Consider the following 57671-nt stretch of genomic DNA (forward strand, 5'->3'; position numbering starts at 1 on the left):
CCGCCATCTGCCACACCTTTATCAACAACAGCGATCGCGAAGCGCGCTTTATCGTGGTCGGTGAAGCCAATAAACCCGAGAACCGCATTTGGTATCCGAAAAATCCGGTCTACCTCGCCACGCGTGAGGATCGGTGGGAGAACCCCCCCGCGCAGGAATTTGGCCCCCATGACGGGCTGCCGGATGCAGTGAAAAAGGGATCATCATGAAAACGCTGGGACTGATTGGCGGCATGAGCTGGGAATCCACCGTGCCCTATTACCGTATGATCAATGAAGGGATCAAGGCGCGTCTCGGCGGCCTGCATTCGGCAAAGATAGTGTTATACAGCGTTGATTTTCATGATATTGAGGCCTGCCAGGCCAGCGATAACTGGGACAGCGCCGGGCAGATGCTGGCCGATGCTGCCAGCGCGTTACAGCGCGCCGGGGCTGAGGGCATTGTGCTCTGTACCAACACCATGCACAAAGTGGCGGATGCGATTACCCGGCAGTGCGGGCTGCCATTTCTGCATATCGCCGATGGCACCGCCGCCGCGATTAAACAGTCTGGGATGTCGCGCGTGGCGCTGCTCGGCACGCGCTACACGATGGAGCAGGATTTCTACCGTGGGCCAATGCGCAGCCTGCACGGCATTGAAACCCTGGTGCCGCCCGCCGCAGAACGCCAGGAGATTAACCGCATCATTTTTGACGAGCTGTGCCAGGGCACCTTTGCCGCCGAATCAAAAGATTATTATCAGCAAGTGATTAGCGGGCTGGTAGAGCAGGGGGCGGAAGGGGTGATCTTTGGCTGTACCGAGATCGGCCTGCTGCTGAGTGCGGCGGACTGTCCGATCCCGGTGTTCGATACCACCGCCATTCACGCCCGGGCGGCGGTTGAGTTTATGCTCGACTAAGGTCGTTAAGGGACGACCAAAGCTGCGGTCGCTCCCTGCAATTACGATTTCACCGTGTCGTTCAGCCACTCTTTAAAGCGGGCGTAGGGGATATACAGCGATACGTTCTTATACAGCGTTTTGCCGCTTTTTATATCGTTGATACGCCTGCTGTAGCCAACGATCACGCCGCCAATCGAATCATCCGAGGCATTGTACACCGCCCCACCGGACATCCCCTGCACTACGCCCGCATCGGAAGCCACCACCACGCAGCTCACCTTGTTCCAGGAATTTTTCAGCCCGGTATTGATCAGATTGGTGCCGCTGGATGCTACCGGCATTGCCGAGATAAAGCTGTAGCCGTAGAGGTTCACCTTGTCGCCGATCAAGCCGTTACGGAAGTGCGGCGGCTGAAGGTTGCTGTTTTTGTGGTACACCACCGCGAGATCGCACTCGGGGTGATACGACTTCACCTTGTACATCGAATATTTTGCCACGTGCGCGGCGGTCAGGCTGTAATCCGGCGTCAGCGGAATGGTGGTGCCTAGCGTGCCCAGCCCTAATACCGTGGGGATACCGGTCACCGTCATATCGACGCGCTCTTCAGCCTCGCTGCTGTACTGATACTTCCCTACAGAACACCCCGTCAGGCACAGGGCTAGCAGGCAAAGTGCAATGCGCATCGACTCTCCTCAGCGGTAGGTAGGATCCTGACAGTTATCGTCAAATCCTGATATTTGACTTATCGGCGGTGCCTGGCAGAACTTTAATGTATCGCCGCGGCGGTAAGGTTTGACTCATTGCGCCCGCAATGCAAGCAGCCTGAATATCCAGAGTGAAAACTAAGAAAAAGCTCAGCTTAAAATGATTAGAAAAAATGATGTGTCGGTGAGCTACTGGCAAGTATAGCGAAGAAAAAAGACAAAATGAGTGTGGGATCACATTTTATTGGTTCTGATTTTAACTCAAATCGCCAATTGTTGCTTCTGCGGCAACAGACCCTTGCCGACGCCGGACTGTAAGCCTTTCATCAGCTGTGCTTTAATTAGTTAATGTGATCTGGATCAAACTTATTACCCTGATGGCTCATATCGGGGCGGCTGGATTATATTTCTTCATCTGTTCGCTGTTGCTCTCAGCATCCTGAGAGCCGAATTTCTATTATCCTGGGAGTGTTTCATATGCCTGTTTCATTACTGGCGCTGGCGCTGAGTGCTTTTGCCATCGGCACCACCGAATTCGTCATTATGGGGCTGCTGCCGGAGGTGGCGAACGACCTGCGTGTTTCCATCCCCTCGGCGGGCTGGCTGATCAGTGGCTATGCGCTCGGCGTGGCGATTGGCGCACCGATTATGGCGCTGCTGACCGCGAAGCTGCCGCGCAAACGCACGCTGATCCTGCTGATGGCGATCTTTATCGTCGGCAACATTCTCTGTGCGCTGGCTTACACCTACAACCTGCTGATGCTGGCGCGTATTGTTACCGCGCTCTGTCACGGTGCGTTCTTCGGGATTGGTGCCGTGGTTGCTGCCAGCCTGGTGGCGCCGGGCAAGCAGGCATCCGCCGTGGCCCTGATGTTTACCGGCCTAACGCTGGCGAACGTGCTGGGCGTGCCGTTGGGAACCTGGTTCGGCCAGATGTTCGGCTGGCGCGCCACCTTCTGGGGCGTGGCGATTATCGGCGTGCTGGCGTTTATCGGCCTGATCGTCAGCCTGCCAACCAACCGCGACGAAAAGCCGGTGCATCTGGCTGCCGAAGTGAGCGCGCTGAATAACGGCAAGCTATGGCTGTCGCTGCTGATGACGGTGTTCTTTGCCGCCGCGATGTTTGCGCTGTTTAGCTACATCGCACCGCTGCTGCTGCAGGTCACGGGCATTACTGACCGCGGCGTCAGCTGGACGCTGTTCCTGATTGGCGCTGGCCTGACCGTGGGGAATATCCTCGGCGGTAAGCTGGCCGACTGGAAAGTGTCGTTCAGCCTGATCCTCAGCTTCTCGCTGATTGCCGTGTTCTCGCTGCTGTTTAGCTGGACCAGCCACTCGCTGTGGTTAGCCGAGATCACCCTGTTCCTGTGGGCGATGGCGACCTTCGCGATGGTGCCGGCGCTGCAAATCAACGTGGTGCGCCACGGGAAAGATGCGCCTAATCTGGTCTCGACGCTGAATATCTCGGCGTTTAACGTCGGCAATGCGCTCGGCGCCTGGGTTGGCGGCGCGGTGATCGGCGGCGGCTATGGCCTGACGGCGGTGCCGGTATCGGCCGCCGTGCTGGCGCTGGTGGGCCTGCTGGTGTGTCTTTACACCTTCCGTGGCTCACGCGGTCGTCCGCAGGTTGCCAACGCTTAACTCAGCCGCTGCGCCAGCCGCTCGCTGAACAGGCCGATGTGCTGGTGCAGATGCTGACTGAAAGCATCAACCAGCGCAGAGGCCGGGCGATGGCGCGGCCTGATCAGACTGACGGTGAACGGCACCGCAATGCTGAAGCGCCGGATCGTCACTCCGCTGTCGGCGTAATCGAGCGCCGTCAGCGGGTTTACTATCGATACGCCAATCCCCGCTTTAACCATCGAACAAACGGATGCCGCGCTGTGCGTCTCCATCACCATGCGCCGCTGCACGCCGTGTTCAGCAAAAATCCCATCCAGAATCTGCCGATAGCTGTCGGTGCGCGACAGGCTGATATAGTTCTGCCCGTTGAAATCCGCCGGAGTTAATACGGCGCGCTGCGCCAGCGGATGATCGGCAGGCAGCACGCAGACTTCATCAGCGGTAAACAGCGCGCTGCGCTCGGTGCCTGCCGGCGTATGCGTGGTTTCCGTCAGGCCCAGATCGTAGCGCTGCGCCGACAGCCACTCCTCTAACAGCGGTGATTCCTGCGGAATGATATTCAGGCTCAGATCCGGGTAGCGCTGCATAAACGGCTGGCACAGCAGCGGCAGCAGCGACTGCGAAAATACCGGCAGGCAGGCCAGCGACAGCTCGCCCTGACGAAACTGACGCAGCCCTTCCGCCGCGCTGACGATGCGGTCCAGCCCGTACCAGGAGCGCTGGACCTCCTCGAAGAGATGCAGCCCCTGCGCTGTGGGTTGCAGACGGCCGCGCACCCGCTCAAACAGCTGCAGCCCGGTCAGCTGCTCAAAGCGTGCCAGCTCGCGGCTGACGGTGGGCTGGGAGGTGTGCAGCAGCGCCGCGGCTTCCGTCAGGTTGCCGGTGGTGATCACCGCGTGAAAAATCTCAATATGACGTAACGAAATCCCGGCCATTATCTGCTCCTCTAACTCACTCAACCTATATCATGGATGAATAGAGTCAGTTAAAACAGATATTTTTCTCCCGCACCCTGCTGTGGCGTAATAGCGACATAACCTTATGGAGAACTGCTTATGCCACGCCTGCTTACCGACACCACCACCGCCCTGAATCAGGACAACCTGCTGCCGCTGGCGCTGCAATACGGCGGCCCGCTCTGGGCGTACGATGCGGCGATTATCAACGACCGCATCAGCCAGCTACAGCAGTTTGACGTGGTACGCTTTGCTCAGAAGGCCTGCTCCAATATTCACATCCTGCGTCTGATGCGTGCGGCGGGTGTGAAGGTGGATTCCGTCTCGCTGGGTGAGATTGAGCGTGCGCTGGCGGCGGGCTATGTCGCGGGCGGCGATGAGATTGTGTTTACCGCCGACCTGCTGGATGAACCCACTCTGGCGCGCGTTGCCGAACTGAAAGTGCCGGTGAATGCGGGTTCGGTGGATATGCTGCACCAGCTGGGCCAGGTCTCTGCCGGGCATCCGGTGTGGCTGCGCGTCAACCCGGGTTTTGGTCACGGTCACAGTCAGAAAACCAACACCGGTGGTGAAAACAGCAAGCACGGTATCTGGCACGAGGATATGGCGCTGGCGCTGGAAGCGATTCAGCGCTACCAGCTGAAGCTGGTCGGCCTCCACATGCATATCGGTTCCGGCGTCGACTACGGCCACCTCGAGCAGGTGTGCGATGCGATGGTTAACCTGGTCGTGAGCTTTGGTCAGGATCTTGAAGCGATCTCTGCCGGGGGCGGCCTGTCGATCCCGTACCGCTTTGGCGAAGAGACCATTGATACTCATCACTATTACGGCCTGTGGGACGCAGCGCGCCAGCGCGTGGCGCAGCACCTCGGCCACCCGGTGAAGCTGGAGATTGAACCGGGGCGTTTCCTGGTGGCGGAGTCCGGCGTGCTGCTGAGCCAGGTGCGCGCGGTGAAGAGTATGGGCAGCCGTCACTTTGTGCTGGTGGATGCCGGCTTCAATGACCTGATGCGTCCTTCCATGTACGGCAGCTACCACCACATTTCCGCGATGGCCGGTGATGGTCGCCAGCTGGATGAAACCAATACGCTTGCGAGCGTAGTGGCGGGGCCGCTGTGCGAATCCGGTGATGTCTTCACCCAGCTGGAAGGTGGCAAGGTCGAGACCCGTGCGCTGCCTGCGGTGAAAGTCGGCGACTGGCTGGTGTTCCACGATACCGGTGCCTACGGCGCTTCGATGTCTTCCAACTACAACAGCCGCCCGCTGATCCCGGAGGTGCTGTTCGAAAACGGCGAACCGCGCCAGATCCGCCGCGCGCAGACCGTCGCCGAACTGCTGGCGCTGGAGCTGTAACCCGGGCAGGGCATGCCCCGCCCCTACGCAAATCGTAGGGGTCGGGCATGCCCGACCCGTTGAAACATTCCGGACATGCCCGACCCGTTGAAACATTCCGGACATGCCCGATCCGTTGAATCATCCCGCGAACATCTCTCTCCTCAGCAGCACAATCTCTTCGGCCAGATCGCGGCACAGCATCGCGTTCATCAAGTGATCCTGCGCGTGTACCAGGATCAGCGTCACCGGTACTTTGCCGCAGCCCTCATCGGCACCAATCAGCTGCGTCTGGATCTTATGTGCAGCGCGTGAAGCCTCAGAGGAGGCCGCCAGCGCCTCATCTGCCGCCTGCCAGTCGCGCTTGCGGGCATGCTGGATAGCGCTCATGGCGTGGGATCGCGCTTCACCCGCATTAATCAGCAGCTCCATCATCGTCTGTTCAAAATCCATGACTACCTCCATTGGTATACCAAAACTGGTCGACTAATCTTATTGGAATACCAGTAATCACTTCTGAGAGATTTATCACAGTAAATAATCACCGATTGTTTATTTTTGGTATGCCACTGCCGCGTTAGCTGCAGAAATATTCATGCCGGGATGCCTGACCCCTTACCTCGAGGATTCACCCATGTCTCTACAGGAACGGCTAATCGACTCTCTGGGGAGTTTTGCCACCAAGTTCAATAGCTATCGCTATATCATGGCCATCAAGGCGTCGTTTATTACGCTGATGCCGGTCATTATCGTCGGTGCATTTTCGGTGCTGATTTCCAATATGGTGCTGGACGGCAAAAATGGCCTCGCCAGTTTTCAGGCGCTGTCGTTCCTGGCCGAGCTGAAACCGATCACCTCCAGCATCAACTACGCCACGCTGAGCTTCCTCAACATCGGCGCGGTGTTTCTGATCGGTATTGAGCTGGGAAAAATCAACGGCATCAAAACGCTGTTCCCTGGCCTGCTGGCGATCATCTGCTTTATTGCCGTCACCCCCACCACGCTGAGCATGATGGTCAATGGCCAGATGCAGGTAGTAACCGACGTGCTGGCTAAGCAGTTCTCCGACACCAAAAGCCTGTTTCTCGGCATGTTTATTGCCATCCTTTCGGTGGAGATCTACTGCCGCCTGGAGCATGTCGATCGCCTGAAAATCAAAATGCCGGACACCGTGCCGCCCAACGTTGCCGCCTCCTTCTCGGCGCTGATCCCGGCGATTATCACCGTCTCCGCCATCGCCACCTTTGGCTTTATCTTCCACCGCTTCACCGGCATGTATCTGTATGACGCCGTGTACAAAGTGGTGCAGGAGCCGCTGGAATCGGTGGTGCAGAGCCTGTGGGGCATTCTGCTGCTGATGTTTGTTGCCCAGCTGTTCTGGGTGATTGGCATCCACGGTAACCAGATGGTGAAGCCGATCCGCGAACCGCTGCTGCTGGGGGCGATTCTGGTCAATATGAACGCCTTTGAGCAGGGTAAAGAGGCGCCGAATATCATCACCATGCCGTTCTGGGATGTGTATATGAGCATCGGCGGCTCCGGGCTGACCATCGGCCTGCTGAGCGCGGTGATGCTGGCGACCAAACGCAAAGAGATGCGTGAAATCGCCAAGCTCTCTTTTGGCCCCGGCCTGTTCAATATCAATGAACCGGTGATCTTCGGCATGCCAATCATGCTGAACCCGATCCTCGCTATCCCGTTCATTATCACTCCGCTGATTACCGGTTCCATTGGCTACTTTGCGACGCTGACCGGGTTTGCTGGCAAAGCGGTGGTAATGGTGCCCTGGACCACGCCGCCCATCATTAACGCCTGGCTCTCCACCGCCGGGTCGATGGGGGCAGTGGTAACGCAGATTGTCTGCATCCTGGTGTCGATCCTCATCTATATCCCATTTGTCAAAGTTGCCGCCCGCCGCGCAGAGGCTGCGGAAGCACAGGCGCTGCAGCCTGAACTGGCGAAAAATTAAGGAGCGAAAATGAGTAAGGTAACTATCACTATTCCGGCGGATTTTATTCTCGGTGCTGCCGCCTCCGCGTGGCAAACCGAAGGCTGGAGCGGCAAGAAAGCCGGCCAGGATTCCTATCTCGATGCCTGGTATCAGCAGGACCGCCACGTCTGGCACGACGGCTACGGCCCGGCGGTCGCCACCGATTTCATCAACCGCTATAAAGAGGACGTGGCGCTGATGAAAGCGGCGGGGCTGACGCACTACCGCACCTCAATCAACTGGTCGCGCTTTCTTACCGACTATGAGAATGCGGTGGTGGATGAAGAGTACGCGGCGTATTACGACAGCCTGATTGACGAGCTGCTGGCAAACGGCATCCAGCCTATGCTCTGCCTGGAGCATTACGAACTGCCCGCCACGCTGCTGGAGCAGTACGGCGGCTGGGCATCGAAACACGTGGTCGAGCTGTTTGTGCGCTACGCAGAGCAGGTGTTCGCCCGCTACGCACACAAAGTGACGCGCTGGTTTGCCTTTAATGAGCCGGTGGTGGTGCAGACGCGGGTCTATCTCGATGCGCTGCGCTGGCCGTATCAGCAGAGCACCGACACCTGGATGCAGTGGAACCACCACAAAAATCTCGCCACGGCGAAAGTGGTGCAGCTGTTCCGCGCCAAAGGCTATCAGGGCACCGTCGGCACTATCCTCAACCCGGAAGTGACCTATCCACGCTCGGCTGCCGCGCACGATGTGCAGGCGGCACAGATCTACGACCTGTTCTATAACCGCGTATTCCTCGACCCGGCAATCAAAGGCGAGTACCCGGATGAACTGCTGGCGCTGCTGGAAAAACATGGCGTGAACTGGCAGGTCGACGCGCAGGAGCTGGCCATTATCCGCGCCAACCGCGTCGATGAAGTGGGCATCAACCTCTATTATCCGCACCGCGTGAAAGCTCCGTCGCGCGCCTGGCACCCGGAGACCCCGTTCCATCCGGCTTACTATTTTGAGCACTTTGAACTGCCGGGGCGGCGAATGAATAAGTCGCGCGGCTGGGAGATCCAACCGCGCATCGTCTGGGATATGGCGCAGCGCATGAAGAGTGAGTATGACAATTTCCCGTGGTTTATTGCCGAAAACGGGATGGGAATTGAGAACGAAGCGCAGTTCAAAAACGCCAGCGGAGAGATTCAGGATAACTACCGTATTGAATTTATTGGCGAGCATCTTTATCAGGCGCTGCTGGCGCGTGAGGCGGGCATCAACTGCCAGGGCTATATGCTTTGGGCCTTCACCGACAACGTGTCGCCGATGAACGCGTTTAAAAATCGCTACGGACTGATCGAGATCGACCTGCAAAACCAGCGCCAGCGCCGGATGAAAAAATCCGCCCGCTGGTATCGCCAGATAAGTGACAGCCGCCAGCTCAGCATTGAGCTGGATGATGAAGCCAAATAAGGAGTTAATCATGCAAAGAATCGTTCTCGCCTGTGCAGCAGGCATGTCCACCTCGATGGTGGTGACGCGGATGGAAAAAGAAGCGGCGGCACGCGGGCTGGCGTATCAGATCTACGCCATCCCGGAGCAGAACCTGCGCGACGAGCTGGAAAATAACGTCGGTGAAGTGGCCGTGGTGCTGCTTGGGCCGCAGGTGCGCTTCAAGCTGGAGGAGAACCGCAAGCTGACCGACAGCTATCAAATCCCCATCGCGGTGATTGATTCGGTGGCTTATGGCACCCTTAACGGCGCAAAAGTACTCGATCAGGCGCTGGCTTTGGTAAACTAGCGCCAATCAATACGGATAATGGCTGAAAGGGTGGTTTTGTGGACAAAGGTGCGCCTGCGCAGGAAAAAAAGCAGTATCAGGAAATCGGTCACGATCTGCGCCAGCAAATCATCGATGGTCACTATCCGGTCGGTTCGCGTCTGCCGCCGGAGCGTAATATCGCCGAGACCTGGGGCGTCAGTCGTACCATTGTGCGTGAAGCCCTGCTAATGCTGGAGCTGGAGGGCACGGTAGATATTCGCCAAAGCTCCGGCGTTTACGTGATGCGCATCCCCTCGGAGAGCAGCGACGAAGAAGAGGCATTCTTCCGCAGCGACGTCGGGCCGTTTGAGATGCTGCAGGCGCGCCAGCTGCTGGAGAGCAATATCGCAGCATTTGCGGCGAAGATGGCCACCAAAGCGGATATCGAAAACCTCAAGCGCACGCTGGAGCAGGAGCAGCGCGCCATCGCGCTCGATGACAAAAGCCAGGACAATGACAAAATGTTCCACCTGCTGCTGGCCGGCGCGACGCAGAATCAGATGCTACTGGATACCGTTAACAGCATCTGGCGACATCACGAAAGCAGTCCGCTGTGGCAGCAGCTGCGCAGCCATATAGAAACCCGCAGCTACCGCCTGAAGTGGCTCGGCGACCATCAGACCATCCTCGCCGCGCTGCGCCGCCGTGACGTGATGGGGTCGTGGCAGGCAATGTGGCAGCATCTGGAAAATGTGAAGCACAGCCTGCTGGAACTCTCCGATGCCGATGCCCCAGATTTCGATGGCTATCTGTTTGAATCAGTGCCGATTTTTCAGGGCAAGCTGGTATGAGTTTGCTGCGTATTGTGCCGCTGAGCGCGGTACCGGCAACCCGCGAAGTGGTCACCGACTGGCTATGGCAGGCTTTTGGCAGCGATAACAGCCGCGACTTTTATGCCAGCGTGATCGACAGCAGCCTGAGCGGTGCCGACCTGCCGCTGACGTTTGTGGCGCTGGATGACGACCGCCCGGTGGGTACCGTGGGATTATGGCGCTGCGATTTGATCAGCCGTCAGGATCTTTTCCCGTGGCTGGCGGCGCTGTATGTGGATGAGAGCTATCGCGGGCGCGGTTTAAGTGAACGCCTGCAGCAGACGGTGATCGACTGCTGCCTTCAGCGCGGCGACCGCCATCTGTACCTCTATTCTGCCTGTGCCGATTATTACGAGCGTTTTGGCTGGCGCTATATCGGCGATGCGCTGGATTACCCGGCGACGCGCGTGCGTCTGTACCATAAAGCGCTGGGTTAAGCGGTGCGGGTCGGGCATGCCCGACCCCTACGGCGATCCCACGGATAAGGCGTCATCGATGCCGACCCCTGCGGGGACACCACGCATACGGTGTAGGGGCGATGGCATGCCTCGCCCGTTTTTCGCAGGGTTACTGCGGCGATGCCACCGAATGGCGGCGCACCAGCGTTGGGCTGAACAGGTTGGTGACCTCCGGCAGCGGCTGGCCGTGGGCTAATGCCAATGCCAGCGCGGCAGCCTGCTGCGCCATGGTGACAATCGGATAGCGCACGGTGGTCAGGCGCGGGCGCACATAGCGCGACACCAGCACATCATCAAAGCCAATCAGCGACATCTCTTCCGGCACGCGCACGCCGTTATCGCTCAGCACCGCCAGCGCCCCGGCAGCCATCGAGTCGTTATAGCAGGCCACCGCGGTAAAGGTTTTCCCCTGGCCGAGCAGTTCGGTCATCGCCTGCTCGCCGCCCACCTCATCCGGCTCGCCAAACGCCACCAGCCGGTCGTTGCACGGCAGGCTGTGCTCTTTCAGCGCGTCGTAGTAGCCCTGCAGGCGGTCGCTGGCATCGGAGATCGGATGGTTAGAGCAGATAAACGCGATATTTTTGTGACCTTGCTGGATCAGGTAGCGCGTCGCCAGCCAGGATCCGTAGCGGTCATCCAGCGCAATGCAGCGCGTTTCAAAACCGGGCAGCACGCGGTTGAGCAGCACCATCCCCGGGATCTGCTGCATTAACGGCAGCAGATCTTCATCGGGAACTTTCTTGGCGTGAACCACCAGCGCCGCACAGCGGTGGCGGATAAGCTGCTCAATCGCCTGACGCTCTTTCTGCTCGTTATGGTAACCGTTACCAATCAGCAAAAAGTTGCCGGTCTGCCAGGCGACTTCATCAACCGATTTCACCATTGCGCCGAAAAACGGATCGGAAACGTCACCGACCACCAGCCCGATAGTTTCCGTGGATTGCTGCGCCAGCGCCCGCGCATTGGCGTTCGGGTGGTACTGCAGCGACTCCATCGCCTGGGTGACGGCCAGCCTTGATGCTTCACTGGCTTTGGGGGAGTGATTAATCACGCGTGAGACGGTAGCAACCGAAACGCCCGCGAGCCTGGCAACATCCTTAATGGTAGCCATCGGTTAAATGCCTTCCTGGGTAAGCGTTTACATAGCGGATAGTGTTGCGGAAAGCGCCAGCGACTGCAAGCGTGCAGAGTGTCGCAGCCATCGCAAACCGGAGAGATAAACGACATCTGCCGGGGTACGGTGAAAGATGATATTCTGAGTTTCCAGAAAATTTGCCGAATAGCGGATCCTGCCATGACGATAAAAAAACTGCCCCATCTGGCCCACTGGGGTGCCTTCAGTGCCGTGGTTGAAAATGAAAAACTGCTGCGCTGCGAGCCTTTTTTCGCGGACCAGGATCCGTCCCCGATGCTCAACACCATTCCCGAGCTGGTCTATTCAGATAAACGTATCCGCCAGCCAATGGTGCGCCGCTCGTGGCTGAAATCGCGTGAGAAAAGCGACCGCACCCTGCGCGGGCGCGAGGACTTTGTCGCGGTGGATTGGGAAACCGCGCTCGATCTGGTGGCGGATGAGAACCGCCGCGTGCGCGATCGCTACGGTGCCAGCGGCATTTTCAACGGCTCTTACGGCTGGTCCTCTGCCGGGCGCGTCAACCACGCGCGCACGCTGGTGCGCCGCTTCTATAACCTGGGCGGCGGCGGCATCGACCAGCAGGGCAACTACAGCTGGGGGGCGGCGCAGTTCTTCCTGCCGTATGTTATCGGCACTTACATGCCGCTGACCGGGCGCGTCACCGACTGGCCGAGCGTGGTCGATCACTGCGAGATTTTTGTCGCCTTTGGCGGCCTGGCGCTGAAAAACAGCCAGGTGGCGTCCGGCGGAGCAGGGGAGCACAGCCTGAAACCCGCGCTGCTGCAGCTGGCGGCTAAAGGCACGCCGGTGATTAACATCAGCCCGATGCGCGATGACTGCCCGGCGTTTGTTAACGCAGAGTGGGTCCCAATCCGCCCGAATACCGACGTGGCGCTGATGCTGGCGCTTGGTTTTGAAATTGAGCGCCTCGGCGCGGTAGATAATGCCTTCCTGCAATCGCACTGCGTGGGCTATCCGCAGCTGCGCGATTATCTGCTTGGCCACAGCGACGGGCAGGCGAAAACGGCGCAGTGGGCCAGCGCGATTACCGGTATCCCGGCGGCGCGTATCAGCCTGCTGGCGCAGCAGCTGTGCGGCAAACGCAGCTTTATTACCTGTTCCTATTCGGTACAGCGCGCCCATCGCGGCGAGCAGCCGTACTGGATGATGATCGCGCTGTCATCGATGCTCGGTCAGCCGGGCCTGCCGGGAGCGGGTTTCTCCTTCGGGCATGGGTCAATGAACAGCGTCGGCAACCCGCGCACCGAGGGGCCATCGCCGCTGATGTCGACCGGGCGCAACCCGATTGAAGATCTGGCGATCCCGGTGGCGCGTATCAGCGACATGCTGCTGAATCCGGGCCAGGAATATCGCTTCCAGGGCAAGACGCATCACTACCCGGATATCCACCTGATCCACTGGGCCGGTGGCAATCCGTTCCATCATCATCAGCAGCTCAACCGGCTGGTAGAGGGCTGGCAGCGCCCGGACACGGTGATCGTGCAGGATATTGTCTGGACGCCCGCGGCGCAAATGGCGGACATCGTGCTGCCGGTGACGACCTCCCTTGAGCGTAACGATATCGGCGGCTCCTCGAAGGACCGCTTCGTGCTGGCGATGCATCAGGCGATCAAGCCGCAGCATCAGGCGCGTAATGACTTCGACATTTTTGCCGATATCGCAGAGCGCCTCGGCTACCGCGACACCTTTACCGAGGGGCGTGATGAGATGGCGTGGATCAAGCATCTTTACCAGCGCTGCGCGCTGGCGCATCAGGGCAAAGGCATCGACTTCCCGGAGTTTGAAACCTTCTGGCAGCAGGGCCACGTCGAGATCCCGCCGAGCGAAAAGCCGTGGGTCTTTATGGCCGATTTCCGCCAGGACCCGATTGCCAACCCAATCAAAACCGCCAGCGGCAAGATCGAGCTGTTCTCACAAACCATTGCCGGTTATCAGCTGGAAGATTTCGCACCGCATCCCGAGTGGCAGCCGCCGCAGGAGTGGCTGGGTGCGCCAATTGGTGAGCGCTTCCCGCTGCACATGATCTCCATTCAGCCGCACGACCGTCTGCACAGTCAGATGGATGCGACCCCTTCCGTGCAGGCCAATAAAACCGCCGGGCGTGAAACGCTGTGGATGCATCCTGACGATGCGGCCGCACGCGGCATCAGCGACGGCGACGTGATTGAAGTGAGCAACGACCGTGGCCGTATGCAGGCCGGGGTGCGCCTTACCGACGGCGTCAGCCCGCAGGTGGTACTGATCGCCACCGGCGCCTGGTTCGATCCGGGCTTTGGTAAAGCGTGGAAGCCGTACGATCGCGCCGGAAATCCTAACGTGCTGACGCTGGATATCGGCACCTCATCGCTGACCCAGGGCCCGAACGCGATGAGCTGCCTGGTGGAAATTAAAAAGGCAGAGGTGACGGACTGAAAAGAGGGCTGAAAACTCAAGCCCGCAGGCTTAAGGAGCGATGCGGGCTAAGTTTTCATCAGACAATAAGGCGCAGCGCATCAATTTCCCTCTTATTTTGCGCGGCAATATCGTGCAGCGATAATGCGCTTTCCCCGCTCAATTCACCCTGCTCTATAGCCTGTCTTAGTGCTTCCATCTCCAACTCCTTCTGTTCAAGTAACCTGAGTGCGGTTCGCATCACTTCACTTGTTGAACCATATCGTCCGTTTTCAATCATTCTATTCACAAATTCAGTAAGTTGTGCGCCAATTGTAACGCTGGTTGTACGTGCCATAGCTGCCTCTGTGTTAACTATTAACACAAATATAGCGCAGCAGGTGATACAGGCTCAATATTTAACCGAAATGATTGCATAAGTGAACCGTGAGAAAGCTGAACTGGAAGACGTCTCGTAAAACCCAGGGATGCTGGCTGAAATAAGTGGAGAAGATTGCAGAAACCCCTACATATCACATAGCTGGTTACATTTTGCGGGTAACTGTTGCGATTGCGCGGTAGCGGCTGAAGTGGGGGGATTGCTACAGTTCAGATCCCAGAGGTATTGATGGGTGAACATCAAAAAGTTTTTATCGCTTTGTTTCACCAACCTGCGCAGATGCGCAGGTTTTTTTTGCCTGTCACTCACGATCTGAAACACAGTTTCCCTGTTAACCCACCTGCATTTTTTGTATAACTCCCGCATAGTTACCTCGTTCTCTTTTCCGGAAAATTGATGCCGCCGCTCAAACGAAATAAGGCTAAAGATCAGCCTGCTCCCACTTTTAATCCCGTGCGTTTCCGGCTGGTGTGCCTGGGTGTGCTGGGCTGCCTGGTGTTCCTGCTGGCCAGCACTGCGGATTTGCAGCTCATCAACCATCCAATGCTGGAGAAGCAGGCGGACGAGCGCTCGCTGCGTACCGTTACGCTGCCGACTAACCGCGGCACCTTGCTGGACCGTAACGGTGAAGCGCTGGCCCTGAGCGTGCCGTCGCGCGATATCATCGCGGACCCGCAGCGCGTGCTGGAAGCGCACCCGGATTTTACCAGCGACAAGTGGGAATACCTGGCGAATGCGCTCGATCAGCGCCCGGAACAGCTGGCGGCCCAGATCAACGCCAATCCCAATCGCCGCTTCCTGTATCTTGGGCGTAAAATCGAACTCGGCATTGCCAAAGATATCGCCAAGCTGCACCTGACCGGCATCACCACCGTGTATGACGACAGCCGCTTCTACCCGATGTCTGAGGCGACCGGCCCGCTGCTCGGGATTGTCGGCGCGGATAATACCGGCCTGACCGGGCTGGAGAAGGGCTTCGACAAGCTATTGCAGGGCACGCCGGGCGTGGAGAAATATCGCCAGGATGCCAACGGCAATATTGTGGCGATGATCAACTACGAGCCGCCCAAGCAGCCGCCGACGGTGCAGCTCAGCATCGACAAATTTGATCAGTACACCATGTACAGCAAGCTGCGCGACGGGGTGATCCTCAATAAAGCGGATTCGGGCGCGGCGGTGCTGATTAAGATCGACACCGGGGAGATCCTCGGTATGGCGTCTTACCCCTCTTTCAACCCGAACAATTTTGTCGATGTGTCGCCGATGCAGATGCGCAATACGGCGATCAACGACAGCTATGAACCGGGTTCGACGGTGAAGCCGCTGGTGGTGATGGAAGGGCTGATCCGCAAGCTGGTGCGCCCGGACTCGGTGCTGGACACCACGCCGTACCGCGTCAACGGTCACCTGATCCGCGATGTTGGCCACTGGCCGCGCCTGACCATGACCGGCATCCTGCAAAAATCGAGCGATATCGGCGTATCGCACATCGCGCTGGCGATGCCTGCCGAAGTGCTGGTCAACACCTATCACTCGTTCGGGCTGGGCAAGCCGACCGGGCTGGGGCTGACCGGTGAAAGCGTGGGCTACTTCCCGCTGCACCGCGAGCGCTGGGCCGATATCGAACGCGCCACCTTCTCATTCGGCTATGGCCTGCGCGTCACCCCGCTGCAGATTGCCCGGGAATATGCCACCCTCGGTTCGTTTGGCGTTTATCGCCCGCTGTCGATCACTAAGGTCAGCCCGCCGGTCATGGGCACCCGGGTCGCACCGGAGGATACGGTGCGTTCGGTTGTGCACATGATGGAGAGCGATGCGCTGCCGGGTGGCAGTGGCGTGCGCGCCGCCGTGCCGGGTTACCGCCTGGCAATTAAAACCGGTACCGCCGAAAAGATGGGCGACAGCGGAAAATATGACGGTGGCTACATTAACTACACGGCAGGCGTGGCCCCGGCCAGTAACCCGCAGGTGGCGCTGGTAATTATGATTAACCACCCAACCGCCGGCGACCACTTTGGTGGCTCGGTTGCGGCCCCGGTATTTGGCAATATTATTGGCCCGGTGCTGAAGCATATGAATATCGCCCCCGATGCCTTAAATAACCATGGGTAAGAAAAATCTCAATACAATCAATATGTAAAGAAGTGCAGCAGCGGTCATAACTGGTTTCATTTCGCGCCAATCATTTGCTTTTGTTTGCTGGTTTCCCCAAGGGGTTCAGATGACAATAGCTTTCCCAGAGGTATTGATTGGTGAGAATGCAGCCTGCTCCCGGCAGGCTGATACCCTGTTCAGTTGCACCAACCCACGCGGATGCGTGGGTTTTTTTTTGCCTGCCACTCTCCCTTTACCTAATCATGTCAGCAGAAAGACTCGCTAACATCTGCAGCCGCTTTAATTACACCAATCGTCAAAAGAAAAAATCCCGACCCTGTAAGGTGCTTCTACCACTGCGCAGTTCTGCATTCCATTGCGCGGTGTCAGCCCCTTGATGTGTTGGTAGCGCGACAAGGGGCGCTTTTTTACTCTCAGGAATTGCTCACGATGCCGAAACTTAAAGACAGGACGCAGAAAGTCGGTGGCCGCTCAGCGGCTTTTCAGTTGCGTATCAACCCTGAACTTCACGCTCAGCTGAGAACGCTGACCGACGATGACAATGTCACGCTTGCCTGCTGGCTGAAGGAGCTGGCCCGGCGTGAGCTGCGTCGGCGAGGGATTGAACCGCGCGGCTAATAACAGCGAATGAACCGTACGAAGGGGCCATGTACGGCTGTTGATTATGTTGATTCGGCACGAAGCGTTTAAACGTAGCGTTTCGATAACAACCCTTGCAGAAACTTAACACTGTCAGGATGACGCTCCCTCTATAATGGCTCTCCTTTATGAGAGTAATCACTCTCGTTACTAATTAGTATCATCTAATTGAGACTTCACCATGCGCTTAAGGATCCTCCCCGCGAGTTTAATTTTTTTGCTGGCCGCCTGCGATCGGACGCCCGCGCCACCCATTAGCGAGGCTGCCGTCAACGTCGGCGTCGCGACCTTACACAGCCAGCCCGTCACGCTGTTTACTCAATTGCCTGGCCGCACCACTGCGGTACGTACCGCGGAAGTTCGCCCGCAGGTGAGCGGGATTATCCTCAAACGCCTGTTTACCGAAGGCAGCGAGGTAAAAGCCGGGCAGCCGCTGTACCAGATCGATCCGGCGACCTATCAGGCTGCTTACGATAAGGCGCTGGCAACCTCAATTAACGCCGACAAGCTGGCGGCGCGCTACAAACCGCTGGCCGCCGCCCACGCCATCAGCTTCCAGACCTGGGATGATACCGTTGCCGCCGCGCGCGAAGCGAAAGCCGATCTCGAAAGCGCCAAGGTCAATCTCAATTACACCCACGTGCTGGCACCGATCGGTGGTCATATTGGCCGCTCGCTGTCGACGGAAGGCGCGCTGGTCACCAGCGGGCAGACAGGCTATATGAGCCTGATCCAGCAGCTTGACCCGATCTACGTTGACGTCAGCGAGTCCTCACTCAACCTGCTGGCACAGCGGCGCGCGCTGGCTGAAGGCAGGCTGAAGGCCGCAGGGCAGAATGCCGCCGCCGTAAAACTGACGCTGGAGGATGGTTCGGCGTACCCGCTGGAAGGGAAGCTGGAGTTCACTGAGGTGACCGTCGATGAAAGCACCGGAAGCGTGACGCTGCGAGCCGCATTCCCGAACCCTCAGCGCCAACTGCTGCCGGGAATGTTTGTGCATGCCAGCCTGCCGCAGGGCGTCGCCGAGCAGGGGCTGCTGGTGCCGCTGGAAGCGATTATGCACGACACCAAAGGGCGGCCCTATGCGTATGTGGTGGGGGCAGATAACCGGCTGCAAGTGCAGATGGTCAGCACCGGGCAGATGGTCGGCAAAGCCTGGCTGGTCAACTCAGGCCTGAAAGCGGGCGACCGCGTGGTGGTGGACGGCCTGCAAAACGTGCGTGCCGGAACACGGGTCAACGCCACGGCGAGCCAGCCTAAAGTCGCGCCGCAGGCCAACCTCACCACCACCGATCCTTCCGCGCAGTAAATCAGGAAAATCAGATGTCAAAATTCTTCATTGAACGCCCGATCTTCGCCTGGGTGGTGGCAATCGTGGTGATGCTGGTCGGCGCACTGTCGATCTACAGCCTGCCGATCAACCAGTATCCTAACATTGCGCCGCCGGCGATCTCGGTGCAGGTGGCTTACCCAGGCGCCAGCGCGGAGACCACCCAGAACACCGTGGTCCAGGTTATCGAGCAGCAGCTCAACGGGCTGGATAATCTGCGCTATATCGAATCACAGAGTAACAGTGACGGTAGCGCGACCATCATTGTCACCTTTAATCAGGGCACCGACCCGGATACTGCCCAGGTGCAGGTGCAGAACAAGGTGTCGCTGGCGGAATCCCAGCTGCCGACCGAGGTGGTGAATCAGGGGATCAACATCCGTAAATACCAGGCGAACTTTATGCTGGTCGTTGGTCTCACCTCCAGCAACCCTAATATGAGCAACGGCGACCTGGCGGATCTGCTGGTGTCGAAACTGCAGGACCCCATCGCCCGCAGTAACGGCGTCGGTGATTTTATCGTGTTGGGGTCTGAGTACGGCATGCGCATCTGGCTCGACCCGGCGAAACTGTACAAATATCAGCTGATCCCCAGCGATATCACCACCGCCATCACCCAGCAGAACGTCCAGGTCTCCAGCGGTAAGCTGGCGGGGCTGCCAACCGTGCAGGGGGCGCGCTTCAGCGCCACTATCGTCGGCAAGACGCGCCTGCAGTCGGTGGAACAGTTTAAAAATATCCTGCTGAAGGTAAATACGGACGGCTCGCAGGTGCACCTGCGTGATGTCGGCGGTGTCGACCTCGGTCCGCAGGATTACAGTATTTCCGCCACCTTTAACGGTAAACCTTCCGTGGGGATTGCGCTGCGCCTGGCCAGCGGCGGCAACGTGCTGGATGCGATTAACAGCGTGCGCGCCACGGTGAAAACCATCGAGCCGTTCCTGCCTGACGGCGTAAAAGTGAACTTCCCGTACGACACTTCTCCGGTGGTCAGCGCCTCAATCCACGAGGTAGTGAAAACGCTGATTGAGGCGATTATCCTGGTGTTCCTGGTGATGCTGCTGTTCCTGCAAAACCTGCGCGCTACCCTGATCACCACCATGGTGGTGCCGGTGGTGCTGCTCGGCACCTTCGGTATTTTATCCGCCTGCGGATACACCATTAACACTCTGACGATGTTCGGCATGGTGCTGGCGATTGGCCTGCTGGTGGATGATGCCATCGTGGTGGTAGAGAACGTCGAGCGCGTGATGCATGACGAAGGGCTGGATCCGAAAGCTGCCACCATTAAATCGATGCAGCAGATTCAGGGGGCGCTGGTGGGGATTGCACTGGTGCTGTCGGCGGTGCTGCTGCCGATGGCCTTCTTCAGCGGATCGACCGGGACCATCTACCGCCAGTTCTCGATCACTATCGTTTCGGCGATGGTGCTGTCGGTGCTGATGGCGATGATCTTCACGCCAGCGCTCTGCGCCACGCTGCTAAAAGCCAGCTCGGCCAATGTGAAAACCACCGGTTTCGCGGGCTGGTTCAACCGCAAATTTGACGCCGGGGCGCTGAGCTATACCCGCAGCGTGGGCACGGTGATCTCACGCCGTGGCCTGTTCTTTATCGTCTACCTGGTGATTGTCGGCGCCACCGGCTACCTGTTTACCCGCGTGCCGACCTCGTTCCTGCCGGACGAGGACCAGGGGGTCATGATGATGCAGATGACCCTGCCCGCAAACGCCTCCAGCGAGCGCACCCAGCAGGTGCTGGATGAGGCCGGAGACTGGCTGCTGAAGCATGAACCCGCCGTACAATCGGTGTTCTCACCGAACGGCTTTAGCTTTGCCGGGCGCGGGGAAAATACCGCCATGTCCTTCGTACTGCTAAAACCCTGGGATCAGCGCAACAGCAATGAGTCGGTGGCTAAAGTGGCTGCGCGCACCATGGCGTACTTCGCCACGCTGAAAGATGTCAAAGCCTACGCGCTGGTGCCGCCTGCGGTCATGGAGCTGGGTAACGCCACCGGCTTCGACTTCTTCCTGCAGGATATCAACAACCAGGGCCATGCTGCGCTGATGGCGGCGCGTAATCAGTTCCTCGCCAAGGCCGCGCAGGACAAACGGCTGTTCGCCACCCGCCCCAACGGTATGGAGGATGAGCCGCAGTATCACCTGATTATTGACGATGAACGCGCCCGCGCGCTGGGGCTGAGCCTGGAAGATATCAATGACACGCTCTCCACCGCCTGGGGGTCGACCTACGTTAACCAGTTCATCTACAACGGGCGCGTGAAGAAAGTTTACGTGCAGGGCAACGCCGGTTCGCGCGTCACGCCGGAAGATCTCGACAAGTGGTACTTTCGCAATGCCAGCGGCGATATGGTGCCGTATTCGGCGTTTGGCAGCGGCAAATGGCAGTCCGGTTCGCCGCGCTATGAGCGCTTTAACGGCGTCTCGGCGGTAGAAATTATGGGTTCCCCGGCGGCAGGCTACAGCTCCGGCGATGCGGTGAAGGCCGTTAATCAGATTGCCGCCACGCTGCCAAAAGGGTTCCGCGTGCAGTGGCACGGCCTGTCGTATGAGGAGCAGATGTCCGGATCGCAGACCCCGGCGCTGTATACCATTTCGATCATCATGGTGTTCCTGTGCCTGGCGGCGCTGTATGAGAGCTGGTCGATTCCCATTTCTGTGCTGCTGGTGGTGCCGCTCGGCGTGCTGGGGACCATTCTTGCCGTGCTGCTGCGCGGGCTGACCAATGATGTGTTCTTCCAGGTCGGGTTGTTGACCACCGTCGGGCTGGCGGCGAAAAACGCCATTCTGATCGTCGAGTTTGCCAAGGAACTGCACGATAACCACGGCAAGAGCCTGGTGGAAGCGGCAACCGAAGCGGCCAGGCTGCGTATCCGACCGATCATCATGACCTCCATGGCCTTTGTGCTGGGCGTATTCCCGCTGACCATTTCGCACGGCGCGGGGGCGGGTAGCCAGCACTCTATTGGTACTGCGGTGGTGGGAGGCATGATCACCGCAACCTTCCTCGCCATCTTCTTTGTGCCGATGTTCTATGTGGCGATCTCACAGTGCTTCACGCGTAATAAAAAGACGCAAACTGAGGATGAAAAACATGATGCGTAAGTCATTCACTCTGGGTGTTGTGCCGCTGGCGCTGATTATGGCGGGTTGTACCATGGAGCCGGACTATCATCGTCCGGCGCTGCCGGTGGCCACGCACTATGGCAGCCAGGATCGAACCCACGCCGGAAATGGCGCAGAGATCCGCTGGCAGAGCTTTTTTACCGACCCGGTGATGCACAAACTGATTGCCAGCGCGCTCGCCAATAACCGCGACCTGCGGGTGGCGGCGCTGAACGTGGAAGTGGCGCGTTCGCAGGTGCAAATTGACCGTGCGGCGCTGCTGCCGTCCATCGACCTCGATGCTGAAGGGAGCGGCACCCATCTGCCAGGGGGCCTTTACAGCACGCAGAGCAGCGGCCCGGTAACCTATCATCAGATGAGTACCAGCCTGGGGGTGACCGCGTGGGAGCTGGACTTCTTCGGCCGCCTGCGCAGCCTGCGCGACCAGGGGCTGGAACAGTATCTGGCCACCGCAGCCACCCAGCGCGCGACGCAGATCAGCCTGATCGCCGAAGTGGCTTCGAGCTATCTGTCGCTGTGCTCGGATAACGAGCTGCTGGCACTGGCGCAGGAGACGGCGAAAAGTCAGCAGGATTCATATGACCTGACCAAACGCAGCTATGACGGCGGCGTGGCCAGCGAGCAGGATCTGGTACAGGCAGAAACGTCGGTGCGCACGGCGCAGGCCGATATCGCCAGCTACAGCCGTCAGGTGCGTCAGGACGTTAACGCGCTGGCGCTGCTGGTGGGGAGCGATCTGCCGCCGGACCTGCTGGCGGGCGCGCGCCTGCAGAAAGCGTGGCACTTTCCGGCCACGCCAGCGGGCCTGCCGTCTGACCTGCTGACCCACCGCCCGGATATTATCGCGGCGGAACATACCCTGAAAGCCGCCAACGCCAATATCGGCGCGGCGCGGGCGGCGTTCTTCCCCAGCATCAGCCTGACCGCTTCTGGCGGTTCGACCTCGGCCACTTTCAGCCACCTGCTCTCCGGCGGCACGGCGGCCTGGTCGTTTGGCCCGAGTATCAGCCTGCCGATCTTCGATGGCGGGGTGAATTCGGCCAATCTGGATATCGCTAAACTGCAAAAACGCATTGAAATCGCCGACTATGAAAAAAACATTCAGACCGCGTTTAAAGAGGTGGGGAATGCCCTGGCGGGGCAGGAAACCTATCAGGATGAGCTAAAAGCACGCCAGCTGGATGAGGCGGCAAACCAGCGCAATTTCCGCTTTGCCACGGTGCGCTACCGTGAAGGCGTGGATAATTATCTCAATGTTCTGGTCGCGCAGCGTTCACTGTATGCATCCCAGCAGTCGCTGATTGCCACCCGTCTGGGGCAGTTAAACCAGCAGATCACGCTGTATAAAGCGCTGGGAGGTGGCTGGAGATCGTGAGCATTCCTGATTAAATATCGCATTTTTTACGAAATTCTTACGCCCCCAATATAGAATCTCGTCAGCGGGATAGATGATGATAGAAATGACTATCAACAACGGTTGATGGCTTAGCGGGTCAGGCATGCCTGACCCCTACAAAACCAGAGTACAAATCCGCAGCTGTCGCGGCATGCCTGGCCCGCATCAGATATCCGTAGGGGCCATGGCATGCCTGGCCCGTCAGAATGTGGTTGTACAAGGTTGCGTAGGGTCCGGAACAGATCTGACCCGCATTGCATTCTTATCGCGCTGGAAATTCCGGCGCATTTATCACTTTGCTGCATCTGAAAGAACGTAACCTCATGACCGCGAACCGCCCGAAAAAGCCGCACTCCCGGCGTAATATCATCCTCTGCGTTATTTTGCTATTGCTTGTCGCAGGCCTGGTCTGGCGCTTCTGGCCGACTCATTCCGCAGCGGGCGCGCATGGCGGCATGAAAGGGCCGGGCGGGCCCGGTAGTGCAGGCCCGATGATGGCGGGGATGACGACGCCGGTGCACACCAGCGAGGTCACGCAGGCTGATGTGCCCATCTATCTGACGGCGCTTGGCACTGTCATCCCCAACGCCACGGTCACCGTGACCAGTCGCGTTGACGGGCAGCTGACGCACGTTTACTTCAAAGAGGGGCAGAAAGTCAGCGCCGGGCAGCTGCTGGCGCAGATTGATCCGCGCAGCTACCAGGCCACGCTGGCGCAGTATCAGGGCGACCTTAACCAGAATCAGGCGCTGCTGAAAAGTGCCCAGCTGACGCTGGCGCGCTACCAGAAACTGTTTGCCCAGGACTCGCTGGCGCGCCAGGATCTCGACACGCAAACGGCCACCGTCGGCCAGTACAGCGGGGCGGTGAAAGCCGATCTGGCACAGATTGATGCGGCAAAGCTTAACATTGAGTATGCGCGCATCACCGCCCCGATCGGCGGGCGCGTCGGCCTGCGGTTGGTCGATGCCGGTAACATGGTGCAGAGCAGCTCCACTACCGGGTTAGTCACCATTACCCAGACCCAGCCTGCCGCGGTGACCTTTAGCGTGCCGCAAAGCCATATCCCGTCGTTGCTTAAAGCGCTGCACCACGACCAGAGCCTGCCCGCCACCGCGTTTGACCAGCAGGGCAGCAGCGAGCTGGGGCAGGGGGAGGTGCAGTTTATCAGCAACCAGATCGATACCAGTACCGGTAGCGTGGAGCTAAAAGCGCTGTTTGCCAATCAGGATGAGGCGCTCTATCCCAATCAGTTTGTCAATCTGCGCCTGCAAACCGGCACGCTGAAACAGGCGATGGTCATCCCGGCTCAGGCACTGCAGCTCAGCAGCGATGGCAGCTTTGTCTGGGTGGTCAATAAAGACCACAGCGTGACGCGCAGGGCGGTGAAAACTGGCCCGGCGTTTGGTGACAGCCAGCAGGCGATCCTCGCAGGGGTGACGGCCGGCGAGCAGGTCGTCACGGAAGGGATCGATCGCCTGACCAACGGCAGCAAAGTCTCGGTGGTTTCTGCCGAAGAGGCGCAGAGCGCGGCCGGCAGTAAGACAGCACCATGAATCCGTCACGCATTTTTATCGCCCGCCCGGTAGCCACTATCCTGCTGATGGTGGCCGTGCTGCTCTCCGGGATTTTCGCTTACCGCATGCTGTCGACCTCGGCGCTGCCGCAGGTGGATTATCCGACGATTCAGGTCACCACGCTTTATCCCGGCGCCAGCCCGGACGTGATGGCCTCCTCGGTCACCGCGCCGCTGGAACGCCAGCTCGGGCAGATGTCGGGCCTTAGCCAGATGTCCTCCAGCAGCTCCAGCGGCTCTTCGGTGATTGCGCTGAAGTTCTCCCTCGACCTGTCGCTCGACGTCGCGGAGCAGGAAGTGCAGGCGGCGATCAACGCCGCCGACAGCCTGTTGCCGACCGACCTGCCCAATCCGCCAACCTATAAAAAGGTGAATCCGGCGGACAGCGCGGTGATCGCTCTCGCGGCCAGTTCGGACACGCTGCCGCTGACCAAAGTGCAGGATCTGGTGAACACCCGTATCGCGCTGAAGCTGTCGCAGATCTCCGGCGTTGGCATGGTCACGCTGGCGGGCGGGCATCAGCCCGCTATCCGCGTGCAGATGGATCCGAAGGCGCTGGCGGCGCACGGCCTGACGCTGGAAGACGTTAATACCCTGGTCAGCAACAGCAACGTTAACGGCTCAAAGGGCGGATTCGACGGCCAGTTTCACTCGGTCACCATCGACGCCAACGACCAGCTGCGCACCGCCGCCGAGTACGGCAATCTGATCCTCACTTATAAAAATGGGTCGGCGCTGCGCCTGCGCGACGTGGCGCACATTGAAGAGGCGGCGGAAAACACCTGGCAGTCGGCGTGGGCGAACAACAGCCCGGCGATCGTTATCAGCGTACAGCGCCAGCCCGGTGCCAACGTGATCTCGGTGGTGGACAGCATTAAAGCCCAGCTGCCGGCCCTGCAGGCTGCGCTGCCGGACGGGGTGAAAATGACGATACTCTCCGACCGCACCCAGACGATTCGCGCCTCGATCGGCGACGTACAGTTTGAGCTGATGCTGTCGATTGGCCTGGTGGTGATGGTGACTTTCCTGTTCCTGCGCAACGTGGCGGCGACGCTGATCCCCAGCCTCGCGGTGCCGCTGTCGCTGGTCGGCACCTTTGGCGTGATGTACCTGGCGGGCTTCAGCCTGAATAACCTCTCGCTGATGGCGCTGACTATTGCCACCGGCTTTGTCATCGACGATGCGATTGTGGTGGTGGAGAATATCTCCCGTCGTCTTGAGCAGGGCGAAACCCCGATGGAAGCGGCGCTGAAAGGCTCGGCGCAGATTGGCTTCACCATTATCTCCCTGACTTTCTCGCTGATTGCGGTGCTGATCCCGCTGCTGTTTATGGGGGATGTCGTCGGACGGCTGTTCCGCGAATTTGCCATCACCCTGGCGGTGTCGATCTTCGTCTCGATGCTGGTGTCGCTGACCCTGACGCCGATGCTGTGTGCCTACCTGCTGCGCCACATCCCCGAGGAGCGCCAGTCGCGCTTTTACCGCAAGGGCGGGCAGTTCTTCGATAAGCTGGTGGCCGGTTACGACCGCCTGCTGACCATCGTGCTGAACCATCAGCGGCTCACGCTCTGTGTCGCGCTGGCCACGCTGGTGTTTACCGCGCTGCTGTACGTGGCGATCCCGAAAGGCTTCTTCCCGGCGCAGGATACCGGGCTGATCCAGGGGGTTACCGTGGCGTCGCAGGATGTGTCGTTTAAGGAGATGTCGCGCCGTCAGCAGCAGCTGGCAGCGGAGATCCTGAAAAATCCGGCGGTTGAAAGCCTCTCCTCTACCGTCGGCATTGACGGCAGTAACACCAGCCTGAACAGCGGCCGTATGCAGATCAACCTTAAATCTTTTGCGGATCGTGACGAGCGCGCCGATGCCGTGATCAAACAGCTGCAGCAGGCTAGCGCCAGCGTGCCGGGCATTCAGCTCTATATGCAGTCGGCACAGGATCTCACGGTCAACGATCGGGTCACGCCGGACCGCTACCAGTTCAGCCTCGACGACGCCGACAGCGAAACCCTGGTGACGTGGTCGCCGAAGCTGGTCAGCGCGCTGCAGCAGCGCCCGGAGTTCAGTTCCGTGGTCAGCGACCTGCAGGACCAGGGGCAAGTGGCCTGGGTCGAGCTGAACCGCGATGCCGCCGCGCGCTACGGCATTACCGCCGCCGATGTTGATACCGCGCTGTATAACGCCTTCGGCCAGCGGCTGATTTCGACCATCTTTACCCAGTCGAATCAGTATCGCGTGGTGCTGGAGGTGGCGCCAAGGTTCCAGCGCTCCCCGGCGTCGTTTGACGATGTCTGGCTTCAGCCGTCCGGCAGCAGTTCGACCAGCGCCAGCAGCGCTACCCTCTCTACATCAACCAGCAGCAGTTCCAGCAGCGCGACCGCCACGACGACCACCGGCATGGTGCGCCTGACTTCGGTGGCCGCCATCCATCTGCGCACCGGCTCGCTGGTCCATATGCGCCTCAATCAGTTCCCGGCGGTCAACGTGTCGTTCAACCTGAATGAGGGCTACTCGCTGGAGCAGGCGCAGCAGGCAATTAGCGAGGTCAGCGCCGCGCTGGCGCAGCCGTCATCCATTACGCTGCGCTACCAGGGCGAGAGCGCCGCATTCCAGAACGCCACCGGCAATACGCTGTGGCTGATCCTCGCCGCGCTGCTCACCATGTATGTGGTGCTGGGCATTCTCTACGAGAGCTTTATCCATCCGGTGACCATTCTCTCGACGCTGCCCTCGGCGGCGGTCGGCGCGCTGCTGACGCTGCTGCTGGCGGATACCGAATTCAGCCTGATCGCGCTGATTGGGGTGATCCTGCTGATCGGCATCGTGAAAAAGAACGCCATTATGATGATCGATTTTGCGCTGGAGGCGGAGAATAAGCAGCACCTCAGCCCGCGTGAGGCGATTCACCAGGCGTGCCTGCTGCGCTTTCGGCCGATCCTGATGACCACCATGGCCGCGCTGCTTGGGGCGCTGCCGCTGATGCTGGCTTCCGGTTCCGGAGCCGAACTGCGCCAGCCGCTGGGGCTGGTGATCGTCGGCGGGCTGATCTTCAGCCAGCTGCTGACGCTGTTCTCCACCCCGGTGATCTATCTGTGGTTCGACGGCATGTCGCAGCGCGCCAGACGCGCTCTGCACCGCCGCGCCGCGCGGGGGCGCGAATGAGTATCACACGCCTGTTTATTTTCCGCCCGGTTGCCACGCTGCTGCTGACGCTGGGGATCCTGCTGCTGGGCGCGCTCGGCTACCGCCTGCTGCCGGTCGCACCGCTGCCGACGGTGGATTTTCCGACCATTATGGTGTCGGCAAGCCTGCCCGGCGCCAGCCCGGAAACCATGGCGGCCACCGTCGCTACCCCGCTGGAGCGCGCGCTGGGGCAGATTGCCGGCATTAGCGAGATGACCTCGGAAAGCTCGCAGGGCTCCACCAATATCATCCTGCAGTTTGCGCTGAGCCGCGATATCAACGGCGCGGCGCGCGACGTGCAGGCGGCGATTAACGCCTCGCGCAGCCTGCTGCCGAGCAGCATGCCGTCGCTGCCGACCTACCAGAAAGCCAACCCGTCCGACGCGCCGATAGTGATGATGGCGCTCTCGTCCACCACCCGCACCAGCGCCGAGCTGTATGACCTTGCCGACAGCAAGATTAAACAGAAGGTTGCCCAGGTGAATGGGGTCGGGGAGGTCTCGCTGCGCGGCAGCGCGCTGCCCGCCGTGCGCATCGACCTGCAGCCGCAGCAGCTTAGCCAGGCCGGCATCTCACTGGATACGGTGCGTGCAGCGGTGGCCAACAGCACCACCAATCTGCCTAAGGGAATGCTGGAAGGGAAAACCCAGTCGTGGATGGTTGACGGTAACGGCCAGCTGGAGCAGGCGCAGCAGTATCGTGACCTGGTGGTGAGCTACAGCAACGGGCGCGCTATTCGCTTAAGCGACGTGGCGAAAGTCTATGACGCGGTGGAGGATAACTACAGCGCCGGTTTTTATAACGGCTCGCCGTCAGTGACCATTGGCGTAACGCGCTCCGCCGGGGCCAACATGCTGGAGACCATCGACGGCATTAAAGCGCAGCTGCCGCTGATTGAGAAAGCGCTGCCCGCCGACGTCAGGCTGACCATCGTGGTGGATCGCGGCCCCAACGTGCGCGCCTCGCTGTACGACACCGAAGAGACGCTGCTGATCGCCATGCTGCTGGTGATTGGCGTGGTGTTTGTTTTCCTGCGCGACGTGCGGGCGCTGGCGATCCCGGCGCTGGCATTGCCAGTGTCGCTGGTCGGCACCTGCTCAGTGATGTATCTGCTCGGCTATAGCCTGGATAACCTGTCGCTGATGGCGCTGATTATCGCCACCGGCTTTGTGGTCGATGACGCCATCGTGGTGCTGGAGAACATCACCCGCTATATCGAACAGGGGCTGAGCCCGGTACGTGCATCGATTAAAGGCGCGCAGGAGGTCAGCTTTACCGTGCTGTCGATGACTCTGTCGCTGATTGCGGTGTTTATCCCGATCCTGCTGATGGGCAGCATTGTTGGTCGCCTGTTCCGCGAGTTCGCGGTCACGCTGACAAGCTCACTGATTATCTCAATGGTGGTGTCGCTCAGCCTGACGCCGATGCTCTGTTCGCGCCTGCTGAAGCGTAAAACGCAGGTGACAAAGCGGCCACATCCTCTTTACCAGTGGATAGAAAACGGCCTTAATCGCCTGCTGTCCAGCTATGCGGCGGCGCTGGCGTGGGTGATGCGCCACCAGCGCCTGACGCTGTTTAGCCTGCTTCTTACCGTGGTGCTCAACCTGTTTCTCTATGCGGTGGTGCAGAAGGGGTTTTTCCCTAATCAGGATACCGGCCTGCTGATGGGCATGATGCGAGCCGATCAGAATGTCTCCTTCCAGGCGATGGAGCCAAAGGTGAAAGCCTTTGCCGCGATGATCGAAAAAGATCCGGCGGTGGATGGCGTGATGTCGTCGATGGGCAGCGGGGCATTCGGTTCGCGCAATACCGCGATGTTCTTCGTGCATCTGAAGGACTTCGACCAGCGTGACGCCAACGCCAGCGAAGTCGCCAACCGCCTGAGCGGCAAAATGAGCAGCGTGCCCGGGGTGCAGCTGTTTCTGATGGCGGCGCAGGATATCCATATCGGCGGGCGCAGTGCCAACGCCTCGTATCAGTACAGCCTGCAGGCCGACGATCTCGACACGCTGCGCGTCTGGACGCCGAAGGTCAAAGCGGCGCTGGAGGCGATCCCGCAGCTGACCAGCGTCGATTCAGATTCGCAGACCGGCGGGCAGGAGGTGATGATCAACATCGATCGCGATCGCGCCACTCGCCTCGGCGTCAACGTGCAGATGCTTGACGATATGCTGAACAACGCCTTCAGCCAGCGCCAGGTCGCCACGCTGTATAAAACGCTGAATCAGTACCACGTGGTGATGTCGCTCAGCGGTGAATGGACGCGTGACCCGCAGACGCTGAATAAGCTGTTTGTGATTAACGACAGCGGCGATCGCATTCCGCTCTCCGCCTTTGCCAGCTTCAGCGGGGCTAACGCGCCCTTGTCGGTAAACCATCAGGGGCAGTCGGCCACCAGCACCATCGCCTTCAACCTGCAGGATGGCGTATCGCTGGAGCAGGCGCAGGCGGCGGTGAAAACGGCGATGGCGAAAATCGGCCTGCCGGACAACGTGCAGGCGGGCTTTGCCGGAACCGCGCAGGCGTTTACCGAGCTGAGCGCCTCTATGCCGTGGCTGATTCTGGCAGCGCTGGCGGCGGTGTATATCGTGCTGGGCATGCTGTATGAGAGCTACATCCATCCGCTGACCATCCTCTCCACGCTGCCGTCCGCCGGGGTCGGCGCGCTGCTGCTGATGCTGCTGACCGGCACCGAGCTGACGGTGATTGCGCTGATCGGTATTCTGCTGCTGATCGGCATTGTGAAGAAGAACGCCATTATGATGATCGACTTTGCGCTGGCCGCCGAACGCCAGCAGGGCATGAGCCCGCAGCAGGCGATTACCCAGGCCTGCCTGATGCGTTTCCGCCCGATTATGATGACCACGCTGGCCGCCTTCTTCGGCGCGCTGCCGCTGGCGCTCGGCAGCGGCGGCGATGCCGATCTGCGCAGCCCGCTGGGGCTGGCGATTGCCGGTGGCCTGGCGCTCAGCCAGCTATTAACCCTGTTCACCACCCCGGTGGTTTACCTCTATCTTGATCGCGTCAGTCGCGCCACTCAACGCCAGTGGCAGCGCCTGCGCCAGGCTGAATAATCCGATGAAAATGATGATGAAAACCCTGCCCGTTGCGCTCGCTCTGCTGATGGGTGGCTGTGCCGTTGGCCCGGACTACCAGCGCCCGAGTGCGCCGGGCGCGCTGCACTATAAAGAAGCGCAGGGCTGGCTGCAGGCCAGTCCGCAGGACCAGGCCAGCAAAGGCGCGTGGTGGGCGGTCTATCGCGACGCCACGCTCGATGCCCTGCTGCGTCAGGTGCAGGTCTCCAACCAGAATGTGGCGCAGTATGAAGCGCAGTATCGCCAGGCGCTGGCGCTGGCCTCGGAGTCGCGCAGCGATCTGTTGCCGAGCGTTACCGGCAGCGGCAGCTCGACGCGCAGCGGCACCGCCAGCAGCAGTGAAACAGGCAAATCCATTAGCAACAGCCATTCGCTGCAGGCGTCCGCGTCCTGGGAGCTGGATATCTGGGGCAAACTGCGCCGTACGCTGGAGGAGAACCGGGCCAGCGCCGATGCCAGTGCGGCGGAGCTTGCCAACATTACCCTCAGCGCGCAGTCGACGCTGGCACAGGACTATTTCCAGCTGCGCATTCTCGACCAGCGCATCGCCCTGTACCAGAAAAGCGTTGAGGCCTATCAGCGCTACCTGACGGTGATCAACAACAAATACCAGGCGGGTAGCGAATCGCGCGGCACGCTGGCGCAGGCGGAAACGCAGTTGGAGAGCGCCCGCGCCTCGGCGCTCGATCTCAGCTGGCAGCGCGCGCAGCTGGAGCACGCCATTGCGGTGCTGATCGGCAAAACCCCGGCGGCGTTCAGCCTGGCGGTGGCACCGCTGCAGGCCACGCTGCCCACTATTCCGCAGGCGTTACCGGCGGATCTGCTGCAGCGCCGCCCGGATATCGCCCAGGCCGAGCGCACCGTGGCCGCCGCCAATGCGGCGATTGGCGTGGCGATTGCCGGTTACTATCCCGACCTGACGCTCAGCGCCAGCGGCGGCTACAGCAGCTCGACCTTTAGCCACCTGTTCTCCCTGCCGAACCGCGTCTGGTCGCTGGGGCCGGAGTTGAGCGGGACGCTGCTCGACTTTGGCGCCACCTCGGCGAAAGTTGAGCAGGCGCGCGCTGCCTATGACGCTGACGTGGCCAGCTATCGGCAGACGGTGCTGTCCGGCTTCGAAGAGGTGGAAAACTATCTGGTGGAGCTGCACACTTTTGCGGCGGAAATGCAGGCGCAGCAGCGGGCGGCAGCATCGGCGCAGGAGTCCGCCCGCGTCACCTATAATCAGTATCAGGCCGGGATGATCGACTATCTCGACGTTGCCAGCACCGAAAACACCAGCCTTAGCCAGCAGCAGAGCCTGCTGACGCTGCAAAGCACCCAGTGGGTCACCAGCGTGAAGCTGATCGTGGCGCTCGGCGGTGGCTGGAAAATCCCGTAGGGTTCAGGCATGCCTGAACCGATGAGCCACGCGGGCGAGGCATGCCACACGGGCGAGGCATGCCTCGCCCCTACAGGTCATCACCGCACCAATTCCTTAATAAATATTGAGTTGTCCGCACCTTTCCTGCATCGTTAACCCAGTTTATTGCAGCGAGAAAGGACAAGACATGCTGTTTTCCGTACTGCGTTTTCTGTTGCGGGTGCTGTTCCGCACGCGCCTGAACGGCGACCTCTCTGGGTTATATAAAGAGAAGGTGATCATCACCCCCAACCATATGTCGTTTATTGACGGCATCCTGCTGGCGGTCTTTCTGCCGGTAAAGCCGGTCTTTGCCGTATATTCCTCGATCAGCGAACAGTGGTACATGCGCGCGCTGCGCTCGCTGATTGATTTTGTGCCGCTCGACCCGACGAAGCCGATGGCGTTAAAACATCTGGTGAAGCTGGTTGCCCAGGGGCGCCCGGTGGTGATCTTCCCGGAAGGACGTATCACCGTCACCGGCTCCCTGATGAAAATCTACGACGGTGCAGCGTTCGTCGCGGCCAAATCGCAGGCGACCGTGGTGCCGATGCGTATTGAAGGGGCCGAATTCTCGCCGTTTGGCCGCCTGGCCGGGGTGTTTAAACGCCGCCTGTTCCCGCGTATTACCCTCACCGTGCTGCCCGCTACCGTCATTCCGATGCCGGATGCGCCGCGCGCGCGCGACCGCCGCAAGCTGGCAGGCGAGCATCTGCAGCATATTATGATGGAAGCACGCATGGCGGTGCGCCCGCGTGAGACGCTGTATCAGGCATTTCTCGCGGCGCGCACCCGCTACGGCCTGTTCAAGCCCTGCATTGAAGACGTCAGCTTCAAACCTGACAGCTACACCGGGCTGCTGAAAAAAGCGCTCGGCGTCGGGCGCATTCTGGAGCGCTACACCCGCCAGGGCGAATATGTCGGCCTGCTGCTGCCCAATGCCACCGTCACCGCGGCGGCGATCCTGGGCGCATCGCTGCGCGGGCGAATTCCGGCGATGCTCAACTACACCGCCGGGGTGAAAGGGCTGACCAGCGCGCTGACCGCCGCTGAAGTAAAAACCGTCTTCACCTCGCGCCAGTTCCTCGACAAAGGCAAGCTGTGGCACCTGCCGGAAGGCATCACCCAGGTAAAATGGATCTACCTCGAAGATCTGAAAGATACCGTCACCACGCAGGACAAACTGTGGGTGCTGCGTCATCTGCTGATGCCGTCCAGAGCGGAAGTGGTGCAGCAGCCGGAGGATGCAGCCATGGTGCTGTTCACCTCGGGGTCAGAAGGCCATCCGAAAGGCGTAGTGCACTCGCACAAGAGCCTGCTGGCTAACGTTGAGCAGATCCGCACCGTAGCGGACTTTACCCCGCGTGACCGCTTTATGTCCGCGCTGCCGCTGTTCCACGCCTTCGGCCTGACCGTGGGCCTGTTTACCCCGGTGATGACCGGGGCGCAGGTGTTTCTCTACCCCAGCCCGCTGCATTACCGCATTGTGCCTGAACTGGTGTATGACCGTAACTGCACCGTGCTGTTCGGCACCTCGACCTTCCTTAACAACTACGCGCGCTTTGCCAACCCGTATGATTTCGCCCGCCTGCGCTACGTGGTTGCCGGCGCTGAGAAGCTGCAAAATACCACGCGTGAACTGTGGATGGAGAAGTACGGCATTCGTATTCTCGAAGGTTATGGCGTTACCGAGTGCGCGCCAGTGGTGGCGATTAATGTGCCGATGGCAGCAAAATCCCACACGGTCGGGCGCATTCTCCCGGGTATGGATTCACGCCTGATCTCGGTTCCGGGTATTGAAAATGGCGGCCAGCTCCAGCTGCGCGGCCCGAACATTATGAAAGGTTACCTGCGTGTAGAACGCCCGGGCGTGCTGGAAGCGCCGGCGGCGGATAATGGCGAAGGGCAGATGGAAGCGGGCTGGTATGACACCGGCGATATCGTCAGCTTTGACGAAGGCGGCTTCTGCCAGATACAGGGGCGCGTGAAGCGCTTTGCTAAAATCGCCGGCGAGATGGTCTCACTGGAGAGCGTCGAGCTGATCGCGCTGAAAGCGTCCGCTGAAAAACAGCATGCGGCAACCATCAAGCCGGACGGTAATCGCGGCGAGGCGCTGGTGCTGTTTACCACCGATACTGAACTGACGCGTGAACAGCTGACCCGCGCCGCCCGCGAGCTGGGCAGCCCGGAGCTGGCGATACCGCGTGATATCCGCGTGCTGAAACAGCTGCCGCTGCTCGGCAGCGGGAAACCGGACTTTGTCACCCTGCGCGAAATGGCAGAAAAGCCAGAGGCACAACATGAAGAGTGAAGTTGCTGCTGCTAAACCGCTGATGTCGAAAGGCATGATGGCGGTGATCGCCGCCCAGTTCCTGTCAGCATTTGGCGATAACGCGCTGCTGTTTGCCACCCTTGCGGTGCTAAAACAGCGGGTCTATCCGGACTGGAGCCAGCCGATATTACAGATGGTGTTTGTCGCCACCTATATTATCCTCGCGCCGTTCGTTGGCCAGCTGGCGGACAGCTTCGCTAAAGGGCGGGTGATGATGTTCGCCAACGGGCTGAAGCTGCTGGGGGCGCTGGCCATCTGCGTGGGGCTGGATCCCTTCCTCGGTTACAGCCTGGTGGGCATTGGCGCTGCGGCTTACTCCCCGGCGAAATACGGCATTCTCGGCGAGCTGACCGACGGAGAAACGCTGGTAAAAGCCAACGGGCTGATGGAGTCTTCGACCATCGCCGCGATCCTGCTGGGTTCCGTGGCGGGCGGCTTCCTCGCCGACTGGAATCTGACCGGGGCGCTGGTGGCCTGCGTGCTGGCCTACGGCCTGGCGGTAGCGGCCAACCTGCTGATCCCGAAGCTGGCGGCGGCGCGCGGCGGCCAGTCCTGGCACCCGAAACAGATGTCGGCCAGCTTCTTCAACGCCTGCCGCGTGCTGTGGCGCGACGGCCAGACGCGCTTCTCGCTGGTCGGGACCAGCATGTTTTGGGGCGCGGGCGTCACGCTGCGCTTCCTGCTGGTGCTGTGGGTGCCGGTGGCGCTGGGGATAACCGACAATAAAACGCCGACGTTGCTGAATGCGATGGTGGCGATAGGGATTGTTATCGGGGCGATTGCGGCCGCGAAGCTGGTGACGCTGAAAACGGTCGGTCGCTGTATGCCTGCCGGGGTGTTGATCGGCGTGGCCGTTGTCGCCTTCTCGCTACAGCATCAGGCGATCAATGCCTACGTGCTGCTGGTCATTATCGGCATGCTCGGCGGATTCTTTGTGGTGCCGCTCAATGCACTGCTGCAGATGCGCGGTAAAGAGAGCGTTGGGGCGGGCAATGCGATTGCGGTGCAGAACCTGGGTGAGAACACCGCGATGCTGCTGATGCTCGGCCTTTACTCGCTGGCAATCAAGCTGGGCGCACCGCCGGTCGCCACGGGTGTCGGTTTTGGGGCGCTGTTTGCCCTCGCCATTGCGGTACTTTGGGGCTGGCAACTGGCCCAAAAACGCCGGGTATAACCGTCACGGGCCGAAAGGCCCGTTTTGCTGATTAAAGCGCACAACTTCCCACTCATTCTGCTTTCTGAAGGTCCCTTCTCTGCGCTAAAGTGACCCGGCGTCACTCATGACGCATCAGTACCACTGTCTTTATGGAGAAACGGACATGGAAAGAAGGGAATTTATTGCTAAATCTGCCCTGGCGCTGATTGCCTCTGGCATCGGGGCCGGCGCCAGCAGCTCGCTGTTGGCCAGTACCCCTCAACCGCAGTCAGCTCTGGCGGTGAATGATAAGTCGGGTAAGCCAACGCTGGCATTTGTGCTGTACCCGGGGATGACGCCGCTGGATCTGGTCGGCCCGGCCACCGTGCTGAGAAACCCGCATCTGAACGTAGAATTTGTCGCGCATGATTTACAGCCGCTGAGTACTGAGCTCTCCTTTCTGCAGTTTTTACCCACCACCACCTTTGATCGGCTGAAGCAGGTCGATATTCTGTGCGTGACCGGCACCGGCAATCCTTACGCCCATCTTCAGGACACTAAGATGCTCGACTGGATGCACAAAGTGGGCAGTAAAGCGGAGTGGGTGACCAGCGTCTGCACCGGGTCAATTCTGCTGGCCGCTGCCGGGCTGATGAAGGGCTACAAGGCGACGACGCACTGGTCGATGATTGACGATCTCAAGCCGTTTGGCGCCATCCCGCTAGATGAGCGGGTGGTGATTGACCGTAACCGTATTTCCGGCGGCGGCGTCACCGCGGGTATCGATTTTGGCCTCACCCTGAGCGACACGCTGATGGGCAGAGAGAGCGCCGAATTTGCACAGCTGCTGGTGCAGTACGATCCGCATCCGCCTTATAACAGCGGCACGCCAAAAACCGCGCCGGCTAACGTGACGGCAGAGGCCCGTAAAATGATCTGGCAGATGGTCGAAGGGGCAACGCCAGACTGGAAGCAGCGGGTGCAGCAGAGCGCTAAACGCGCCCTGCAATACTAAAATAGCTGACCTGGCTCTCTAGGGGCCGATCATTTTTTCGATCGGCCCGGGTTAGTGAGCAACGGGGAATTATGGCGCCGGGTAAGTGTACCGGCGATGAATCGCTTCCAGCCCTTCAATCACATCCTCATTCAGCGTGACGTCGTAGCTGTCGATATTAATTTTCAACTGCTCCAGCGTGGTGGCCCCCAGCAGCGTACTGGCGACAAACGGCTGCTGACGCACAAAGGCCAGCGCCATCTGTGACGGATCCAGACCATGTTTTTGCGCCAGCGCGACATACTCCGCCACGGCCTGCCCGGACTGCTCGCCGCTGTAGCGGGTAAAGCGGCTGAACAGCGTATTACGCGCTCCGGCCGGTTTCGCCCCGTTAAGATATTTTCCGCTCAGCACCCCAAACGCCAGGCTTGAATAGGCCAGTAGCTCAACGCCTTCGTGATGGCTGATCTCCGCCAGGCCCACTTCAAAACTGCGGTTCAGCAGGCTGTAGGGGTTCTGAATGCTGACAATACGCGGCAGCTCGTGTTTCTCTGCCAGCTGCAGGTAGCGCATAACGCCCCACGGTGTTTCATTCGACACGCCGATGTAACGAATTTTACCGGCGCGCACCTGCTCGGTCAGTGCTTCCAGGGTTTCCAGCAGCGTGACGGTCGCGGCGTTATCGCTGTACTGATAGTTCAGCTTGCCAAAATAGTTGGTCTGGCGCTGCGGCCAGTGCAGCTGATAGAGATCGAGATAATCGGTGTTCAGACGCTTCAGGCTGGCGTCCAGCGCGGCACGAATATTTTTGCGGTCCAGCGCCTGGTTTGGGCGGATTGACGCATCGGCGCCGCGCACCGGGCCAGCCACTTTCGACGCCAGCACCACTTTGTCGCGGTTGCCGCGGGCTTTCAGCCAGCTGCCAATGTAAGACTCGGTCAGGCCCTGCGTTTCCGGGCGCGGTGGCACCGGGTACATTTCGGCGGTATCGATCAGATTGATGCCGCGGCTGAGTGCTAAATCCAGTTGTGCATGGGCGTCGGCTTCGCTGTTTTGCTCACCAAACGTCATGGTGCCCAACCCCAGAGAACTGACTTCCAGGGTGCTGTGAGGGATACGGTGATAATGCATTGCCGGCTTCCTTTTTCATTATTAAATGGTCAGGGACATCAGCTTCGTCCGCAACAGAGTGCTTTCTGCCTCAGGTAAGCGCTGACGCGCCGAAACCCGGTTTTTGACTATAACCGCGCAGGCCTGGTGGGGGAAGAGGGGATTTATCGGGAAATGCGCTAGAGAGCCACCTTTAACCACGCAGGGCCAGGTGGCATTGCATAACTTAACGCTCAACGATGGAGGAGACTTCATCACCGTTGATCTGCTTCTCGTGGCCAGAGCCATCAGTGTATTTCACCAGCCCGGTCTCTTTATCAATCTGCGGCTTACCGTCAGTCATAATCATCGTGCCGTCTTTGGTTGCCATCACATAATCACTGCTGCAACCGCTGACTAAAACTGCCAGGCCCAGCACCGCTGCGCCAAAAATAACCTTCATATTCGTCTCCGTTACGCTTTCATTTCTCTCACTTTAGCCCAGTAATAAACTATTTTCCCGGTGCCGATAATCGCATGAGTCCGAAAGTATAGCTGACGCACATCAGGCCATTGACTTATCCCGCAGAGTTTACCTGCGGGATAATGGCGATTTACGCGGGCTGCTTCTTATTGCGTAACAGATTGAGGCACTCTACCGACATCGAGAAGAACATGGCGAAATAGATGTAGCCTTTAGGAATATGAATGTTAAAGCTCTCCAGCATCAGCGTGAAGCCAACGAGGATTAAGAACGCCAGCGCCAGCATTTTCACCGACGGGTGGCGATCGACAAAATCACCAATTGCGCGGGCGGCAAACATCATCACCAGCACGGCAATCACGACGGCAGCCATCATAATAATCAGGTGATCGGACAGGCCTACGGCGGTAATCACCGAGTCGAGGCTGAAGATAATATCCAGCACCATAATCTGTACGATAGCCCCGGCAAAGGAGTGCACGTTGGTTTTATGCTCGCCTTCGCCGCCTTCGATACTTTCGTGGATCTCCATGCTCGACTTCCACAGCAGGAACAGCCCGCCGAACAGCAGTATCAGGTCACGCGCTGAGAAGGCATGGTCCATCAGCGTGAACAGCGGATCGGTCAGGCGAATAACCCAGGCAATAGAGGCCAGCAGGCCAAGGCGCATCAGCATTGCGCCGGCCAGGCCAATACGACGGGCGGCATTCTGCTGATGTTTTGGTAATTTGGCGACGACCAGAGAGAGGAAAATAATGTTATCGATCCCGAGGACAATTTCGAGGATCGTCAGCGTACCCAAGGCTAACCAGGCATTAGGATCGGCAATCCATTCAAACATAAAATGTGAACCCTTAAACTTAAACGAAAGCTAAACGGCGATTATACGCAAGGTTGACTATTGCGGAACTACTTTTAGAGCAGGAAATGGCGGGCAAGCAGCGGGGCGGTAAAGCTTTTCTTTAAATAGAAGCCGCGCGGCAGGGTCATAATCGGCTGCCCGTGCTGACCGATGCCTTCCGTCAGCGCTTTACTGTTGGCGGCTTTTGGGCGGATCTGCAGCACTTCGCCGTGGCGCGCGGTGATCTGCTCCACCTGGCCCAGCACGATCATATCCATCAGCTCCTCCCAGTCGCGCTGCAGCTGGCGCTCTTCTTCCTCATTCGGGCTCCACAGCAGCGGTGCGCCGACATGGCGATGCTCAAGCGGGATCGCCCGATCGCCCTCTACCGGCACCCACAGCACCCGATGCAGTTTGTGGCGCACGTGGCTGTTAAGCCAGGTAACGCCGCTGTTGCCGGTCAGCGGCGCCACGCAGACAAAGGTGGTTTCCAGCGGCCGACCAGCGGCATCTACGGGAATTGTTTTCAGCTCCACGCCAATCTCCGCGAAGTCCTGCTGCGGCTTACTGCCCGCGCTGGCGCCGAGATAGCGCTCCAGCAGCATCCCCACCCAGCCCTTATCGCGCTTGAGATCGCGCGGGATCGGCAGCGCAATCCGCAGCGCCAGTTCTCCCAGCGTATAGCCCGCCAGCGCAGAAGCGCGCGCCATCAGTTCCGCTTCATTTTCTGGAGGAGGGATAAGGTTAAGATCGCCAGTCATAATAACTTCCGGATTTTGTTCAAAAAATAGACGCCATTTGCACACACAGCCAGAGAAACATTTCAGGCTGGGGAAAACGCTAATAATAGCATGATAAATCGTGTTTTTTTATTCTCTCGCCCGCAGGAAAAATCGCAGCTCCCAGGGGTTTTACCCGGGTTGTCACCGACAATGAACAGGTTCCCCCGGGTAGTTATCCACAGAAAAGTGGGATAACTTGCCCTTTTTGATAATACTGTTTCGATTTACAGCCTTGACGCAGGGTTTTTTACCCGCTTTAGCCGTGATACAGCCTAACTAATCGGCATATTCTGTGGATAACGTTCTAAGTGTGCGATCTTTCATCAGCTGGCGATCCTGCGCTGATGACAGCAGCATGACAACCCAGGTAAAAGCTGTGACTAACCTCTAAAGATGATGATTAATATGGGTTTATTCTGAGTTAAATCGCGGGTGAGTTTTGCCGACAATAAAGTTTTCCCCACCTGTTAACAGAGTTCTGCACAAAGCTATCCACAGAAAACGTGAATAAGATCGCCTTTTTAACCCGCTTTCTGTTTATAACTTTGCTTTAAAGGACGAGTTATCCCAGCTGCAGCGCCACACATCGCCTGAAAGCAGTGGTTTACCGTCTGTAAGGAGTATGAAACAATCAGAACATCCAGTTTTAGTTTGAGGTAGTCCGGTGATCGATGATGATGGCTACCGCCCGAATGTTGGTATCGTAATTTGTAACAGGCAGGGACAGGTGTTGTGGGCCAGACGTTATGGTCAGCACTCCTGGCAGTTTCCTCAGGGAGGGATTAACCCTGGCGAGACGGCGGAGCAGGCGATGTACCGCGAACTTTTCGAGGAAGTCGGTTTGAACCGCAAGGATGTTCGTATCCTTGCATCTACCCGTAACTGGTTACGATATAAGTTGCCAAAACGTTTGGTGCGTTGGGACACAAAGCCGGTTTGTATCGGCCAAAAACAGAAGTGGTATCTTCTGCAGCTGATGTGCAATGACGCGGATATCAATATGCAGACCAGCAGCACGCCGGAGTTCGACGGCTGGCGCTGGGTCAGTTTCTGGTATCCGGTTCGCCAGGTGGTCTCTTTTAAACGCGATGTTTACCGCCGTGTGATGAAAGAGTTCGCCAGCGTGGTTATGCCCCTGCAGGAGACGACCGTTCAGCGGAATACGCCTGGTTTTCGACGGAAGAGAGGTTAAGCCACGTAGATTATGCTCACACAGCTGCGCGAAATAGTTGAGAAAGTGGCGGCAGCGCCCCGGCTTACCGAGGCGCTGGATATTCTGGTTAATGAGATCTGTCTGGCGATGGATACCGAGGTCTGCTCGGTCTATCTTGCCGACCACGATCGCCGCTGCTACTACCTGATGGCTACGCGTGGGCTAAAAAAGCCGCGTGGGCGCACGGTCGCCCTGGCATTTGACGAAGGCATCGTCGGGCTGGTCGGTCGTCTGGCAGAGCCTATCAACCTTGCTGATGCGCAGAGTCACCCCAGCTTTAAATATATTCCCTCCGTGAAGGAAGAGCGTTTCCGCTCCTTCCTTGGCGTGCCGATTATCAGCCGCCGCCAGCTCCTTGGCGTGCTGGTGGTTCAGCAGCGCGAGCACCGCCAGTTTGATGAAAGCGAGGAGTCGTTCCTCGTCACCCTCGCCACGCAGATGGCGGGCATTCTCTCGCATTCCCAGCTTAACGCTCTGTTTGGGCAGTATCGGCAAACCCGCATTCGTGCGCTGGCTGCCGCGCCTGGCGTTGCCGTGGCGGAAGGCTGGGTCGACTCCAGCCAGCCCTCGCTGGAAAACGTCTCTGCCGCCTCTACGCTGGACACGGTGCGCGAGCGTGAACGCCTTGCCATGGCAATCAGCGAAGCCTCCAGTGAGTTCCGCCGCTACAGCAAACGCTTCACCGCCAGCATGCATAAAGAGAGCGCGGCCATCTTCGATCTCTACTCGCACCTGCTGAGCGATGCGCGGCTGAAGAAAGATCTGCTGGCCGAGATCGATGCGGGTTCGGTGGCGGAGTGGGCGGTGAAAACCGTGATTGAAAAGTTCGCCGCCCAGTTCGCCAGCCTGCAGGACAGCTATCTGCGCGAGCGCTCCGGCGACCTGCGCGTGCTCGGCCAACGTCTGCTGTTTCACCTCGATGACACCATGCAGGGCACCAACAGCTGGCCGCAGCGTTTTGTGCTGGTGGCCGATGAGCTGACGGCCACCACGCTGGCAGAGCTGCCGCACGATCGTCTGGCGGGCGTGGTGGTGCGCGACGGCGCGGCCAACTCGCACGCAGCGATCATGGTGCGGGCGCTGGGCATCCCGACGGTGATGGGCGCAGATATTCAGCCGGAGCTGATGAAAGGGCGCCTGCTGATCGTCGACGGCTATCGCGGCGAGCTGCTGGTTGACCCGGAACCGGTGCTGGTGCAGGAATATCAGCAGCTGATCAGCCAGGAAAATGAGCTGAGCCAGCTGGCCGAGGATGATGTATTTCTGCCGGGCGCACTGAAAAGCGGCGAACCGGTTAAGGTGATGCTCAATGCGGGCCTCAGCGCGGAGCATGAGCAGAAGCTCGGCAGCCGCGTCGACGGCGTTGGCCTGTACCGCACGGAAATCCCGTTTATGTTGCAGAGCGGCTTCCCGTCTGAGGAAGAGCAGGTGGCGCAATATCAGGGCATGCTGCAGCTGTTCCTCGACAAGCCGGTGACGCTGCGAACGCTGGATATCGGTGCCGATAAGCAGCTGCCGTATATGCCAATCAGCGAAGAGAACCCGTGCCTGGGCTGGCGCGGCATCCGCCTGACGCTCGATCAGCCCGAGATTTTCCTGGTGCAGCTGCGCGCCATGCTGCGCGCAAACGTCGCCAGCGACAACCTCAGTATACTGCTGCCGATGATCACCAGCCTGGATGAGATCGACGAAGCGCGCCGCCTGATCGACCGTGCGGCACGTGAAGTGGAAGAGATGCTCGGCTATGCCATCCCGCAGCCGCGCATCGGGATTATGATCGAAGTGCCGTCGATGATCTTTATGATCGACCAGCTCAAGCAGCGGGTCGATTTTGTCTCCGTTGGCACCAACGATCTGACCCAGTATCTGCTGGCGGTCGATCGCAACAACACTCGGGTCGCGAGCCTGTATGACAGCCTGCACCCGGCCATGCTGCGCGCCCTCAAAGCCATTGCCGATGAAACCCGCCGCGCCGGGATTGAACTCTGCCTGTGCGGTGAAATGGCCGGTGACCCGATGTGCGTGGTGATGCTGGTCGGAATGGGCTATCACCATCTCAGCATGAACGGCCGCAACGTGGCGCGGGTGAAATACCTGCTGCGCCACATCGACCATGAAGAGTCACAGGCGCTGGCACAGCGTGGTCTGGATGCGCAGCATGCCTGCGATGTGCGCCATATGGTGGCGGCCTTTATGGAGCGTAGAGGATTGGGCGGTCTGATCCGCGGCGGCCGCTAAAATCACGTTTAAGGCTATTTTATTTGCCATTTTGCCCCTGGGCAGTGCTCGGAATCCTCACGTACTACGTGTACGCTCCGATTCCTGTGCGCTGTCCGCGGGCAAACTGGCTGCAACAATTACGCCTAAAACGCGATTTGCTGAACCCTACAATTAATAAAGTTTACAGTTAGCCGGGGCCGCACTAATTCGCATTATGCTATGATGCGCGCCTTATGCAGCCCCCAGGCTGAATGATGCAGAGGCGGGGTACGCCCGTCCCTGCAACGCTCTGGCAATATTGGCTGCCTGTCTGGACAGACTTCAACAATGGTGAAAGATGAATAACGGCTATCTGGCTTTCCCCCAATTTGACCCGGTGATCTTCTCCGTCGGGCCAATCTCTCTGCACTGGTACGGTCTGATGTACCTCGTGGGCTTCATTTTCGCGATGTGGCTGGCGGTGCGCCGTGCTAATCAGCCGGGCAGCGGCTGGAAAAAAGAAGAAGTGGAAAACCTGCTGTACGCCGGTTTCCTCGGCGTATTCCTCGGTGGGCGTATCGGCTATGTGCTGTTCTACAACCTGCCACTGTTCCTCGATAACCCGCTGTATCTGTTCAAAGTCTGGGATGGCGGCATGTCATTCCACGGCGGTCTGATTGGCGTGATCGTGGTGATGCTGGTGTTTGCACACCGCACCAAACGTAACTTCTTCCAGGTGTCTGACTTTATCGCTCCGCTGATCCCCTTTGGCCTCGGTGCGGGCCGCCTGGGTAACTTTATCAACGGCGAACTGTGGGGCCGCGTCGACCCGAACCTGCCGTGGGCAATGCTGTTCCCAGGCTCTCGCAGTGAAGATATCGCGCTGGTCACCACTCACCCGGAATGGCAATCGCTGCTGTCGACCTACGGGGTGCTGCCGCGCCACCCATCGCAGCTGTACGAACTGATCCTTGAAGGGGTGGTACTGTTTATCATCCTCAACGTGTTTATTCGTAAATCTCGCCCAATGGGCGCGGTCTCAGGACTGTTCCTGATTGGCTACGGTGCGTTCCGTATTATTGTTGAGTTCTTCCGTCAGCCGGACCAGCAGCTGGGCCTGTTCAGCGGCATCAGCATGGGGCAGATCCTCTCTGTTCCCATGATTCTGGCTGGCGTGATTATGATGATCTGGGCGTATCGTCGTCGCCCTGCGCAACAGGTTCGTGAGGAAAAATGAAACAGTATCTGGCGTTAATGCAGCACGTGCTCGAGCAGGGCACGCCCAAAAATGACCGCACCGGAACCGGCACGCTGTCGATTTTTGGTCATCAGATGCGTTTCAATCTGCAGGACGGTTTTCCGCTGGTCACCACCAAGAAGTGCCATTTGCGCTCTATCATTCATGAGCTGCTGTGGTTCCTTAACGGTGACACCAACATCGCCTACCTGAAGGAAAATAAGGTGTCGATCTGGGACGAGTGGGCCGATGAAAAGGGTGACCTCGGGCCTGTTTATGGCAAACAGTGGCGCAGCTGGGGGGCTGCGGATGGGCGCCAGATCGACCAGCTGAGCAAGGTGGTCGAACAGCTGAAAAGCGACCCGGACTCGCGCCGCATCATCGTTTCTGCATGGAACGTCGGCGAACTGGATGAGATGGCGCTGGCCCCGTGCCACGCGTTCTTCCAGTTCTACGTTGCGGACGGCAAGCTCTCCTGCCAACTGTATCAGCGCTCCTGCGATATCTTCCTCGGCCTGCCGTTCAATATCGCCAGCTACGCTTTGCTGGTGCATATGATGGCCCAGCAGTGCGACCTGGAAGTGGGTGATTTTGTCTGGACCGGTGGCGATACCCATCTGTACAGCAACCACCTGGAGCAGACGCGCCTGCAGCTGACGCGCGAACCGCGCGCCCTGCCGAAGCTGATTATCAAGCGCAAGCCGGAGTCTATCTTCGACTATCGCTTTGATGACTTCGAGATCGAAGGTTACGACCCGCATCCGGCCATTAAAGCCCCGGTCGCCATCTGATCGGCTGCCTCTCCGCGCGCGGTTGGCGGAGAGGCACACTTTTCCCCCCGTTTCGTCCGCAATTTTCTTCCATTCCTGAAGCCTGCTCGCATGCCGAATGACACGCGCTGCAACACGCTGATCTCTCTGGATAACAGCGCATAAAACGCATTTCCCGTGCTGGTATCTTTTGCCCAGAAGCGCAGAATTCCGCAGATGAAAACGCATAACCTAAGCGGATTCACCCTGCTGGAAATGATGGTGGTGGTGACCCTTGTTAGCTTACTTAGCCTCGGCGGTTGGCACGGCTGGAACAGCTTTCAGCAGCGGCAACAGCTCAACGACAGCGCGCTGCAGATCCAGCGCCTGCTGCAGCGGCTGCGTAGCGATGCCAACTGGCACAACCGCACGCGGCTGCTGTGGCTAAAACCTGGCGCTGGCTGGTGCCTCGGTGCGGGAGAGGGCGCACAGCCGTGCTCTACGCCGGGCCCTCTGCACTTACGGGCGCCGTACCCGGGGATCGTGGTACAGACGCTGACCGACGGGATGGGTTTTTATGGCAAAAAAAACGCCGCCCGTCCGGGGAGGATCGTCATCGCAGGGGAAGTCGGCGAGCGGCGGATTATCGTCTCCGCGCGCGGCAGGGTGCGCATCTGCGCGCAGGACAGCGAGGAGTGTCGATGAAGGCGCACGGCTTTACGCTACTGGAAACTCTGATTGCGCTGGCGGTGGGGAGCGTGCTGATGCTCGGCGCAACCCGCTTCCTGCCGCTGCTGCAGGGGCAGAACCTGCGTCTGATGATGCAGGTGCAGCTCAATGAGGAACTGCTGCAAATCGTGCAGACGCTGGAGAAAGCCATCAGGCGCGCCGGCTACTGCCACGGCGACTGCCATGGCCCTGCCTTCAGCGTGCAGTCGGCGGGCAGCTGTCTGCTGCTGCGCTGGGATGAAAACAGTAATGGCAAATGGGAAGCGGCCGGGCGCGATGACAGCGAGCTGTATGGCTACCGGCTGCGGGCGGGCAGCCTGGAGATGCAGCGTGGCGTCAGCAGTTGTGAAGGCGGCGGCTGGGAGCGGCTCAACGACCCGCGCCTGATTGGCATTAGGGATTTTAAAGTGGCGCGTGCGGAGCGGCAGGTAAAAATCACCCTCGGCGGCTATGCCAAACGCGTACCCACCGTGACGCAGCGCGTTGAGCACTGGCTGACGGCGGAAAATCTTTAATGTGCGCAGTGATTGAACGGCAGCGCGGTAGCGGCGCACTGCTGATGGTCATCATTATCCTGCTGATGGGCACGCTGTTGCTGAACGCCACCCGGCGTCAGCTCAGTGACTCGCTTAGCCTGGTCGCCGACCAGCGCCTGTATCTGCAGCAGCAGGCTGCGGCAGCCTCGGCGCTGGCGTGGGGGGGGCGCCTGCGCTGGGGCAGGGAGGCGGGCTGGCAGTGCCAGCAAATCACCGCGTACGCCTGGCGCGCCTGCCTGCAGCGCCTGCCGTCTGCTATCTTGCTGCGGGCTGATAGCGGGCCGGGTACGCTGGCGTGGTATCGCTGGGTTGCAGAGCGTGCTGGCAACGGCGTGCGCGCACTGCCGCACGGCTGGCTGGATTTCTGCCCGCTGGCAGAGAAAGGAGCCTGTGATGTTGACCAATGAGCAGGGGTTTAGCCTGGTGGAAACGCTGTTTGCACTGCTGCTGTTCAGCCTGAGCTTTACGGCACTGATGCACTATCAGCAGGCGCTCGGGCTGGGGTTCCAGCAACAGTGGCAGCAGCGCGAAGCGTGGCGTAACGCGCAGCAAAGGCTGGAGGGCCAGCAGATGCCCGGCTGGCGCTTCACGCTGCAGGCGCGCAGCGGCCCGTCAGGGTGCCAGCTGCTCAGCGCGCGGGCGACCAGCCCCGCCGGACGCAGCGCAGAACTGACGCAGCTACAGTGCCCGGCGAACAGGGGTTAACAGATGCTATTTTTCAAGCCGTGCCGAACGGGTTACAGTAGCCGTCGGCGCAAATTAAAGGACCGTGACATGTTTACCGTTTACCACTCCAATCAGCTGGATCTGTTAAAAACGCTGGCCTGCTGGCAGATTGAAAACCAGCCGCTGCGCGATCCGCTCTGTTCGGAGGTGGTACTGGTACAGAGCCCGGGTATGGCGCAGTGGCTCCAGATGTCGCTGGCAGAACAGTTTGGCATTGCGGCGAACATTGACTTCCCGCTGCCCGCCAGCTTTATCTGGGATATGTTCGTGCGCGTCCTGCCGGAGATCCCGAAAGAGAGCGCATTTAACAAATCCAGCATGAGCTGGAAGCTGATGGCGATCCTGCCCGCGATGCTGGCGGACGACGCTTTCACCATGCTGCGCCACTACCTTAGCGACGATGACGACAAGCGTAAGCTGTTCCAGCTCTCATCCCGCGTTGCCGACCTGTTTGACCAGTATCTGGTCTATCGCCCGCAGTGGCTGAACAGCTGGCAGCAGGGGCAGCTGGTTGACGGGCTGGGCGAGGCGCAGATCTGGCAGGCTCCGCTGTGGGCGGCGCTGGTGGAATATACCCATCAGCTCGGCCAGCCGGAATGGCACCGTGCCAATCTTTATCAGCGCTTTATCGCCAGGCTGGAAAGCGACAGCACGCGCCCACCCAACCTGCCGGACCGGGTGTTTATCTGCGGCATCTCCGCGCTGCCCCCCGTCTATCTCCAGGCACTGCAGGCGCTGGGTAAACACATTGATATCCACCTGCTGTTCACTAACCCCTGCCGTCACTACTGGGGCGATATTCAGGACTACGGCTTCCTGGCGAAGCTGCAAAGCCGTAACCGCCGCCACTATCAGGACAACCGTGAAATTCCGCAGTTTCGCGACGTCGAGAACGCCTCCTCGCTGTTCAATGCCGATGGCGAGCAGCAGCTGAGCAATCCGCTGCTGGCCTCCTGGGGGAAGCTCGGGCGTGACAATCTCTATCTGCTGGCACAAATGGAGCCAAACGAAGTTTTCGCCTTTGTCGACATCGAGCCGGTAAACCTGCTGCAAACGTTAAAACGCGACCTGCTGGAGCTGGAAGATCATGCGGCGATTGGCCTGAAGCAGAGTGAGTGGGCCACCAGCAGCAGCAAGCGCGTGCTGGCGGCGGAAGACCGCTCGGTCTCTCTTCACCTCTGCCACAGCCCGCAGCGCGAGGTTGAAGTGTTACAGGACCGGCTGTTGGCGATGATGGACGCCGACCCGAGCCTCACCGCGCGCGATATCATCGTCATGGTCTCGGATATCGACGCCTACACGCCGTTTATCCAGGCGGTATTTGGCAATGCCCCGCCAGAGCGCGCGCTGCCATTCGCAATTTCTGACCGCAGTGCCAGCCAGGCGCATCCGGCGCTGCAGGCGTTTATCTCCCTGCTCAGCCTGCCGGACAGCCGCTTTACCGCCGAAGAGGTGCTGGGGCTGCTGGAAGTGCCCGCCGTGGCCGCCCGATTTGCGGTCGATGAAGAGGGGCTGCGCCTGCTGCGTCACTGGGTAGGGGAATCCGGCATTCGCTGGGGGCTGGATGATGACAACGTGCGCGAGCTGGAGCTGCCCGCCACCGGCCAGCACACATGGCATTTCGGCCTGACGCGCATGCTGCTCGGCTACGCGATGAACAGCGAAGCGGGGGACTGGCAGGGCATCCTGCCCTATGACGAGTCGAGCGGGCTGATTGCTGAACTGGCGGGCAACCTGGCGGAACTCCTCGCGCAACTGCACCGCTGGCGGCAGTGGCTGAGCGAGGCGCGCCCGCTGCCGGAGTGGCTGCCGCTGTGCCGTCAGCTGCTTGACGACTTCTTTACCCGCGATGCCGAAACCGAAGCGGCGCTGGCGCTGATTGAAGAGCAGTGGCAGCAGGCGATCGCCTACGGGGTGCAGGCTGGCTATCAGCCGGCGGTACCGCTGACCATCCTGCGTGACGACCTGGCGGCGCGCCTCGATCAGCAGCAAATCAGCCAGCGCTTCCTCGCCGGGCCTGTCAACTTCTGCACCCTGATGCCCATGCGTTCCATTCCCTTTAAGGTGGTGTGCCTGCTGGGCATGAACGACGGCGTTTACCCGCGTACGCTGCCGCCGCTCGGTTTTGACCTGATGAACCAGCAGGCGCAGAAGGGCGACCGTAGCCGCCGCGACGATGACCGCTACCTGTTCCTTGAAGCGCTGAACTCCGCACAGCAGCAGCTGTACATCAGCTATATCGGCCGCTCGATCCAGGATAATACCGAACGATATCCTTCAGTGCTGGTCAGTGAATTAGTGGAGTACATCAGTCAGAGCTTCTGCCTGGCCGCCGATCGTGACAAAGATGTTGATAGCAGCGCTGAGGCGCTGATCGACCATCTGCACCATCTGCACAGCCGCATGCCGTTTGCGGCAGAGAATTATTGTGAGCAGGCGGAGTTTCGCAGCTTTGCCGCCGAGTGGCTGCCCGCCGCCGCCGCCCGCGGTACGGCACATCCCCCGTTTATGCAGGCATTGCCGGATGAAAGCGAAGAGATACTGAGCTTTGACAAGCTGGTGCGCTTCTGGCGCCACCCGGTGCGGGCATTCTTCAGCCTGCGCCTCGGCGTCAGCTTCCAGCTGGAAGAGACGGCTCTGCCGGATGCGGAGCCGTTCTCCCTCGACGGTCTCAGCCGTTATCAGGTCAATGCACAGCTGCTGAACAGCCTGATCGACGGCAGCGAGAGTGACCGTCTGTACGCGCGCCAGCGTGCCGCCGGGGCGCTGCCCTACGGGGCATTTGGTGAACTGTTCTGGCAGGAGCAGGAGCAGGAGATGAGTGAACTGGCCGGGCGCATACGCGAACAGCGTGCCGCTGCGGAAAGCTGGGAAATTGCGCTGGAGATCGGCGGCCTGACGTTAAGCGGCTGGCTGACGCAGGTGCAGGATAACGGCCTGCTGCGCTGGCGGCCCGGCATTCTCAACTTTAACGATGGCCTGACGCTCTGGCTGGAACACCTGGTGTATTGCGCGCTGGGCGGCAGCGGCAGCAGCGTAATGATGGGGCGCAAAGAGAGCGAGTGGCGCTTCCCGCCGCTGCCAGCAGAGCAGGCTTTGCAGCAGCTGGCTCACTATATTGACGGTTACCGGCTGGGCATGTGTGCCCCGCTGCTGCTCACCGCTTCCGGTGGGGCCTGGCTCAAAGAGTGTTTTGATGATAAAACCGGCGTGGTGCAGCGCGATGATGCCACGCAGAAAAAAGCCCGGGCGAAGCTGTTACAGTGCTGGCAGGGCAATTATCAAATTGACGGTGAGGGCAGCGACCCGTATCTGCAACGCCTGCTGCGTTCGCTGGATGAGACCGGCGTGCAGGAGATGACTCAACAGGCCGAACGCTGGCTGTTACCGTTATTGCAGCATCATCGCCCGGATTAACCATGTTTTCAGGACATTCAGGCTGACATCCTGTAGTGTTTTTGATTTAGGCTGTGTCCCGCAATGGGTCGTGGTGCGGTCGTAGCGCCAAAATTGCGGGACACAGCCTGATTACTTAGCGTGCGTGACACAGCCGTGCGCTGAAATCTGTAAGCCGATATTCAACCGGCAGGAAGCCGGAGAATAACAGCCCGTTGAGGAGTTTGAATGCGTCGTTATGCAGTCTGGTTAGCTTGTTTTGTTTCCGTCACGTTGTTCGCCCCGCTGGTTCAGGCGCAGGATGGCTGGCAACCGATTACTGAAACTATCCGCAAAAGTGAGAAGGATCCTCGCCAGTACCAGGCCATCAAGTTAGACAATGGCATGACCGTGCTGCTGGTTTCCGATGCGCAAGCCACTAAATCGCTGGCGGCGCTGACGCTGCCGGTGGGTTCGCTGGAAAACCCCACCGACCAGCTTGGGCTGGCGCACTATCTGGAACATATGGTGCTGATGGGGTCAAAACGCTATCCGCAGCCGGATAACCTTGCTGAATTCCTCAAAAAACATGGCGGCAGCCACAACGCCAGCACCGCGTCTTACCGCACCGCGTTCTACCTGGAAGTGGAAAACGATGCGCTGCAGCCCGCTGTTGATCGCCTGGCCGATGCCATCGCCGAACCGCTGCTCGACCCGGTGAATGCCGACCGTGAACGCCATGCGGTTAATGCCGAGCTAACGATGGCGCGTTCGCGTGACGGGCTGCGGATGGCGCAGGTTGGTGCGGAAACGCTCAACCCCGAGCACCCGAGTTCACGCTTCTCCGGCGGTAATCTGGAAACCCTGCGCGACAAGCCCGGCAGCAAGCTGCACGATGCGCTGACCGCGTTTTATCATCGCTACTACTCCGCCAACCTGATGAAGGCGGTGATCTACGGCAATCAGCCGCTGGCAGAGCTGCAAAAAATTGCTGCGGCGACCTTTGGCCGTGTCGCCAACCACCATGCCACTGTACCCGATATTAGCGTGCCGGTGGTGACCGATAAGCAAAAAGGCATCATTATTCACTACGTGCCGGCCCAGCCGCGCAAGCAGCTGAAAATCGAATTCCGCATTGATAACAACAGCGATAAATTCCGCAGTAAAACCGACACGCTGATTGGCTATCTGATTGGCAACCGCAGCAAAAACACGCTGTCAGACTGGCTGCAAAACCAGGGCCTGGCCGATTCGATCAGTGCCGGGGCCGACCCGGTTATCGACCGTAACGGCGGCGTATTCTCGATTGCGATTTCACTGACCGATAAAGGCCAGGCGAAGCGCGATGAGGTGATTGCGGCGGTATTCAGCTACCTCAACCAGCTGCGCACCGAGGGGATTGATAAGCGCTACTTTGATGAAGTGGCGCACGTGCTGGATCTCGATTTCCGCTACCCGTCGATCACCCGCGATATGGACTACATTGAATGGCTGGTGGACACCATGCTGCGCGTTCCGGTCGCCGATACGCTGGTGGCCCCATATATCGCCGATGACTACGATGCGCAAGCGATCGGAGCCCGGCTGGAGGGCATGACGCCGGAAAACGCGCGCATCTGGTTTATCAGCCCGAAAGAGCCGCACAATAAAACCGCCTACTTTGTTGATGCCCCCTATCAGGTCGACAAAATCAGCGCCCAGCGCTTTAAGGACTGGCAGGTGGAAAGCGATAAAATCAAACTGTCGCTGCCGGTGCTTAACCCGTATATCCCCGATGATTTCAGCCTGATCAAGGCCGATAAGGCTTATGCGCGTCCGCAAGAGCTGATGAATCAGCAAGGGCTGCGGGTGTTCTATATGCCAAGCCAGTATTACGCGGACGAGCCGAAAGCCAATATCACCCTTGCGCTGCGTAATAAGGCTGCGATGAGCACGGCACAGAACCAGGTGATGTTTGCGCTGAATGACTACCTGGCGGGCGTCGCGCTGGATGAACTGAGCTCGCAGGCGTCGGTGGGCGGCATTAGCTTCTCCACCAGCGAAGACGACGGCGTGACCTTCAGCGCTACCGGCTTTACCCAGCGCTTGCCGAAGCTGATGAGCCAGCTGCTGAAGGGTTACACCAGCTTCACGCCGACTCAGGCGCAGCTGGAACAGGCGAAATCCTGGTATCTGGAACGCCTGGATGCGGCAGACAAAGGCAAAGCCTTTGAGCTGGCTATCCAGCCTGCGCAGCTGCTTTCCCAACTGCCTTACACCCAGCGCAGCGAGCGCCGCAAGCTGGTGGCAACCATCAGCCTGCAACAGCTGATGGACTATCGCAAAATGCTGCTGGAGCAGTCTGCGCCGGAGCTAATGGTGGTCGGCAATATGACCCCGGATGCGGTGCGCAGTCTGGCCACCGAGGTGAAAACCCAGCTCAACTGTGAAGGCCATGAGTGGTGGCACAGTGAGCACGTCACCATCACGAAGCCAACGCTGGCTAACCTGCAGGAGGCGGGCAGCAGCACCGATTCGGCGCTGGCAGCGGTCTACGTCCCGGTCGGCTTTGAGGAGTATCAGAGCATGGCCAGCAGCGCGATGCTGAGCCAGATTATCCAGCCGTGGTTCTACAATCAGCTGCGCACCGAAGAGCAGCTGGGCTATGCGGTGTTTGCTTTCCAGATGCCGGTCGGCCGCCAGTGGGGCATTGGCTTCCTGCTGCAGAGCAACGTCAAGCAGCCTGCATTCCTGCTGAGCCGCTTTAAAGCCTTCTACCCCACGGCGGAAAAACGCCTGCGTGAGATGAGCAAAGCGGACTTTGCCCAGTATCAGGCCGCGATGATCAACGAACTGAAGCAGCGTCCGCAGACGCTGGATGAAGAAGCCGGGCGCTTTAGCAAAGACTTTGACCGCGAGAATTACAAGTTCGATACCCGCGAGAAAGTGATTGCTCAGATCCAGGCGCTGACGCCGCAGTCGGTGGCTGACTTCTTCCATCAGGCGGTGATGGCACCGACCGGGCTGGCGCTGCTGTCGCAGATTTCCGGCAGCCACCACGGTAAAGCCGACTATGCCAAAGAGAAGGGCTGGACCACGTGGAAAGACCTCTCCACGCTGCAACAGTCGCTGCCGGTGAGCCAGGATACGCCATGAGCCAACGGAGGCCTGAGCGGCTTGATCCGTTAACTCTGCCGCTGCACGGTGAGCGGCTGATTGAAGCCTCAGCAGGGACCGGTAAGACCTTCACCATCGGGCTGCTATATCTGCGCCTGCTGCTCGGCCTGGGCGGCGAGGCGGCATTCAGCCGCCCGCTGTCGGTCGAAGAGATCCTGGTGGTGACCTTTACCGAAGCGGCTACCGCCGAGCTGCGCGGGCGTATTCGCGCCAATATTCACGAGTTGCGCATCGCCTGCGTGCGCGGCGAGAGCCGCAACCCGATGCTCTCCGCACTGATGGCAGAACTGCCCGATCGCGACTGGGCGGCCTCCATGCTGCTGGCGGCGGAGCGACAGATGGATGAAGCGGGGATTTTTACCATTCACGGCTTCTGCCAGCGCATGCTGAATCTCAACGCGTTCGAGTCCGGTATGCTGTTCGAACAGCAGCTGATAGAAGATGAAACCCCGCTGCGCCGCCGGGCGACTGCTGACTTCTGGCGCCGCCACTGCTACCCGCTACCGCTGGCGGTGGCCAGAGTGGTGCGCCAGCTGTGGGCGGGCCCGGAGCAGCTGCTGAAGACCCTGTCACCGTGGCTGGGGGGCGAAGCGCCCGCGCTGAAGTCAGCGCCGCATCCTGACGAGACGCTGGAGCAGCGCCACGCGAAAATCATTGCGCAGATCGACGCGCTGAAACAGGCGTGGCTGGCGGCGGGCGATCTGCTGGCGCTGCTGGAAGCCTCCGGCGTTGACCGGCGTAGCTACAACAGTAAGCACTTACCTAACTGGCTGGAAAAAATCAGCCAGTGGGCGCAGCAGGCAACGGAAGATTACGAGGTGCCGAAAGATCTTGAGCGCTTCGGCCAGCGCGTGCTGCTGGATAAAACGAAAAAGGGTGAACCGCCGCGCCATGCGCTGTTTGACCAGATCGATGCCTTCCTTGCCGAGCCGCTATCGCTGCGTGACCTGGTGATTGCCCGCGCGCTGCACGAGGTGCGTTTTGTCACCCAGCAGGAGAAACGCCTGCATGCGCAGCTGGGCTTCGACGACCTGCTGGGGCGCTTTGATGCCGCCCTGCAGCAGCCGGGCGGTGCGGCACTGGCGGCGGCTATTCGCCAGCGCTATCCGGTCGCGCTGATCGATGAGTTCCAGGATACCGACCCGCAGCAGTACCGCATTTTCCAGACGCTGTACGTGCGCCAGCCCGACAGCGCTCTGCTGCTGATTGGCGACCCGAAGCAGGCGATCTACGCCTTCCGCGGTGCGGACATTTTTACCTATATGAAGGCGCGCGCCGAAGTTAGCGCCCACTACACGCTGGAAACAAACTGGCGCTCTTCACCGGCAATGGTGGACGGCGTTAACCAGCTGTTTTTACGCCAGAACAATCCGTTCCTGTTCAGCGAAATCCCCTTTATCACGGTGGCTGCGGCGGAGCCGAACCAGACCTTAAGCTTTAGGCTAGATGGCCAGCCGCAGCCCGCATTGCAGTTCTGGCTGCAGCCGGGGGAAGGCGTGGGGGTAAGTGATTACCAACAGTTTATGGCCCGCCAGTGTGCAGCGCAGATCTGTCGCTGGCTCAGCGCCGGCCAGCTGGGTAATGCGCTGATTGGTAAAGCCGATAAGCAGCGCCCGGTGCAGGCTTCGGATATCACTATTCTGGTGCGCAGCCGCAGCGAAGCTTCGGTGATGCGCGAGGCGTTAAACGGCCTGAATATCCCGTCGGTATATCTCTCCAATCGCGACAGCGTGTTTACCACCCCGGAAGCTCGCGAGATGCTATGGCTGCTGCAGGCGGTGCTGGCACCGGAGCAGGAGAGAGTGTTACGCAGCGCGCTGGCCAGCAGTTTGTTTGGGCTTGATGCCCTGGCGCTGGATGCCCTGAGTCGCGACGAGCGCGCCTGGGATGCGCTGGTGGATGAGTTTGCCGGATATCGCCAGCGCTGGCTGAAACGTGGCGTGCTGCCGATGCTGCGCGAGCTGATGGTGCAGCGTCAGATGGCAGAGAATCTGCTGGCCTCCGATGGCGGCGAGCGTCGCCTGACCGATCTGCTGCATCTTGGTGAACTGCTGCAGGAGGCTGCTGCCACTCTGGACAGCGAGCATGCGCTGGTGCGCTGGCTGGCACAACAGCTTGAGCAGCCGGACAGCGCGGTGGCCAATCAGCAGCTGCGGCTGGAGAGCGACCGCCACCTGGTGCAGATAGTGACCATCCATAAATCTAAAGGGCTGCAGTATCCGCTGGTGTGGCTGCCGTTTGTGGCGAACTATCGCGAGGCGGATAACGGCGTCTATCACGACCGTCAGACCTTTGAAGCACTGCTCGATCTGCAGCAGGGTGAAGAGAGTGTGGAGCTGGCGGAGCAGGAGCGGCTGGCGGAAGATCTGCGCCTGCTGTACGTGGCGCTGACCCGTTCGGTGTATCACTGCAGCGTCGGCATTGCGCCGCTGATCAAAGGCAACCGTAAAAAAGAGGGCAACAGCGATCTGCACCGCAGCGCGCTGGGCTATCTGCTGCAGCGGGGGGAAGCGGCTGATGCCGCGGGCTTGCGCACTGCTCTGCTCGCGCTGCAAAGCGAAGCCACGTCACTGCTGGAGCCGGGCGAGCCTGATGACGCGCCGTGGCAGCCGCAGCGGGAGGAGGCGCAAAGCCTCAGCAGCCTGCAGATGGCGCGGACGCTGCGCGATGACTGGCGCGTCACCAGCTACTCCGGCCTGCAGCAGCACGGGCAGCCGACGGCACTGGACCTGCTGCCGCGGCTTGATGTTGATGCCGCCGGCGAAGCCAGCGCCGAGCGGCTGCCGCAGCTGACGCCGCACACCTTTCCGCGCGGTGCCGCGCCCGGCACCTTCCTGCACGGCCTGTTTGAAACGCTGGAGTTCACTGAAGCCGTTGACGATGCGTGGCTGATGCAGCAGCTGAGCGGGCAGGGGCTGGATGAAGCCTGGCTGCCGGTGGTGCGCGAGTGGATTACACGCATTTTACAGACGCCGCTTAACGACAGCGGTGTCTCGCTTCACCAGCTGCCCGCCGATGCGCGCCGGGTGGAGTTACAATTCTACCTGCCGATTGAACGCCTGCTGAAAGCAGAAGCGCTCGACGCGCTGGTACGCCAGGACCCGCTGTCGGCGGGCTGCCCGCCGCTGGATTTCTATCAGGTGCAGGGCATGCTGAAAGGCTTTATCGACCTGGTGTTCTGCTGGCAGGGGAAATATTACCTGCTGGACTACAAATCCAACTGGCTGGGTGAAGACAGCAGCGCCTATACCCAGCAGGCAATGGCGCAGGCGATGCAGTCGCACCGCTATGATCTGCAGTATCAGCTCTACACCCTCGCGCTGCACCGTTATCTGCGCCACCGCCTGGCGGACTATGACTACCAGCAGCACTTTGGTGGGGTGATCTATCTGTTTCTGCGCGGCCTGGACGGCACCGATGCCAGCAATGGCATTTACAGCACGCGGCCCGCGCCGGAGTTTGTCGAGGCGCTCGACCAGCTGTTTGCCAAACAAGCGGAGAGCGGCGTATGACGCTGGCTGAATTACTAAAACAGGCGCAGAGCCTGCGCCTGCTGCGCGCGCTCGACGTGCAGTTTGCCCGGATGGTGGCAACTGAGCAGCAGCCCGCGCTGATGCTGGCGGCGGCGCTGGTCAGCCGCGATGCGGGAGAGGGGCACGTCTGCCTGCCGCTGGACCAGCTGCAGCCGGAAGCCTTTTTCGCCGGGCGTCATCCTGAGCTGGCGCAGGCGCTTTGGCAGGCGGCGGGCGCACCGGACGACTGGTCAACGCTG

Annotated in this window: 43 protein-coding genes (2 of these 43 cut by a window edge); 34 read left to right on the top strand and 9 right to left on the bottom strand. The window is 59.6% G+C overall.

The annotated features are described in order from the left end of the window. Together ID864_RS12305 and ID864_RS12310 are read left to right on the top strand one after the other, a co-directional pair. Window positions 1-209, top strand: the 3' portion of a protein-coding gene (locus tag ID864_RS12305) for a cupin domain-containing protein (RefSeq protein ID WP_048917205.1). Its footprint begins 295 nt before the window's first position; only the last 209 of its 504 coding nucleotides appear in the window; the start codon falls outside the window, past its left edge; it ends in the stop codon at window positions 207-209. After that, on the top strand, window positions 206-898 hold the full coding sequence (locus ID864_RS12310; RefSeq protein ID WP_099753487.1) for an amino acid racemase: 693 nt from the start codon (window positions 206-208) through the stop codon (window positions 896-898). The genes ID864_RS12305 and ID864_RS12310 overlap by 4 nt, the downstream gene beginning before the upstream one ends. Before the next feature lie 41 nt (window positions 899-939). Here the strand turns inward: ID864_RS12310 and ID864_RS12315 are convergent, their stop codons facing one another. Next, window positions 940-1563, bottom strand: a complete 624-nt coding sequence (locus ID864_RS12315; RefSeq protein ID WP_048917203.1) for a serine protease family protein — start codon at window positions 1561-1563, stop codon at window positions 940-942. Between the two features lie 498 nt (window positions 1564-2061). Here ID864_RS12315 and ID864_RS12320 point away from each other — a divergent pair, with 498 nt between their 5' ends. Further along, window positions 2062-3225: an MFS transporter gene (locus tag ID864_RS12320; protein WP_048917202.1), complete on the top strand. Its 1164-nt coding sequence runs from the start codon at window positions 2062-2064 to the stop codon at window positions 3223-3225. Here ID864_RS12320 and ID864_RS12325 read toward each other — a convergent pair. Next, complete coding sequence (locus ID864_RS12325) at window positions 3222-4142, bottom strand: LysR family transcriptional regulator (RefSeq protein WP_048917201.1); 921 nt, start codon at window positions 4140-4142, stop codon at window positions 3222-3224. The genes ID864_RS12320 and ID864_RS12325 overlap by 4 nt on opposite strands. 120 nt (window positions 4143-4262) lie before the next feature. Here ID864_RS12325 and lysA point away from each other — a divergent pair, with 120 nt between their 5' ends. Beyond that, window positions 4263-5516, top strand: a complete 1254-nt coding sequence (gene lysA, locus ID864_RS12330; protein ID WP_048917200.1) for a diaminopimelate decarboxylase — start codon at window positions 4263-4265, stop codon at window positions 5514-5516. 120 nt (window positions 5517-5636) lie between these two features. Here lysA and ID864_RS12335 read toward each other — a convergent pair whose 3' ends face one another. Continuing rightward, window positions 5637-5948, bottom strand: coding sequence for a PTS lactose/cellobiose transporter subunit IIA (locus ID864_RS12335; protein WP_048917195.1), 312 nt, complete (start codon window positions 5946-5948; stop codon window positions 5637-5639). A gap of 181 nt (window positions 5949-6129) precedes the next feature. Here ID864_RS12335 and ID864_RS12340 point away from each other — a divergent pair, with 181 nt between their 5' ends. The 5 genes from ID864_RS12340 to ID864_RS12360 are packed head-to-tail and all read left to right on the top strand — an operon-like array spanning window position 6130 to window position 10499. After that, entirely contained in the window at window positions 6130-7464 is a 1335-nt protein-coding gene (locus ID864_RS12340) for a PTS sugar transporter subunit IIC (RefSeq protein ID WP_048917194.1), read from the top strand. Window positions 7465-7473: 9 nt separating this feature from the next. Continuing rightward, entirely contained in the window at window positions 7474-8901 is a 1428-nt protein-coding gene (locus ID864_RS12345) for a glycoside hydrolase family 1 protein (RefSeq protein ID WP_048917193.1), read from the top strand. 10 nt (window positions 8902-8911) lie between these two features. After that, the gene (locus ID864_RS12350) at window positions 8912-9229 is read left to right on the top strand and encodes a PTS sugar transporter subunit IIB (RefSeq protein WP_048917192.1); all 318 of its coding nucleotides are present in this window, start codon (window positions 8912-8914) and stop codon (window positions 9227-9229) included. 38 nt (window positions 9230-9267) lie between these two features. Continuing rightward, window positions 9268-10041: an FCD domain-containing protein gene (locus ID864_RS12355; RefSeq protein ID WP_048917191.1), complete on the top strand. Its 774-nt coding sequence runs from the start codon at window positions 9268-9270 to the stop codon at window positions 10039-10041. Then, the gene (locus ID864_RS12360) at window positions 10038-10499 is read left to right on the top strand and encodes a GNAT family N-acetyltransferase (RefSeq protein WP_180276713.1); all 462 of its coding nucleotides are present in this window, start codon (window positions 10038-10040) and stop codon (window positions 10497-10499) included. The genes ID864_RS12355 and ID864_RS12360 overlap by 4 nt, the downstream gene beginning before the upstream one ends. Before the next feature lie 130 nt (window positions 10500-10629). On the opposite strand, the gene galR is transcribed toward ID864_RS12360, so the two are convergent. Further along, window positions 10630-11631 carry an HTH-type transcriptional regulator GalR gene (gene galR, locus ID864_RS12365; protein WP_048917190.1) on the bottom strand — a complete coding sequence of 334 codons (1002 nt, stop codon included), beginning with the start codon at window positions 11629-11631 and terminating at the stop codon, window positions 10630-10632. A 183-nt stretch (window positions 11632-11814) separates the two neighbouring features. Between galR and ID864_RS12370 the strand changes: the two genes are divergently transcribed. Beyond that, the gene (locus tag ID864_RS12370; protein ID WP_099753489.1) at window positions 11815-14088 is read left to right on the top strand and encodes a molybdopterin guanine dinucleotide-containing S/N-oxide reductase; all 2274 of its coding nucleotides are present in this window, start codon (window positions 11815-11817) and stop codon (window positions 14086-14088) included. A 58-nt stretch (window positions 14089-14146) separates the two neighbouring features. Here ID864_RS12370 and ID864_RS12375 read toward each other — a convergent pair whose 3' ends face one another. Beyond that, on the bottom strand, window positions 14147-14404 hold the full coding sequence (locus tag ID864_RS12375; protein ID WP_048917188.1) for a type II toxin-antitoxin system ParD family antitoxin: 258 nt from the start codon (window positions 14402-14404) through the stop codon (window positions 14147-14149). 438 nt (window positions 14405-14842) lie between these two features. Between ID864_RS12375 and ID864_RS12380 the strand changes: the two genes are divergently transcribed. The 12 genes from ID864_RS12380 to ID864_RS12435 all read left to right on the top strand — a co-directional run bounded on the left by ID864_RS12380 (window position 14843) and on the right by ID864_RS12435 (window position 36804). After that, window positions 14843-16558 carry a penicillin-binding transpeptidase domain-containing protein gene (locus tag ID864_RS12380; RefSeq protein ID WP_048917187.1) on the top strand — a complete coding sequence of 572 codons (1716 nt, stop codon included), beginning with the start codon at window positions 14843-14845 and terminating at the stop codon, window positions 16556-16558. A 432-nt stretch (window positions 16559-16990) separates the two neighbouring features. Continuing rightward, complete coding sequence (locus ID864_RS12385) at window positions 16991-17179, top strand: hypothetical protein (RefSeq protein WP_048917186.1); 189 nt, start codon at window positions 16991-16993, stop codon at window positions 17177-17179. A gap of 202 nt (window positions 17180-17381) precedes the next feature. Continuing rightward, on the top strand, window positions 17382-18509 hold the full coding sequence (locus ID864_RS12390; protein ID WP_191149881.1) for an efflux RND transporter periplasmic adaptor subunit: 1128 nt from the start codon (window positions 17382-17384) through the stop codon (window positions 18507-18509). 14 nt (window positions 18510-18523) lie between these two features. After that, the gene (locus ID864_RS12395; RefSeq protein WP_191149882.1) at window positions 18524-21652 is read left to right on the top strand and encodes an efflux RND transporter permease subunit; all 3129 of its coding nucleotides are present in this window, start codon (window positions 18524-18526) and stop codon (window positions 21650-21652) included. Then, window positions 21642-23048: an efflux transporter outer membrane subunit gene (locus tag ID864_RS12400; protein ID WP_318153233.1), complete on the top strand. Its 1407-nt coding sequence runs from the start codon at window positions 21642-21644 to the stop codon at window positions 23046-23048. The genes ID864_RS12395 and ID864_RS12400 overlap by 11 nt, the downstream gene beginning before the upstream one ends. Before the next feature lie 344 nt (window positions 23049-23392). Then, complete coding sequence (locus tag ID864_RS12405; RefSeq protein ID WP_191149883.1) at window positions 23393-24625, top strand: MdtA/MuxA family multidrug efflux RND transporter periplasmic adaptor subunit; 1233 nt, start codon at window positions 23393-23395, stop codon at window positions 24623-24625. Further along, a complete protein-coding gene (locus tag ID864_RS12410) occupies window positions 24622-27804 on the top strand; it encodes an efflux RND transporter permease subunit (RefSeq protein ID WP_048917182.1) in 3183 nt (1060 codons plus the stop codon). Before ID864_RS12405 ends, ID864_RS12410 begins: the two co-directional genes overlap by 4 nt. Then, a complete protein-coding gene (locus ID864_RS12415; protein WP_191149884.1) occupies window positions 27801-30899 on the top strand; it encodes an efflux RND transporter permease subunit in 3099 nt (1032 codons plus the stop codon). The genes ID864_RS12410 and ID864_RS12415 overlap by 4 nt, the downstream gene beginning before the upstream one ends. 16 nt (window positions 30900-30915) lie before the next feature. Further along, on the top strand, window positions 30916-32301 hold the full coding sequence (locus ID864_RS12420; protein WP_191149915.1) for an efflux transporter outer membrane subunit: 1386 nt from the start codon (window positions 30916-30918) through the stop codon (window positions 32299-32301). Window positions 32302-32470: 169 nt separating this feature from the next. Then, complete coding sequence (gene aas, locus ID864_RS12425; RefSeq protein WP_191149885.1) at window positions 32471-34633, top strand: bifunctional acyl-ACP--phospholipid O-acyltransferase/long-chain-fatty-acid--ACP ligase; 2163 nt, start codon at window positions 32471-32473, stop codon at window positions 34631-34633. Further along, entirely contained in the window at window positions 34623-35828 is a 1206-nt protein-coding gene (gene lplT / locus ID864_RS12430; protein WP_099754934.1) for a lysophospholipid transporter LplT, read from the top strand. The genes aas and lplT overlap by 11 nt, the downstream gene beginning before the upstream one ends. A gap of 145 nt (window positions 35829-35973) precedes the next feature. After that, window positions 35974-36804: a DJ-1/PfpI family protein gene (locus tag ID864_RS12435; protein ID WP_048917178.1), complete on the top strand. Its 831-nt coding sequence runs from the start codon at window positions 35974-35976 to the stop codon at window positions 36802-36804. Between the two features lie 69 nt (window positions 36805-36873). Here ID864_RS12435 and ID864_RS12440 read toward each other — a convergent pair whose 3' ends face one another. The 4 genes from ID864_RS12440 to mutH all read right to left on the bottom strand — a co-directional run bounded on the left by ID864_RS12440 (window position 36874) and on the right by mutH (window position 39958). Further along, window positions 36874-37914 (bottom strand): NADP(H)-dependent aldo-keto reductase, encoded by a 1041-nt coding sequence (locus tag ID864_RS12440; protein WP_048917177.1) that lies wholly within the window; start codon window positions 37912-37914, stop codon window positions 36874-36876. A gap of 205 nt (window positions 37915-38119) precedes the next feature. Then, the gene (locus ID864_RS12445) at window positions 38120-38335 is read right to left on the bottom strand and encodes a YgdI/YgdR family lipoprotein (protein ID WP_048917176.1); all 216 of its coding nucleotides are present in this window, start codon (window positions 38333-38335) and stop codon (window positions 38120-38122) included. A gap of 151 nt (window positions 38336-38486) precedes the next feature. Beyond that, window positions 38487-39197 (bottom strand): TerC family protein, encoded by a 711-nt coding sequence (locus ID864_RS12450; RefSeq protein WP_048917175.1) that lies wholly within the window; start codon window positions 39195-39197, stop codon window positions 38487-38489. 74 nt (window positions 39198-39271) lie between these two features. Beyond that, window positions 39272-39958 (bottom strand): DNA mismatch repair endonuclease MutH, encoded by a 687-nt coding sequence (gene mutH, locus ID864_RS12455; protein ID WP_048917174.1) that lies wholly within the window; start codon window positions 39956-39958, stop codon window positions 39272-39274. Between the two features lie 685 nt (window positions 39959-40643). On the opposite strand from mutH, the gene rppH reads away from it, so the two are divergent. The 12 genes from rppH to recD form a co-directional block, all read left to right on the top strand. Further along, window positions 40644-41171 (top strand): RNA pyrophosphohydrolase, encoded by a 528-nt coding sequence (rppH, locus tag ID864_RS12460; RefSeq protein ID WP_048917173.1) that lies wholly within the window; start codon window positions 40644-40646, stop codon window positions 41169-41171. Window positions 41172-41183: 12 nt separating this feature from the next. After that, window positions 41184-43430, top strand: coding sequence for a phosphoenolpyruvate--protein phosphotransferase (ptsP, locus tag ID864_RS12465; RefSeq protein ID WP_048917172.1), 2247 nt, complete (start codon window positions 41184-41186; stop codon window positions 43428-43430). 319 nt (window positions 43431-43749) lie between these two features. Beyond that, window positions 43750-44628 carry a prolipoprotein diacylglyceryl transferase gene (lgt, locus tag ID864_RS12470; RefSeq protein ID WP_048917171.1) on the top strand — a complete coding sequence of 293 codons (879 nt, stop codon included), beginning with the start codon at window positions 43750-43752 and terminating at the stop codon, window positions 44626-44628. Then, window positions 44625-45419, top strand: coding sequence for a thymidylate synthase (thyA, locus tag ID864_RS12475; protein WP_048917170.1), 795 nt, complete (start codon window positions 44625-44627; stop codon window positions 45417-45419). Before lgt ends, thyA begins: the two co-directional genes overlap by 4 nt. Window positions 45420-45614: 195 nt before the next feature. Further along, complete coding sequence (locus tag ID864_RS12480; protein WP_099754939.1) at window positions 45615-46082, top strand: prepilin peptidase-dependent protein; 468 nt, start codon at window positions 45615-45617, stop codon at window positions 46080-46082. Beyond that, entirely contained in the window at window positions 46073-46621 is a 549-nt protein-coding gene (locus ID864_RS12485) for a prepilin peptidase-dependent protein (protein ID WP_099754938.1), read from the top strand. Before ID864_RS12480 ends, ID864_RS12485 begins: the two co-directional genes overlap by 10 nt. Further along, complete coding sequence (locus ID864_RS12490) at window positions 46621-47049, top strand: DUF2509 family protein (protein ID WP_191149886.1); 429 nt, start codon at window positions 46621-46623, stop codon at window positions 47047-47049. The genes ID864_RS12485 and ID864_RS12490 overlap by 1 nt, the downstream gene beginning before the upstream one ends. Continuing rightward, window positions 47036-47347: a prepilin-type N-terminal cleavage/methylation domain-containing protein gene (locus ID864_RS12495; protein ID WP_048917167.1), complete on the top strand. Its 312-nt coding sequence runs from the start codon at window positions 47036-47038 to the stop codon at window positions 47345-47347. Before ID864_RS12490 ends, ID864_RS12495 begins: the two co-directional genes overlap by 14 nt. Before the next feature lie 69 nt (window positions 47348-47416). After that, the gene (recC, locus tag ID864_RS12500) at window positions 47417-50785 is read left to right on the top strand and encodes an exodeoxyribonuclease V subunit gamma (protein ID WP_191149887.1); all 3369 of its coding nucleotides are present in this window, start codon (window positions 47417-47419) and stop codon (window positions 50783-50785) included. Window positions 50786-50992: 207 nt separating this feature from the next. Beyond that, window positions 50993-53878 (top strand): pitrilysin, encoded by a 2886-nt coding sequence (gene ptrA / locus ID864_RS12505; protein WP_099753461.1) that lies wholly within the window; start codon window positions 50993-50995, stop codon window positions 53876-53878. After that, on the top strand, window positions 53875-57411 hold the full coding sequence (gene recB, locus ID864_RS12510; RefSeq protein WP_191149888.1) for an exodeoxyribonuclease V subunit beta: 3537 nt from the start codon (window positions 53875-53877) through the stop codon (window positions 57409-57411). Before ptrA ends, recB begins: the two co-directional genes overlap by 4 nt. Then, window positions 57408-57671 carry the start of an exodeoxyribonuclease V subunit alpha gene (gene recD / locus ID864_RS12515; RefSeq protein WP_048917163.1) on the top strand. 1575 nt of this gene lie beyond the right edge of the window, so the window shows 264 of its 1839 coding nt (coding positions 1-264); the start codon lies at window positions 57408-57410; its stop codon lies off the right edge, out of view. The genes recB and recD overlap by 4 nt, the downstream gene beginning before the upstream one ends.

The sequence above is a fragment of the Erwinia aphidicola genome, from assembly GCF_014773485.1.
Lineage (GTDB): Bacteria > Pseudomonadota > Gammaproteobacteria > Enterobacterales > Enterobacteriaceae > Erwinia > Erwinia aphidicola.

Excerpts from the sequence above, each read along its gene's own strand:
- ID864_RS12310 (WP_099753487.1), top strand. The coding sequence starts at position 206 with ATGAAAACGCTGGGACTGATTGGCGGCATGAGCTGGGAATCCACCGTG.
- ID864_RS12315 (WP_048917203.1), bottom strand. The coding sequence starts at position 1,563 with ATGCGCATTGCACTTTGCCTGCTAGCCCTGTGCCTGACGGGGTGTTCT.
- ID864_RS12320 (WP_048917202.1), top strand. The coding sequence starts at position 2,062 with ATGCCTGTTTCATTACTGGCGCTGGCGCTGAGTGCTTTTGCCATCGGC.
- ID864_RS12325 (WP_048917201.1), bottom strand. The coding sequence starts at position 4,142 with ATGGCCGGGATTTCGTTACGTCATATTGAGATTTTTCACGCGGTGATC.
- lysA (WP_048917200.1), top strand. The coding sequence starts at position 4,263 with ATGCCACGCCTGCTTACCGACACCACCACCGCCCTGAATCAGGACAAC.
- ID864_RS12335 (WP_048917195.1), bottom strand. The coding sequence starts at position 5,948 with ATGGATTTTGAACAGACGATGATGGAGCTGCTGATTAATGCGGGTGAA.
- ID864_RS12340 (WP_048917194.1), top strand. The coding sequence starts at position 6,130 with ATGTCTCTACAGGAACGGCTAATCGACTCTCTGGGGAGTTTTGCCACC.
- ID864_RS12345 (WP_048917193.1), top strand. The coding sequence starts at position 7,474 with ATGAGTAAGGTAACTATCACTATTCCGGCGGATTTTATTCTCGGTGCT.
- ID864_RS12350 (WP_048917192.1), top strand. The coding sequence starts at position 8,912 with ATGCAAAGAATCGTTCTCGCCTGTGCAGCAGGCATGTCCACCTCGATG.
- ID864_RS12360 (WP_180276713.1), top strand. The coding sequence starts at position 10,038 with ATGAGTTTGCTGCGTATTGTGCCGCTGAGCGCGGTACCGGCAACCCGC.
- galR (WP_048917190.1), bottom strand. The coding sequence starts at position 11,631 with ATGGCTACCATTAAGGATGTTGCCAGGCTCGCGGGCGTTTCGGTTGCT.
- ID864_RS12370 (WP_099753489.1), top strand. The coding sequence starts at position 11,815 with ATGACGATAAAAAAACTGCCCCATCTGGCCCACTGGGGTGCCTTCAGT.
- ID864_RS12375 (WP_048917188.1), bottom strand. The coding sequence starts at position 14,404 with ATGGCACGTACAACCAGCGTTACAATTGGCGCACAACTTACTGAATTT.
- ID864_RS12380 (WP_048917187.1), top strand. The coding sequence starts at position 14,843 with ATGCCGCCGCTCAAACGAAATAAGGCTAAAGATCAGCCTGCTCCCACT.
- ID864_RS12385 (WP_048917186.1), top strand. The coding sequence starts at position 16,991 with ATGCCGAAACTTAAAGACAGGACGCAGAAAGTCGGTGGCCGCTCAGCG.
- ID864_RS12390 (WP_191149881.1), top strand. The coding sequence starts at position 17,382 with ATGCGCTTAAGGATCCTCCCCGCGAGTTTAATTTTTTTGCTGGCCGCC.
- ID864_RS12395 (WP_191149882.1), top strand. The coding sequence starts at position 18,524 with ATGTCAAAATTCTTCATTGAACGCCCGATCTTCGCCTGGGTGGTGGCA.
- ID864_RS12400 (WP_318153233.1), top strand. The coding sequence starts at position 21,642 with ATGATGCGTAAGTCATTCACTCTGGGTGTTGTGCCGCTGGCGCTGATT.
- ID864_RS12405 (WP_191149883.1), top strand. The coding sequence starts at position 23,393 with ATGACCGCGAACCGCCCGAAAAAGCCGCACTCCCGGCGTAATATCATC.
- ID864_RS12410 (WP_048917182.1), top strand. The coding sequence starts at position 24,622 with ATGAATCCGTCACGCATTTTTATCGCCCGCCCGGTAGCCACTATCCTG.
- ID864_RS12415 (WP_191149884.1), top strand. The coding sequence starts at position 27,801 with ATGAGTATCACACGCCTGTTTATTTTCCGCCCGGTTGCCACGCTGCTG.
- ID864_RS12420 (WP_191149915.1), top strand. The coding sequence starts at position 30,916 with ATGAAAACCCTGCCCGTTGCGCTCGCTCTGCTGATGGGTGGCTGTGCC.
- aas (WP_191149885.1), top strand. The coding sequence starts at position 32,471 with ATGCTGTTTTCCGTACTGCGTTTTCTGTTGCGGGTGCTGTTCCGCACG.
- lplT (WP_099754934.1), top strand. The coding sequence starts at position 34,623 with ATGAAGAGTGAAGTTGCTGCTGCTAAACCGCTGATGTCGAAAGGCATG.
- ID864_RS12435 (WP_048917178.1), top strand. The coding sequence starts at position 35,974 with ATGGAAAGAAGGGAATTTATTGCTAAATCTGCCCTGGCGCTGATTGCC.
- ID864_RS12440 (WP_048917177.1), bottom strand. The coding sequence starts at position 37,914 with ATGCATTATCACCGTATCCCTCACAGCACCCTGGAAGTCAGTTCTCTG.
- ID864_RS12445 (WP_048917176.1), bottom strand. The coding sequence starts at position 38,335 with ATGAAGGTTATTTTTGGCGCAGCGGTGCTGGGCCTGGCAGTTTTAGTC.
- ID864_RS12450 (WP_048917175.1), bottom strand. The coding sequence starts at position 39,197 with ATGTTTGAATGGATTGCCGATCCTAATGCCTGGTTAGCCTTGGGTACG.
- mutH (WP_048917174.1), bottom strand. The coding sequence starts at position 39,958 with ATGACTGGCGATCTTAACCTTATCCCTCCTCCAGAAAATGAAGCGGAA.
- ptsP (WP_048917172.1), top strand. The coding sequence starts at position 41,184 with ATGCTCACACAGCTGCGCGAAATAGTTGAGAAAGTGGCGGCAGCGCCC.
- lgt (WP_048917171.1), top strand. The coding sequence starts at position 43,750 with ATGAATAACGGCTATCTGGCTTTCCCCCAATTTGACCCGGTGATCTTC.
- thyA (WP_048917170.1), top strand. The coding sequence starts at position 44,625 with ATGAAACAGTATCTGGCGTTAATGCAGCACGTGCTCGAGCAGGGCACG.
- ID864_RS12480 (WP_099754939.1), top strand. The coding sequence starts at position 45,615 with ATGAAAACGCATAACCTAAGCGGATTCACCCTGCTGGAAATGATGGTG.
- ID864_RS12490 (WP_191149886.1), top strand. The coding sequence starts at position 46,621 with ATGTGCGCAGTGATTGAACGGCAGCGCGGTAGCGGCGCACTGCTGATG.
- ID864_RS12495 (WP_048917167.1), top strand. The coding sequence starts at position 47,036 with ATGTTGACCAATGAGCAGGGGTTTAGCCTGGTGGAAACGCTGTTTGCA.
- recC (WP_191149887.1), top strand. The coding sequence starts at position 47,417 with ATGTTTACCGTTTACCACTCCAATCAGCTGGATCTGTTAAAAACGCTG.
- ptrA (WP_099753461.1), top strand. The coding sequence starts at position 50,993 with ATGCGTCGTTATGCAGTCTGGTTAGCTTGTTTTGTTTCCGTCACGTTG.
- recB (WP_191149888.1), top strand. The coding sequence starts at position 53,875 with ATGAGCCAACGGAGGCCTGAGCGGCTTGATCCGTTAACTCTGCCGCTG.